This window comes from Microbacterium sp. 69-10 (genome assembly GCF_001897945.1).
Taxonomy (GTDB): domain Bacteria; phylum Actinomycetota; class Actinomycetes; order Actinomycetales; family Microbacteriaceae; genus Microbacterium.
Map to the genome: position 1 here is coordinate 37,777 of NZ_MKRT01000032.1, position 43,036 is coordinate 80,812.

Annotated in this window: 37 protein-coding genes, 2 tRNA genes and 1 other RNA gene (1 of these 40 cut by a window edge); 29 read left to right on the top strand and 11 right to left on the bottom strand. The window is 70.2% G+C overall.

Annotation, left to right across the window (positions count from 1 at the left end; genetic code table 11):
• The 6 genes from BGN97_RS17720 to poxB form a co-directional block, all read left to right on the top strand.
• On the top strand, window positions 1–112 hold the 3' end of the coding sequence (locus BGN97_RS17720; RefSeq protein WP_363331458.1) for a universal stress protein. Its footprint begins 719 nt before the window's first position; the window shows 112 of its 831 coding nt (coding positions 720–831); the start codon falls outside the window, past its left edge; it ends in the stop codon at window positions 110–112.
• A 37-nt stretch (window positions 113–149) separates the two neighbouring features.
• The gene (locus BGN97_RS17725; RefSeq protein ID WP_292704553.1) at window positions 150–1,760 is read left to right on the top strand and encodes an APC family permease; all 1,611 of its coding nucleotides are present in this window, start codon (window positions 150–152) and stop codon (window positions 1,758–1,760) included.
• Between the two features lie 24 nt (window positions 1,761–1,784).
• A complete protein-coding gene (locus BGN97_RS17730; RefSeq protein ID WP_292704555.1) occupies window positions 1,785–3,260 on the top strand; it encodes an NAD-dependent succinate-semialdehyde dehydrogenase in 1,476 nt (491 codons plus the stop codon).
• Window positions 3,261–3,279: 19 nt separating this feature from the next.
• The gene (locus tag BGN97_RS17735) at window positions 3,280–4,641 is read left to right on the top strand and encodes an NAD-dependent succinate-semialdehyde dehydrogenase (protein ID WP_292704557.1); all 1,362 of its coding nucleotides are present in this window, start codon (window positions 3,280–3,282) and stop codon (window positions 4,639–4,641) included.
• 200 nt (window positions 4,642–4,841) lie between these two features.
• Window positions 4,842–5,177: a pyridoxamine 5'-phosphate oxidase family protein gene (locus tag BGN97_RS17740; RefSeq protein ID WP_292704559.1), complete on the top strand. Its 336-nt coding sequence runs from the start codon at window positions 4,842–4,844 to the stop codon at window positions 5,175–5,177.
• Between the two features lie 20 nt (window positions 5,178–5,197).
• Entirely contained in the window at window positions 5,198–6,922 is a 1,725-nt protein-coding gene (gene poxB, locus BGN97_RS17745) for a ubiquinone-dependent pyruvate dehydrogenase (protein WP_292704561.1), read from the top strand.
• A gap of 127 nt (window positions 6,923–7,049) precedes the next feature.
• Here the strand turns inward: poxB and BGN97_RS17750 are convergent, their stop codons facing one another.
• Together BGN97_RS17750 and BGN97_RS17755 are read right to left on the bottom strand one after the other, a co-directional pair.
• Window positions 7,050–9,845, bottom strand: coding sequence for a hypothetical protein (locus tag BGN97_RS17750; RefSeq protein ID WP_292704563.1), 2,796 nt, complete (start codon window positions 9,843–9,845; stop codon window positions 7,050–7,052).
• Between the two features lie 20 nt (window positions 9,846–9,865).
• Complete coding sequence (locus tag BGN97_RS17755) at window positions 9,866–11,680, bottom strand: HSP90 family protein (RefSeq protein WP_292704565.1); 1,815 nt, start codon at window positions 11,678–11,680, stop codon at window positions 9,866–9,868.
• Between the two features lie 224 nt (window positions 11,681–11,904).
• On the opposite strand from BGN97_RS17755, the gene BGN97_RS17760 reads away from it, so the two are divergent.
• The 3 genes from BGN97_RS17760 to nusG all read left to right on the top strand — a co-directional run bounded on the left by BGN97_RS17760 (window position 11,905) and on the right by nusG (window position 13,354).
• A tRNA-Trp gene (locus BGN97_RS17760) sits at window positions 11,905–11,977 on the top strand.
• Between the two features lie 41 nt (window positions 11,978–12,018).
• Window positions 12,019–12,306 carry a preprotein translocase subunit SecE gene (gene secE, locus BGN97_RS17765; protein ID WP_292704567.1) on the top strand — a complete coding sequence of 96 codons (288 nt, stop codon included), beginning with the start codon at window positions 12,019–12,021 and terminating at the stop codon, window positions 12,304–12,306.
• A gap of 16 nt (window positions 12,307–12,322) precedes the next feature.
• Window positions 12,323–13,354 carry a transcription termination/antitermination protein NusG gene (gene nusG / locus BGN97_RS17770; RefSeq protein ID WP_292704569.1) on the top strand — a complete coding sequence of 344 codons (1,032 nt, stop codon included), beginning with the start codon at window positions 12,323–12,325 and terminating at the stop codon, window positions 13,352–13,354.
• Window positions 13,355–13,505: 151 nt separating this feature from the next.
• Here nusG and BGN97_RS17775 read toward each other — a convergent pair whose 3' ends face one another.
• Window positions 13,506–13,913 (bottom strand): VOC family protein, encoded by a 408-nt coding sequence (locus tag BGN97_RS17775; RefSeq protein WP_292704571.1) that lies wholly within the window; start codon window positions 13,911–13,913, stop codon window positions 13,506–13,508.
• Window positions 13,914–14,039: 126 nt separating this feature from the next.
• On the opposite strand from BGN97_RS17775, the gene BGN97_RS17780 reads away from it, so the two are divergent.
• The 3 genes from BGN97_RS17780 to rplA all read left to right on the top strand — a co-directional run bounded on the left by BGN97_RS17780 (window position 14,040) and on the right by rplA (window position 16,288).
• Window positions 14,040–14,993, top strand: coding sequence for a WYL domain-containing protein (locus tag BGN97_RS17780; protein WP_292704615.1), 954 nt, complete (start codon window positions 14,040–14,042; stop codon window positions 14,991–14,993).
• Window positions 14,994–15,155: 162 nt separating this feature from the next.
• The gene (gene rplK / locus BGN97_RS17785) at window positions 15,156–15,587 is read left to right on the top strand and encodes a 50S ribosomal protein L11 (protein WP_285636878.1); all 432 of its coding nucleotides are present in this window, start codon (window positions 15,156–15,158) and stop codon (window positions 15,585–15,587) included.
• Window positions 15,588–15,598: 11 nt separating this feature from the next.
• A complete protein-coding gene (rplA, locus tag BGN97_RS17790) occupies window positions 15,599–16,288 on the top strand; it encodes a 50S ribosomal protein L1 (RefSeq protein WP_285636875.1) in 690 nt (229 codons plus the stop codon).
• A gap of 166 nt (window positions 16,289–16,454) precedes the next feature.
• On the opposite strand, the gene BGN97_RS17795 is transcribed toward rplA, so the two are convergent.
• Window positions 16,455–17,120, bottom strand: a complete 666-nt coding sequence (locus BGN97_RS17795) for a LysE/ArgO family amino acid transporter (RefSeq protein ID WP_292704574.1) — start codon at window positions 17,118–17,120, stop codon at window positions 16,455–16,457.
• 70 nt (window positions 17,121–17,190) lie between these two features.
• On the opposite strand from BGN97_RS17795, the gene BGN97_RS17800 reads away from it, so the two are divergent.
• Together BGN97_RS17800 and BGN97_RS17805 are read left to right on the top strand one after the other, a co-directional pair.
• Window positions 17,191–18,078: a LysR family transcriptional regulator ArgP gene (locus BGN97_RS17800; RefSeq protein WP_292704577.1), complete on the top strand. Its 888-nt coding sequence runs from the start codon at window positions 17,191–17,193 to the stop codon at window positions 18,076–18,078.
• A 47-nt stretch (window positions 18,079–18,125) separates the two neighbouring features.
• Window positions 18,126–18,584, top strand: a complete 459-nt coding sequence (locus BGN97_RS17805) for a hypothetical protein (RefSeq protein WP_292704579.1) — start codon at window positions 18,126–18,128, stop codon at window positions 18,582–18,584.
• A 40-nt stretch (window positions 18,585–18,624) separates the two neighbouring features.
• On the opposite strand, the gene BGN97_RS17810 is transcribed toward BGN97_RS17805, so the two are convergent.
• Entirely contained in the window at window positions 18,625–19,302 is a 678-nt protein-coding gene (locus BGN97_RS17810; protein WP_292704581.1) for a YqaJ viral recombinase family protein, read from the bottom strand.
• Window positions 19,303–19,600: 298 nt separating this feature from the next.
• Between BGN97_RS17810 and rplJ the strand changes: the two genes are divergently transcribed.
• Together rplJ and rplL are read left to right on the top strand one after the other, a co-directional pair.
• Entirely contained in the window at window positions 19,601–20,089 is a 489-nt protein-coding gene (rplJ, locus tag BGN97_RS17815) for a 50S ribosomal protein L10 (RefSeq protein WP_292704583.1), read from the top strand.
• A 47-nt stretch (window positions 20,090–20,136) separates the two neighbouring features.
• Window positions 20,137–20,520 carry a 50S ribosomal protein L7/L12 gene (rplL, locus tag BGN97_RS17820; RefSeq protein WP_292704585.1) on the top strand — a complete coding sequence of 128 codons (384 nt, stop codon included), beginning with the start codon at window positions 20,137–20,139 and terminating at the stop codon, window positions 20,518–20,520.
• 84 nt (window positions 20,521–20,604) lie between these two features.
• Here rplL and BGN97_RS17825 read toward each other — a convergent pair whose 3' ends face one another.
• The gene (locus tag BGN97_RS17825) at window positions 20,605–21,612 is read right to left on the bottom strand and encodes a LacI family DNA-binding transcriptional regulator (RefSeq protein WP_292704587.1); all 1,008 of its coding nucleotides are present in this window, start codon (window positions 21,610–21,612) and stop codon (window positions 20,605–20,607) included.
• Between the two features lie 271 nt (window positions 21,613–21,883).
• On the opposite strand from BGN97_RS17825, the gene BGN97_RS17830 reads away from it, so the two are divergent.
• The 6 genes from BGN97_RS17830 to BGN97_RS17855 all read left to right on the top strand — a co-directional run bounded on the left by BGN97_RS17830 (window position 21,884) and on the right by BGN97_RS17855 (window position 29,970).
• Window positions 21,884–23,215, top strand: coding sequence for an extracellular solute-binding protein (locus BGN97_RS17830; protein ID WP_292704588.1), 1,332 nt, complete (start codon window positions 21,884–21,886; stop codon window positions 23,213–23,215).
• Between the two features lie 90 nt (window positions 23,216–23,305).
• A complete protein-coding gene (locus BGN97_RS17835) occupies window positions 23,306–24,652 on the top strand; it encodes a sugar ABC transporter permease (RefSeq protein ID WP_292704589.1) in 1,347 nt (448 codons plus the stop codon).
• Complete coding sequence (locus BGN97_RS17840) at window positions 24,652–25,620, top strand: carbohydrate ABC transporter permease (protein ID WP_292704590.1); 969 nt, start codon at window positions 24,652–24,654, stop codon at window positions 25,618–25,620. Before BGN97_RS17835 ends, BGN97_RS17840 begins: the two co-directional genes overlap by 1 nt.
• 105 nt (window positions 25,621–25,725) lie before the next feature.
• The gene (locus tag BGN97_RS17845; protein ID WP_292704591.1) at window positions 25,726–27,120 is read left to right on the top strand and encodes a cystathionine beta-synthase; all 1,395 of its coding nucleotides are present in this window, start codon (window positions 25,726–25,728) and stop codon (window positions 27,118–27,120) included.
• Between the two features lie 116 nt (window positions 27,121–27,236).
• Window positions 27,237–28,394 carry a cystathionine gamma-synthase gene (locus BGN97_RS17850; protein ID WP_292704593.1) on the top strand — a complete coding sequence of 386 codons (1,158 nt, stop codon included), beginning with the start codon at window positions 27,237–27,239 and terminating at the stop codon, window positions 28,392–28,394.
• Window positions 28,395–28,740: 346 nt separating this feature from the next.
• The gene (locus BGN97_RS17855; RefSeq protein WP_292704617.1) at window positions 28,741–29,970 is read left to right on the top strand and encodes a multidrug effflux MFS transporter; all 1,230 of its coding nucleotides are present in this window, start codon (window positions 28,741–28,743) and stop codon (window positions 29,968–29,970) included.
• Between the two features lie 100 nt (window positions 29,971–30,070).
• Here the strand turns inward: BGN97_RS17855 and BGN97_RS17860 are convergent, their stop codons facing one another.
• Window positions 30,071–30,406, bottom strand: a complete 336-nt coding sequence (locus tag BGN97_RS17860) for a cupin domain-containing protein (RefSeq protein ID WP_292704595.1) — start codon at window positions 30,404–30,406, stop codon at window positions 30,071–30,073.
• 61 nt (window positions 30,407–30,467) lie between these two features.
• Here BGN97_RS17860 and BGN97_RS18555 point away from each other — a divergent pair, with 61 nt between their 5' ends.
• The 3 genes from BGN97_RS18555 (at window position 30,468) to BGN97_RS17880 (ending at window position 33,031) form a co-directional block, all read left to right on the top strand.
• The gene (locus BGN97_RS18555) at window positions 30,468–31,712 is read left to right on the top strand and encodes a GNAT family N-acetyltransferase (protein ID WP_363331459.1); all 1,245 of its coding nucleotides are present in this window, start codon (window positions 30,468–30,470) and stop codon (window positions 31,710–31,712) included.
• A 57-nt stretch (window positions 31,713–31,769) separates the two neighbouring features.
• Window positions 31,770–31,857 (top strand) — tRNA-Ser (locus tag BGN97_RS17875).
• A gap of 259 nt (window positions 31,858–32,116) precedes the next feature.
• The gene (locus tag BGN97_RS17880; protein ID WP_292704597.1) at window positions 32,117–33,031 is read left to right on the top strand and encodes a rhodanese-related sulfurtransferase; all 915 of its coding nucleotides are present in this window, start codon (window positions 32,117–32,119) and stop codon (window positions 33,029–33,031) included.
• Here the strand turns inward: BGN97_RS17880 and BGN97_RS17885 are convergent.
• The 4 genes from BGN97_RS17885 to BGN97_RS17900 all read right to left on the bottom strand — a co-directional run bounded on the left by BGN97_RS17885 (window position 33,015) and on the right by BGN97_RS17900 (window position 40,347).
• Window positions 33,015–35,213, bottom strand: a complete 2,199-nt coding sequence (locus tag BGN97_RS17885; RefSeq protein ID WP_292704599.1) for a DUF3488 and transglutaminase-like domain-containing protein — start codon at window positions 35,211–35,213, stop codon at window positions 33,015–33,017. The genes BGN97_RS17880 and BGN97_RS17885 overlap by 17 nt on opposite strands.
• A complete protein-coding gene (locus BGN97_RS17890; protein WP_292704601.1) occupies window positions 35,206–36,387 on the bottom strand; it encodes a DUF58 domain-containing protein in 1,182 nt (393 codons plus the stop codon). Before BGN97_RS17890 ends, BGN97_RS17885 begins: the two co-directional genes overlap by 8 nt.
• A gap of 5 nt (window positions 36,388–36,392) precedes the next feature.
• The gene (locus tag BGN97_RS17895) at window positions 36,393–37,388 is read right to left on the bottom strand and encodes a MoxR family ATPase (protein ID WP_292704603.1); all 996 of its coding nucleotides are present in this window, start codon (window positions 37,386–37,388) and stop codon (window positions 36,393–36,395) included.
• A 67-nt stretch (window positions 37,389–37,455) separates the two neighbouring features.
• Entirely contained in the window at window positions 37,456–40,347 is a 2,892-nt protein-coding gene (locus tag BGN97_RS17900) for a DEAD/DEAH box helicase family protein (protein WP_292704605.1), read from the bottom strand.
• Window positions 40,348–40,432: 85 nt separating this feature from the next.
• Between BGN97_RS17900 and ffs the strand changes: the two genes are divergently transcribed.
• The 4 genes from ffs to BGN97_RS17920 all read left to right on the top strand — a co-directional run.
• Window positions 40,433–40,529: signal recognition particle sRNA small type (ffs, locus tag BGN97_RS17905), an RNA gene on the top strand.
• Between the two features lie 88 nt (window positions 40,530–40,617).
• Complete coding sequence (locus BGN97_RS17910) at window positions 40,618–41,217, top strand: rhomboid family intramembrane serine protease (RefSeq protein WP_292704607.1); 600 nt, start codon at window positions 40,618–40,620, stop codon at window positions 41,215–41,217.
• Window positions 41,214–41,846, top strand: coding sequence for a hypothetical protein (locus BGN97_RS17915; protein ID WP_292704609.1), 633 nt, complete (start codon window positions 41,214–41,216; stop codon window positions 41,844–41,846). The genes BGN97_RS17910 and BGN97_RS17915 overlap by 4 nt, the downstream gene beginning before the upstream one ends.
• A 110-nt stretch (window positions 41,847–41,956) precedes the next feature.
• A partial coding sequence (locus BGN97_RS17920; protein ID WP_292704611.1) for a DUF222 domain-containing protein occupies window positions 41,957–43,036 on the top strand: 1,080 nt, incomplete at its 3' end.

The following is a 43,036-nucleotide window of genomic DNA, read 5'->3' on the forward strand; positions in this document are numbered from 1 at the left end:
TGGCTGCCAGGCGAGATCGTGCTGGTCGGCTCCAGCCGGCTCGCCCAGCCGCGCCGGCTGTTCCTGGGCTCGACCGCGGCGAAGATGCTCCGCGAGCTGCCCGTACCCATGATCGTGGTGCCGCGCACCCGCGCCGAAGGAGCGTGAACATGAGCGAGTCGACGAAGTCTCCGCTCTCCACGGCGCCACACGCCGCTGCACCGGGCGACGCCGTGCCCGGCACCGCCGACCCGGTGACCGGAGGCATCTCCCGCAAGGGACTCAGCGTCGGAACGGTGGGCGTCCTGGGCGCCCTGGTGATGGGCATCTCGTGCATCGCCCCGGCGTACACCTACACCGCCGGCATCGGCGGCGCGGTCGGCGCCGTCGGATTCCAGGTGCCCGCGATCCTGCTGCTCGGGTTCATCCCGATGCTTCTCGTCGCCTTCGGCTATCGCGAGCTCAACAAGGCCATGCCCGACTCCGGCACCTCCTTCACCTGGGCCACGCGGGCGTTCGGCCCGTACGTCGGCTGGATGGCGGGATGGGGCCTGATCGTCGCGACGATCCTGGTGCTCTCCAACCTCGCCGGCATCGCCGTCGACTTCCTCTTCCTGCTGATCTCGCAGATCTCCGGCAACGAGGCCATCGCCGAGATCACCCGCAACCCGTTCGTGAACGTCGCCGTGTGCCTGATCTTCGTCGCGCTCGCCACCTGGGTCTCCTACCGCGACGTGTCCACCTCGCAGAAGCTGCAGTACGGTCTGGTGGCCTTCCAGATCGCGATCCTCGTGCTGTTCGCCGTGATGGCGATCGTCGAGACCGTGCAGGGCGGCGCCTTCGAGGCGCACATGCCCGAGTTCGCGTGGTTCAACCCGCTCGAGATCAAGGGCGGCCTGTCCATGATCGTGATGGGCCTGTCCGCCTCGGTCTTCATGTTCTGGGGGTGGGACGTCACCCTCACGATGAACGAGGAGGCGAAGGACCCCGAGCGCACGCCGGGGCGCGCGGCCATGCTCACGGTGATCTCGATCATCGCGATCTACCTCCTGCTCACGGTCAGCAGCCTGATGTACTCCGGGATCGGCGACAAGGGCCTCGGCCTGACGAACGAGGAGATCGGCGGCAACGTGTTCTTCGCGCTGTCGGGTCCGGTCATGGGCGGCCTGGCCTTCCTGCTCTCGCTCGCGGTGCTCACCTCGTCGGCGTCGTCGCTGCAGTCGACGTTCATCTCGCCGGCTCGCACCCTGCTGGCGATGGGCCACTACGGCGCCGTGCCCAAGAGGTTCGCCGGCGTCAGCCCGCGGTTCTTCACCCCCGGGTTCGCGACGATCGCGTCGGCCGTCGTCGCGGGCGGCTTCTACGCCGTGATGCGCTTCCTCAGCGAGGACGCGCTGTGGGACACGATCCTGGCGCTGGGCATGATGATCTGCTTCTACTACGGCATCACCGCGCTGTCCTGCGTGTGGTACTTCCGTCACCAGTGGTTCGACTCGGGCAAGGACTTCTTCTTCAAGTTCGCCAGCCCTCTGGTCGGCGGCATCATCCTGCTGGTGCTGTTCGTGATCACGGCGATCGACAGCCTCGCCCCCGACTACGGGTCGATCGCGATCGGCGCCGACGAGAACGGCGAGGGCGGCATCGGCATCGTGTTCTTCATCGGCGTCGGCCTGCTCGTCTTCGGCGGTGTGCTGATGCTCGTGCAGAGATTCGTCTCCCCCGACTTCTTCCGCGGCAAGACGCTTAGCATGGACGCGCCGCCCAGCCTCCGCCAGCACTGATCCTCCTCGAGAGAAAGAGAAACCATGAGCACTGCACTCGCACCGAACGAGCAGGAACTCCTCGCCCGCGTCCCCGGCGGCCTCTTCATCGGCGGCCAGTGGACGGATGCCGAGGAGGGGCGCACCTTCGACGTGCGCGACCCCTCCACCAACCAGGTGATCGCCTCGATCGCTGACGCGACGCCCGCCGACGGCATCCGCGCTCTGGATGCCGCCGTCGCCGCGCAGGACGCCTGGGCCGAAACCGCCCCGCGCACCCGCAGCGACATCCTGCGCCGCGCCTGGGAGCTGGTGCAGGAGCACAAGGAGGATCTCGCGCTGCTGATGACCCTCGAGATGGGCAAGCCGCTGGCCGAGTCCCGCGGCGAGGTCGCCTACGGCGGCGAGTTCCTGCGCTGGTTCAGCGAGGAGGCCGTGCGCATCAGCGGTCGCTACGGCAGCAACCCCGAGGGCACCGGCCGCATGATCGTCTCGCAGCGCCCGGTCGGTCCGTCCTTCTTCATCACTCCGTGGAACTTCCCGTTCGCGATGGCCACGCGCAAGATCGCCCCGGCGCTGGCCGCCGGCTGCACCGTGGTCGTCAAGCCCGCGGCGCTCACGCCGCTGACCACGATCTTCTTCACGAAGCTGCTGGAGGAGGCGGGGCTCCCCGCCGGCGTCGTCAACATCGTGCAGACCTCGCGCTCGAGCGCGCTGTCGGCCCCGATCATCGCCGACCCGCGCCTGCGCAAGCTGTCGTTCACCGGGTCGACCCCGGTGGGGCAGAAGCTCATCGCGCAGGCCGCGCAGGGCGTGCTGCGGGTGTCGATGGAGCTCGGCGGCAACGCGCCGTTCGTAGTGTTCGAGGACGCCGACCTGGACAAGGCCGTCGACGGCGCGATCGCGGCGAAGTTCCGCAACATCGGCCAGGCCTGCACGGCCGCGAACCGTTTCATCGTGCACGAGGACGTCGCCGACGAGTTCGCGCGTCGCGTCGCCGAGCGCGTGAACGCGATGAAGATCGGCCGCGGCACCGAGGACGACGTCGTGATCGGCCCGCTGATCGACGCGGATGCCGTCGCCAAGGCCCAGGAGCTGGTCGGTGACGCCGTGCAGCGCGGCGCCCGCCTGCTGGCCGGCGGCAACGCGATCGAGGGCGACGGCACGTTCTACGAGCCGACCGTGCTCGCCGACGTGGTCGCGGGCAGCGACATCCTCCGCGAGGAGATCTTCGGACCGGTGCTCGCGATCGCCCGCTTCTCGGACGAGGCCGAGGCCGTGCGCCTGGCCAACGACACCGAGTACGGGCTGGTCGGCTACGTCTTCACCGAGGACCTCGCCCGCGGGCACCGCATGATCGACGCGCTCGAGACCGGCATGATGGGCCTGAACGTGGGAGTGATCTCCAACGCCGCGGCTCCGTTCGGCGGTGTCAAGCAGTCCGGCATCGGCCGCGAGGGCGGTGCCGAGGGCATCCACGAGTATCTGTCCACCAAGTACACGATGCTTCCCTACAGCTGATCCGACGAGAGGAACCGACATGATCGACTACGCCGTCATCAACCCGGCCACCGGCGAGACCCTCGCCACCTACGACACCTTCACCGACGCGCAGGTCGAGGACGCGATCGCCCGTGCGGCATCCGCGGCCACGACCTGGGCGGCGACCTCGCCCGCCGAGCGCGCGAACGTCATCCGGCGCATCGCCGAGCTGCACCGCGAGCGCAAGGACGAGCTCGGCGCGATCATCGTGCGCGAGATGGGCAAGCCGATCGCCGCCGCCGTCGGCGAGGTGGAGTTCGCCGCCGACATCATCGAGTTCTACGCCGACAACATCGAGAAGATCACCGCCGACCAGCCGCTGGACATCGTGGGCGACGGCACCGCCGTGGTGCGCCGCGCGCCCCTGGGCGCGCTGCTGGGCATCATGCCGTGGAACTTCCCGGCGTACCAGGTGGCCCGCTTCGCGGCCCCCAACCTCGCCATCGGCAACACGATCATCCTCAAGCACGCTCCGCAGTGCCCGGAGTCGGCGGCCGCGATCGAGGCGATCTACCGTGACGCGGGCCTGCCGGACGGCGGGTACGTCAACGTGTACGCCACGAACGAGCAGGCGGCGACGATCATCGCCGACCCGCGCGTGCACGGCGTCTCGGTGACCGGCTCCGAGCGCGCCGGCGCCGCCGTGGCCGAGGTGGCAGGACGCAACCTGAAGAAGGTCGCGCTGGAGCTCGGCGGTTCCGACCCGTTCATCGTGCTCTCCACCGACGACCTCGACGCCGTGGTGCAGAACGCCGTGGATGCGCGACTGGACAACAACGGCCAGTCCTGCAACGGCGCCAAGCGCTTCATCGTCGTGGACGGCCTGTACGAGGAGTTCACGTCGAAGTTCGTGGCTTCGCTCGCCGCGGTCTCGGCGGAGGACCCCACCCAGGAGGACACCGTGCTCGGGCCGCTGTCGTCGCTGGCCGCGGCCGAGCGCCTGCAGGAGCAGGTCGACACCGCCGTCTCCCAGGGTGCGACGCTGCTGACCGGAGGCACCCGTGAGGGCGCGTTCTTCGCCCCGACCGTGCTGGCCGATGTGACGCCCGCGATGGACGTCTACCGCGAGGAGCTCTTCGGCCCCGCCGCGGTCGTGTACCGCGTCGCCGACGAGGATGCGGCCGTGGCGCTCGCGAACGACACCTCGTTCGGCCTCGGCTCGTACGTGTTCACCACGGACGCCGAGCAGGCTGAGCGCGTGGCGAACGGCATCGAGGCGGGCATGGTCTACGTGAACCTCGTGCTCGCCGACAGCCCCGAGCTGCCCTTCGGCGGCGTGAAGCGCAGCGGCACCTCGCGCGAGCTGGGCCTGCTGGCCGCGGACGAGTTCGTGAACAAGAAGCTCATCCGCAAGGGCTGATCGGCTTCCGGGCGGCGGATGGCCGGCATCCGCCGCCGAACCACCAGGCAGACGACGAACCACCACGCAGATCACCGCGATCCGCGTGGTGGTTCGTCGTTTCGGTGGTGGCTCGGCGGCGAGCCGATTCCGGGCGCAGGAACGGGTGTCAGAGGAGGCAGCTCGGGGTTGCCCTCGGATCGAGGCGGAAGGAGCGCGTCATGAGCACTGAGGACCCGGTCGTCCGGCTGAGCGAAGAGGAGTGCTGGCAGCGCCTGAAGGGCCCCGAGATCGGGCGCCTCGTGACGCATGTGGGCGAGGTGATCGACATCTTCCCGATCAACTACGTGATCGACGACCGCACGATCGTGTTCCGTACCGCCGAGGGGAGCAAGCTCGTGGAGCTGACGGTCAACGATGAGGTGCTCTTCGAGGTCGACGACCATACGGATGCCGATGCGAAGTACAACTACGTGCGGATCACGCCGAGCTCGCTCAGCGGTCGTGCCTTCGCCCGTACGCCCGAATCAGAGCGCTGCGGAGTCTCCGACTACTGATCCCGGCATAGGCTCGTCTCATGACGACCGTCGCTGAGAACATGGTCCGCACGCTCCGCGCCAACGGCATCGACCGGGTCTACGGCATCCCGGGCGACTCGCTGAACGGGTTCACGGATGCCCTCCGCAAGGACGGCACGATCCGCTGGGTGCATGTCCGTCACGAGGAGTCGGCCGCGTTCGCCGCAGCGGCGGATGCCGCCCTCACCGGCGACCTCGCGGTCGTCGCGGGCTCCTGCGGGCCGGGCAACCTGCACCTGATCAACGGCCTGTACGACGCCAACCGCTCCCGTGTGCCGGTGCTCGCGATCGCCGCGCACATCCCCACGGTCGAGATCGGCACCGGCTACTTCCAGGAGACCCACCCGCAGGAGCTGTTCCGCGAGTCCAGCGTCTACGCCGAGTACGTCGCCGACCCCTCGCAGATGCCGCGGCTGATGGAGATCGCGATGCGCGCCGCCATCGAGAAGCGCGGCGTCGCGGTGCTCGTCATCCCCGGCGACGTCGCCCTCGCCGAGATCGCCGACGACCGGGCGGTGGTCATCCCGCGCGCCAACCCGGTGGTCACCCCGAGCGCGGCCGAGCTCGAGAAGGCCGCCACGCTGCTGAACGGCTGCAGCCGGGTCACGATCCTCGCCGGCGCCGGCGTCGAAGGCGCCCACGACGAGGTCGTCGCCCTCGCGGACGCCCTCGCCGCGCCGATCGTGCACGCCCTGCGCGGCAAGGAGCACATCGAGTACGACAACCCCTTCGACGTCGGCATGACCGGCCTCCTCGGCTTCGCCTCCGGTTTCCGCGCAATGGAGGACGCCGAGGCGCTGCTCATCCTCGGATCCGACTTCCCGTACACGCAGTTCTACCCGGCGGGCGCCACGACCATCCAGGTCGACATCCGCGGCGAGCAGCTCGGCAAGCGGCATCCGCTCGATCTCGGTCTGGTGGGCGATGTGAAGGCGACGGCCGAGGCGCTCCTGCCGCGGCTGAAGAGGAAGAGCGACCGCGCGCACCTGGACGACGCCACGGCGCACTACCGTCGCACGCGCGCGAAGCTCGACGACCTCGCCGTGCCCGCGCGCGGCAAGGCGCCGATCCACCCGCAGTACCTGGCCCGGCTGATCGACGAGGCCGCGGCCTCGGATGCGATCCTCACCGCGGACGTCGGCTCGCCGACCGTGTGGGCGGCGCGCTACTTCACGATGACCGAGAAGCGCCGCCTGATCGGCTCGTTCAACCACGGCTCGATGGCCAACGCCCTCATGCACGCGATCGGCGCCCAGGTCGCCCGTCCCGACCAGCAGGTGGTGGCCCTCGCCGGCGACGGCGGACTCGCGATGATGCTGGGCGAGCTCATCACCATCACCCAGAACAGGCTTCCGGTGAAGACCATCGTGGTCAACAACTCCTCGCTCAACTTCGTCGAGCTGGAGATGAAGGCGGCCGGCTTCGTCACCTACGGCACCGACCTGGAGAACCCCGACTTCGCCGCCGTCGCGCAGGCGCTCGGCATCTTCGCGAGGCGCGTGGAGCGCTCGGAGGACCTGCCGGATGCCGTGGCCGAGGTGCTCGCGCATGATGGGCCCGCGCTGCTCGACGTCGTCACCGAGCGGCAGGAGCTGTCGATGCCGCCGTCGATCAAGGCCGAGCAGGTCAAGGGCTTCGCGCTCTACGCCATCCGCACGGTGATGTCGGGCCGCGGCGACGAGCTGCTCGATCTGGCCAAGGCCAACTGGCGCCAGCTGTTCTGAGCCCGGGCGCGCACACCGTTCCCGCGAGCCACCACGCAGACGCCGAGCCACCACGCAGATGACGGTGATCTGCGTGGTGGCTCGGCGTTTCGATGGTGGTTCGGCGGCTGCGGGCCGGAACCCGCGGTCAGTCCTCGATGAGCGCCCGCACCTGGGCGGCCTCACCGGCGCGGCCGAGCTTCTCGAGCACGTCGCCCAGCTCCAGCGCGCCGACCTGGCGCAGCGGCGGGATCTCCGAGGACCGATCAAGCACGCTGCGGTACAGCGGCACCGCGTCGTCCAGACGCTCCGCGTTCACGAGCGTGCGCGCCGCGAACAGCTCGGAGCCGCCGGCGGATCCGGCATCCCCGATCCCGGCGAACCCGTCCGCCGCGGTCAGCAGCGCTGAGATCGCCTCATCGATGCGCCCGAACTCCACCAGGGCGCGCCCGCGCGAGTCGGTGACGTCGGCGAGCAGCCAGGGGGCGTCGTTCTCACGGGCGAGCGTCGCGACCTCGTCGAACAGCCCGAACGCGCGCTCGTCGGCCGTGCCGCCGTACGCCTGACCCAGGTTGTGCAGCACCTCGACGATGGCGCCGGTGGCCTCGGTCGGCCGCACGAGCTCGGCTGCCTGCTCCAGCAGCCCACGGGCGTCGTCGCCCTCGCCGAAACGGGCGAGGATCTTCGCCTGCTCGGTGAGCATCAGCGCCTGGTCGGCGGGCTCCTCCGCCTGCTCGTGCAGGTCGGCCGCGTACCCGAAGGCGCCGACGGCCTGCCCGAACTCCTCGGATGCCGCCAGCGACCGGGCCAGCATCCCGACGGTGACGGCTCTGGACCCCGCCGGCACCTCGGCCTCCTCCTCGGCGCGCAGCACGTCGCCGAGCAGCTCGGCCGCCTCCGCGGCGTAGCCCGCGTGCAGCATGGCGCGGCCGAGACGGTACCGGGCGCCGGCCACATCCCCGCCCTCCTGCTCGATGAGCCGGACACCCGAGCGGTACCGCAGCACGGCCTGCTCGGCGTCACCGGCGTCCTCCCAGAGCGCGCCCGCGAGCATCTGCGTGCTCGCCAGGGACTGGGAGCCGCCCAGCGAGGCGAGGATCCCGGCGGCTGCGTCGGCGTCCGCCGCACCGTCTGCGAGCTCGCCGGCGCCGCCGCGGATCCGGGCGCGGGTCTCCAGCACCCGGGCGCGCTGCCCCGGGTTCAGGGTCTCCTCGGCGAGCATGCCGTCCACCAGAGCGGAGGCGCGCTCGAGATCGCCGGACCGCAGCAGCGTCATGATCGCCAGCAGCGTGGTCCCGGCGACCAGGCGGTCGTCATCGGCCTCGCCGAAGGCCCGGGCGGCGTGCTCGGCGAGCTGCAGGGCGCCCTCGGGGTCATCCGCACGCAGGCGCGCGGACGCGAGCGTCAGGGCGAGGTCGCCGCGCGTCCACGCCGGCAGGCTTGCGGCATCAGCCCATTCCCGCTCGAGAGCGGCGACGTCGGCCTCGTCGTAGCGCCCGAAAAGCGCCAGGCCCAGCCGGCCCTCCACGGCGACCTGCTCGGTGAGTCCTGCCGCGGCCAGCGCGGCCGCACGCTCCGGGAGCAGAGCGGATGCCTCGTCCCAGCGCTCCAGCGACACCAGCGCCCCGATGCGGAGTCCGTGCAGGCGCGCGCGCTTCTCGGCGTCGGTGAGCTCCGTCGCACGTGCGGCCGCGGCCAGGGCATCCGTCTCGGAGCCATAGCTGCCCAGCGCCACGGCGCGGTCGTACCAGCCCTCGGCGTCCTGCGGCTCGGGAGCGACGGGAGCGGCGGCGAACGCGTCCGAGCGGATCGGCACGTCCCAGCGCTGTGTGCTCAGCGCACGCGTCCGCGCCAGGCGGGCGGCGTGCGCGTCGGTGCCGTCGCGCTCGTCGAACGCCGCGCCGATCCGCTCGGCGGCTGCGTTCGCGGCCGCGGCCAGCTCGGATGCCGTCCAGGGGCCCTCGTGCGCGCCGAAGAACGGCGTGAGCGCGGGGGAGTCCGCACCGCGCACGCGGGCGTCGCCGTGCCCGGCCTCGGTCACCCGGTCCAGGGCGAAGCCGATCGCCGAGAGCGCAGTGAAGTGGCCGTCGACGTTGAGCTGGTCGTGTGCGAGCCAGGGCAGGTGCCGCTCCACCAGGGCCAGCGCGCGCGCCTCGTTGCCGGTCACCGCGGCGAACACGATGTTGTTGGCGACGATCACCAGGTTGTCGGGGTTGTCCTTCGCGAGCCGGTAGCTGCGCAGGTGCGCGGAGCGCGCCTCCTCGGGGCGGCCTGCGCGCAGGTACGGCAGCAGCACGCGGGAGAGGGCGTGCTCGGGCTCCTCGCCGCAGGAGAATCCGCCTTCGAGCATCTCCTCGACGAGGCGGATCGCCTCGTCGTCGCGGTCGGTCTCCGCGAAGAATCCCGCGAACTGGCTGCGCCCGCAGGCGTCGCAGTGGCTGTAGTCGTCGCGCGGGGTGGTCTCCAGCTGCACACGCAGCGCCTCGGCTTCGTCGAAGCGGCCGGAGTCCCAGGCATCCTCGAACCGCGCGGTCAGCACGCCGCTCATGCCCAGGCCCGCCCGCACGTAGTGCGCCTCCATGTCGTCGAGCACCGCGGCGACCTGCTCGGCCGAGAACGCGGGCGACCCGCGCAGCGAGGCCGCCATCCACTTGAACTGCCACATCAGGTCGGCGGCGCCGTTCTCGATGTCCAGCGGGAAGCGCTTCGGGTCGGCGTCGTGATGCGCCAGGCACCAGGCGAACGAGTTCAGCATCACGTCGGTGAGGCCGCCCATGTTCGCCGACGCGGTCTGGCGCATGCGCGCCTGGTACTCCAGCTGCTCGTCGCCGATCTCCTGCGCGAGGGCGACGGCCTCGCCGACGAGCGCCTGCTCGGCCGGCCCCCAGGGGGTGCGGTCGATCTCCTCGAGCAGCTCCTTGAAGCGCTTCTTCGGTCGGGCCATGGGGTCCTCCTGCGGTGGGTTCAGATCTCGAAAGGGAAGTCGTCGTCGCCGATGCCCGCCGAGAGCGAGACCAGGTCGGACAGTGCGGTGGTCATGAGGGTGCGGTCGGCGTCGGACAGCGGGTGATGCCCGGCCAGCAGCGCCTGGATGTACAGCAGCTGCACGGTGCGGGCGAACACGGCCTCGTCGGCGACGCCCGCGAGCGTGCGCACGACCCGGTTCGCCCAGTTCAGGCACAGCCGCGCGGACAGGTCGTCGTCGCGGGCGGCGCCCACGGCGTCGTCGATGCGCGAGAGCACCCCGCCCCAGAGCCCGCCGGTGACGCCCTTGGTGCGCCTGCGGTCGATGGCGCGCAGCACAGCGGGGTCGGCGACGTACAGGCCGGTGAGGTCGGCGCGGTCGATCGAGCGCACCACCACCGCGCAGCCGGATGCCGCGAGCACGGCGCTCGCGCGGTCCTCCAGCGCGATGGCGGCGTCGCGGTCGTCCAGCGGCGGCGGGTCGAGGCGGTCGAGCTCCGCCGACACGTCGATCTGCTCGACGGTCACCTCGGGATGCAGCTCCGGGAGCGCGGCGATCAGATCGGCGTCGTACAGATATCCGCCGTTGACCAGCACCTCGGATGCGGGGATGATCCCCGCCACCTGACGGAACTCGTCCACGGTGCGGGCGTAGCGCACGTGCGGGTAACGCTCGACGAGGTCGCCGAGGCGGATGGTGCCGTGCGTGGTCTCCACGGTGAGCCAGCGGGTGATGAAGCGCGCCAGCTCCTCGTCGTGACGCACCAGCGACTTCAGGCCCAGCTCGTGCACCGCCACGAACTGGGTGAGCAGATGCGGTGCGGTCAGCCCCAGCTCCAGCACCCAGCGGCGGATGCCCGCGCCGAGCTGCTCGCGCACGTGCTCGAGTGCGGCGTCCTCCACCAGCGACTCCCTGCTGGCGGTGGGCGACAGCGTCTGCGAGTCGACCACGGCGCGCACGAAGAACGCCCAATCCGGCAGCACGTCGGGGGCGCGCTCGGCGAGCAGCATCCGGCCGAGGTACATCCGGGTCGCCTGCCGCACGTTCGGCGGCGGGGCGAACGGGAGCACGTAGGCGACGCCGCGCGTGCCGGTGCCCGGCTCGGAGATCTCGATCACGTCCATCGGCGTCGCGCCGATGAGGTCGCGGCCGTACTCGGCCACGGCATCCGATCCGCCTTCGCCGAGGAACGGCGCCGGGCGGGTGATCTCGACGTCGCCGCCCGGCATCTCCACGGTCACCCGCACCGGCAGGAACTCGGCGAAGGTGCGCGCCAGCTCCCGTACGGCGGCGGGGCGCAGCAGATCGGCCTGGTCGAAGCGCGGCGCCAGGTGCACGCTCGTGCCGACCGGCAGCTCCTCGTCCAGCTCGACCACCTGGAAGGTGCCGTCCGAGCTGCCCACCCATTCCACGCTCGCACCGCCGTGGGCGCTGCGGGAGCGGATCACGATGCGGTCCGAGACCATGAAGCAGCTGAGCAGGCCGATGCCGAACTGCCCGAGGTAGTCGCTGCGCGGAAGGTCGAAGATGTCGCGCTTGGAGCTGCGGCCGACGGTGGCCAGCAGCTCGGTGACCTCGGATGCGGTCAGGCCGACGCCGTCGTCGCGCAGCACGAACTCACCGGTCTCCTCGCTGAGGGGGGAGATGCGGATGCTGCCGCCTTCGCCGTCGACCTCGGAGCGCGCGGCGATCGCGTCCCTCGCGTTCTGCAGCAGCTCGCGCAGGTACACCCGCGGGCTCGAGTAGATGTGCCTGCTGAGCAGGTCGACGACACCGCGCAGATCGACCTGGAACTGCTGCGCGTCCGAACTCACGGGACCCCCTCCGGCCGTGTGGAAATCAGTGCCCTCAAGTCTGCCCGAAGTACGGGCGATGATCCGCATCCGGCGGGCTGCGGAGGTGCGCGACTCACGCGGGATGTCGGCTCGGTTCGGCCCAGCCGATCGGATGCCGTACACTTGAGGGGCAGTTGTCTGCATCCTTCACCGTGCCCTGATCGGCACACGGAGGACGCGGACCCAGGGACCATCCGGTCTCTAGGGCGGTAGCTCAATTGGCAGAGCAGCGGTCTCCAAAACCGCAGGTTGCAGGTTCGATTCCTGTCCGCCCTGCGCGTCAGCGCACATGCTGACTCACGAAAGGTACTTGCGGGATGGATCAGGACGACGTTCGCGGCGATGCCGTGGCAATGGGCCCGTACTCCCTGCGGGACAAGCAGCTCGGCTTCTTCGGCCGCATCGCGCTGTTCTTCCGGCAGGTGATGAGCGAGCTCCGCAAGGTCGTCACGCCGACTCGCAAGGAGCTGATCAAGTTCACCCTGGTGGTGCTGGTGTTCGTGCTGATCGTGATGGGGCTGGTCTACGGCTTCGACTCGCTGTTCGGCTTCGTGACCCACCTGGTGTTCGGAGTTCCCGGCACCGCACCTGCGCCCGCGCAGTGAACGGAAAGTAAGCAACGTGTCTGAACGATATTCCGACGACGCCGACTGGGCCACCGCGGCCGAGCAGTCCAGCGAGGAGGACGAGGCCCAGGAGGGCAACATCCTCGCCGAGCAGGAGCAGTCGGTGGCTTCCGCGGAGACCGTCGCCCTTCATCTCGAGGGCGACGACGACTCCGACGAGGAGTACGAAGACGACATCGACGACATCGACATCGAAGACCCGGAGGCGGACGCGATCGTGAACGACGCTCTGAACCTGGACGAAGCGGCTGAGTCCGAAGCAGCCGCCGAAGTCCTCAACGACGCTGTTGCGGAGGAGACCGCCGAAGAGGAGGCCGCCGCCGCTGAGGAAGTGACTCCCTACGACGGCCCCGAGCTCGGTGCTGACGAGGAATCCGACGACGAGTCCGACGAGGCCGCCGAGGAGGACCCGTACGAGGCCTTCAAGATGGACCTGCGGATGCTGCCCGGCAAGTGGTACGTCATCCACTCCTACGCCGGCTTCGAGCGCAAGGTGAAGGCCAACATCGAGCAGCGCAAGTCGACGCTCGAGGTCGAGGACGACATCTACCAGATCGAGGTCCCGATGGAGGACGTCGTCGAGATCAAGAACGGCCAGCGCAAGATGGTCACCCGCGTGCGCATCCCGGGCTACGTGCTCGTGCGCATGGAGCTGAACGAGGACACCTGGTCCGTCGTCCGCCACACCCCCGGTGTGACCGGCTTCGTGGGCAACGCCCACAACCCGACGCCGCTGCGCTTCGAAGAGGCGTTCAACATGCTCAAGTCGCTGGTCGAGGTGAAGGACGTCCCCACCGCGAAGTCCATCGCCGCCAAGGGCGGCGTGGCCGTGGCCCGTCCGATGGCAGCCGAGGTCGACTTCGAGGTCGGCGAGACCATCACGATCAAGGAGGGCTCGTTCGCGGGTCTTCCCGGCACGATCAGCGAGATCAACGCCGCCGCCGGCAAGCTCACCGTGCTCGTCTCGCTCTTCGAGCGCGAGACCCCCGTCGAGCTGTCGTTCGAGCAGGTCACCAAGATGTTGTGACGACTCGGATCAATCTTCGCGAAGCGAAGTTGATGCGAGGCCGTCACAAGGTTGAGCGAGCGAAGCGAGCCGAAACCCAGACCAAGCTTCACGCGTGAAAGAACGGCCGTCCCTTCGGGGGCGGCCGTTCCTTCATGTCCGGCGAGAGTCTTCAGGCGTGCTGCGCTGCCCAGTGCGGGCTCTGGATCAGGCCGATCAGGTTGCCGAACGGGTCGCTGACGGATGCCGACCACCAGCCCTCTCCGCGCTGGGTCACCGGGTCGAATGCGACGGCGCCGAGGCCGATCAGGCGGTCGAACGACGCCTGGATGTCGTCGACGTGCATGCTGACCAGAGCGCCGCCCGGCTGGGGGAGCGCGGGACGGAAGCGCGCGTCCATCAGGGCGAACTCATCCTCGTCATCGCCGAAGCGCCACTCTGCGTACTGCGCGGGTCCCTGCCCTGCGGCGGGCTCGGGCCGGACGAAGTAGGGGGCCGACTCGAACACGGTCGAGTACCACTCGACGGCTGCATCCATGTCGACGGCGACGAGGTTGAGGTTGGCGAGTCCACGGAACATGATTTCTCCTTCTGCTGAGGTGCTTGTTCTTCTATGCTCGAGCGTGAAGTGATCATCTTCTGATCACTGAAAAGCCTTTCTGAAGAATCCTCCGAATCGAGCTTCCGCATCCGCGCCGACCGCCTCATCCAGGCCCTTCTCCTGCTGCAGGGGCGACCCCAGGTCACCGCTGCCGAGCTGGCGCGCGAGCTGGAGGTCTCGGTGCCGACCGCACGGCGCGATCTCGAGGCGCTTGCGATGTCGGGCGTGCCGATCTACCCCACTCGCGGCAGAGGCGGCGGGTGGCGGCTGATCGGCGGCGCCCGCACCGATCTGACCGGCCTCACGGAGGGCGAGGTCACCTCGCTGCTCATCGGCCTGACGCAGAGCCTGGGCGCGGAACCCGAGCGGGTCGCCGCGGTCCGCAAGCTCGTGCGCGCCATGCCTGCGCCGTTCCGGGAGGGCGCCCAGCGGGTGGCTGATGCCACGGTGCGCGACGTCCCCTGGGGCGAGGTGCAGCCGGCATCCGTCTCCGAGACCGTGACCACGCTGCAGCGGGCCATCGCCGCGCGGCGGCAGGTGCGCGTCGAGTACGACGGCTCGCAGGGCGTCGTGGCCCGCGAGCTGGTTCCGCTCGTCGTCGGCAGCCGCGGCGCGCGCTGGTATCTGCTGGCCGCTCCCGCGGCCACCGAGGCCGGGACGGCGGATGCCGAGCGACTGCGCACCTACCGAGTGGACCGCGTGCTGTCGGCATCCGCTCTCGCCGTCCCCGGCGCCGCGCCGGACGGCTTCGACCTCGCGGGCGAGTGGGCGCGCATGGTCGAGCGCGTCGAGGATCTGCGGGGGTCGGTGCGCGCGACCCTGCGCGTGCAGCCGTGGGCGGTGCGAGCGCTGACCGATCGATTCGGCGCGCAGGCGCGGATCCTGGACGAGGAGCCGGATGCCGAGGGGCGCACGTCCGTCGAGGTCAGCGCTCATCGCATCGACGCGCTCGCCGAGCAGCTCGCGGGCTGGACGAGCGTCGCGGAGGTGCTCGGGCCGCCCGAGGTGCGCGACGAGCTGCGCCGTCTCGGGGAGAGGATCGTCGAGCGGTACGCGTGAGCGCAGCATCCGCTCCTATCCGGTAGACTTGTGTGGTTTGTGCGCCGCCTCGACATGGGTCCCTGAGCCTGTCGAAGGGTCGCGCAGACGGAACCGCGGTCCGGAGATGCCGGATCTGCGGGAGAGGGATGCCCCGGCATCCGCTCGATGAAAGGAAAGAGAATGGCACCGAAGAAGAAGGTGACCGGCCTGATCAAGCTTCAGATCAACGCCGGTGCAGCCAACCCGGCGCCGCCGATCGGCCCCGCGCTCGGTCAGCATGGCGTCAACATCATGGAGTTCTGCAAGGCGTACAACGCCGCGACCGAGTCGCAGCGCGGCAACGTCATCCCCGTGGAGATCACCGTCTACGAGGACCGCAGCTTCACGTTCATCCTGAAGACCCCGCCGGCAGCCGAGCTGATCAAGAAGGCCGCAGGCGTTCCCAAGGGCTCCGCGACCCCGCACACCGTCAAGGTCGCGAAGATCACGATGGACCAGGTCCGCGCGATCGCCGAGCAGAAGCAGGCCGACCTGAACGCGAACGACATCGACGCCGCGTCGAAGATCATCGCCGGAACCGCCCGCTCCATGGGCATCACGGTCGAGGGCTGAGGGAGATAACAATGGCTACCAAGTCCAAGGCATACCAGGCTGCCCTCGCGAAGATCGAGGCAGACCGTTTCTACACTCCGACCGAGGCCGTGGCTCTCGCGAAGGAGACCGGTTCGGCGAAGTTCGACTCGACCGTCGAGGTCGCGCTGAAGCTCTCCGTCGACCCGCGCAAGGCCGACCAGATGGTGCGCGGCACCGTCATGCTCCCGCACGGCACCGGCAAGACCGCCCGCGTCATCGTGTTCGCCAACGGCCCGGCTGCTGAGGCCGCCATCGCCGCCGGCGCAGACGAGGTCGGCGGCAGCGAGCTGATCGAGAAGGTCGCCGCTGGCTGGACCGACTTCGACGCAGCCGTGTCGACCCCCGAGCTCATGGGCCAGGTCGGTCGTCTGGGTAAGGTGCTCGGTCCCCGCGGCCTGATGCCGAACCCGAAGACCGGCACCGTGACCCCCAACCCGGCCAAGGCCGTGGAGGAGATCAAGGGCGGCAAGATCGAGTTCCGCGTCGACAAGCACGCCAACGTGCACTTCATCGTGGGCAAGGCCTCCTTCACCGCTGAGCAGCTCGACGAGAACGTCAAGGCCGCTCTCGAGGAGATCGTGCGTCTGAAGCCGTCGAGCTCGAAGGGCCGTTACATCCAGAAGGGCGCCGTGTCGACCACGTTCGGCCCCGGCATCCCGCTGGACGTCAACGCCATCTGAGTGACCCCGGCGGGCTGCAGAGCCCGTCGACGCGAAGGCCCCCGCCCGGTTCTCCGGACGGGGGTCTTCTGCGTGCCGGATGCCGTCCGCGAGGCCCACATGGTCGCCTCATCCGAGCGGAGGCCGCCGTTCGGGACCCGCGAAGGGGGAGCTGACCCGCCGCCGGTCAGCCGATGAACACGGGGAGCACCAGCAGCACGCCCATGACCACCAGCAGCACGGCGATGCCGGTGTCGAGGATGCGCCAGGCGCGCGGGGTGCGGAGCCAGCGCCCCAGGTGCCGGGCGCCGAAGCCGAGCGCGAAGAACCAGGTGATGCTCGCCAGGATCGCGCCGGCGGCGAACAGCCAGCGCTGATCCCCGTGCGTCGCGGCGATCGACCCGATCAGCAACACGGTGTCGAGGTAGACGTTGGGGTTCAGATAGGTGAAGGCCAGCGTCGCGATGACCACCGTCGCCAGGCGCGATCGCGTGGCCGTGGCCGTGCCCTCCGCGCGTGATCCGCTCTCGGCGTCCGCGGAGGGTGAGGCGTCTGCGACGAGCGACTCGCCACTCGAGCCCCAGGCGCGGCGCGCGGCGTAGATCCCGTAGACGACCAGGGAGATGCCGCCCAGCCATCGCGCGGCGACGAGCAGCCAGGGGAGCTGGCCGATCAGATAGCCCAGGCCGGCGGTTCCGGCGAGCACCAGGAGCGCATCGGATGCCGCGCAGATCAGCACCACGGGCAGCACGTGCTCGCGACGCAGCCCCTGGCGCAGCACGAACACGTTCTGCGCGCCGACGGCGATGATGAGCGAGAACATGAGGCCGAGGCCGGAGAGCAGGGTGAGCACGACTCCACGTTAGGTCCGAGCGGCTATCAGCACCAGCGAAGAGAACTGCTCCACCATTAGCATGACTGATATGAGGATCGATGCCCAGCTCGCGGCCACAGTGGCCGCGGTCGTGGACGAGGGCAGCTTCGAAGCGGCTGCCCGGCGGCTGCACATCACGCAGTCCGCCGTGAGCCAGCGGATCAAGGCGCTGGAGGTGCAGATCGGTCGTGCCGTGCTGGTGCGCTCCCGTCCGGTGCGCGCGACCGAGGCCGGCGAGGCGCTCGTGCGCCTGGCCAGGCAGGTCGAGCTGCTCGAGCACGACACGGTCGCCGCGTTCGGGCTCGGCGACGCGGATGCCGCCAGGGCGACGCGCGTGCGCGTGCCGCTCGCGGTGAACGCCGACTCGATGGCGTCGTGGTTCCTCGCACCGCTCGCGCGCGTCGCGCGACAGCATCCGATCGACGTCGACCTGCACCGCGACGACCAGGACTACACCGCGCGGATGCTGGAGTCGGGTGAGGTGATGGCGGCGGTCACCAGTGAGGCCGAGCCCGTCGGCGGCAGCGCCGTCACGCCCCTGGGCGTGCTGGAGTACCGCGCGATGGCGACGGCCGACTACGTGGCTCGCTGGTTCCCCGACGGTGTGACGCCCGAGGCGCTGCAGCACGCCCCGTTCGTGGACTTCGACCGGCGCGACGCGCTGCAGCAGGGCTGGCTGAGGGCCAGGGGAGTGGACCCCTGGTCGGTGCCGCGGCACTACGTGCCGGCCTCCCACGACTTCTCCGAGGCGGTGCGCCTGGGACTGGGGTGGGGCCTCATCCCCGCGCCGCACGTCTCGGACGCGCTGGTATCCCTCGGCGATCCGCTCATCCGGGTGCCGCTGTACTGGCAGCAGTGGAACCTGCGCTCGCCGCTGCTCGACGCGATCGCCTCGGAGGTGGCGGCGGAGGCGCGCCGCGTGCTCGCACCGCTCTGATGCCCGCCGGTTCGTCGAAGCCTCCGGCCGTTCATAGGATGGATCGTGTGAAGCCGTTCGTGGGAGGAAACCGCAAGGTGCTCGCGGCGGTGGGAGCCATCGTCCTCGTGGCCGTCGCGACCTGGGCGGCGTACACGTTCGCGTACACCGCCGACCAGATGGACTGGGACTGCGGCGGCGGGAGCTGCGCGACGAATGATCCGCGGTCGTTCGCGATGCCGGTGGCACTGCTGGGAACGGTCGGCGCGGTGCTGCTCAGCGGGTACGCGGTGGGCCTGATCGGGCCGGCCATCACGATCGCCCTGCCCGCCTGGTTCTTCCGGTTGGGTGTGCTCGACGCCGTCGAAGCCGGCTTCTCGCCGGAGGGCTCGGTGACGGCGCCGATGGTCGTGACCACGATCGCCCTGATCGTCGCCGCCGTGTGCGCCGTGGCCTGGATCCCGATGCTCCTCGGGGATCTGCGCGTGCGACGCAGGGCGAAGGAGCGCGAGCGCTCCGCCGCATGAGCGACCGGCGCGGCGACGCGCGGATCCGGTCCGAGTGGCCTCAGTCGGACAGGGCGAGTGCGCGGAACATGTCGCGCTCGCGCAGGGCATCGCGGCGGTTGGGCGCGATGGGGCCGCGTGCAGGAGGGGTCTGGCCAGTCGTGCGGTGGTAGAGCTCGTCGATCAGGCGGTTGGCCAGCCCCACGAGGCGGCCGATCTCCTTGTCGTCGCGTTCGATCCACACGCTCTTGGGCTCGTCGTGGATCGGCTGGAAGTCGACGTGCTCCTCCCAGACGAACAGCGTCCGCTCGGCCCCGAGCACGTACTGCTGCCACCACACCTGGCGCAGATAGGTGCGCGGGATGGTGGCCCAGGACTTGTTGGTGGTCTTGATCTCGGCGAGCAGCACGCGGCCCTCCCCGTCGACGCAGACGCCGTCGGGTGTGGCGAGGTGGCGCTGCTCGACCTCGGCGCGGAACAGGGCGGAGGAGGGCAGGATGCCGTGGGTCGCGGCGACCCAGGCGGCGATCTCCGGCTCGCGGCGCCGGCCGTGATCGGTGTAGGCGTTCCCGCCGAAGCGCGGACCGTGCCCGAGCTTGGCATCCGCCGCACGGATGATGGATGCCTCTCCGGAGAGACCCGCGACGTCGGTCGCGGTGATCCCGCGCGCCCGTGCCCGAAGCCAGGCGACCCGATCGCGGGAGTCCGCGATGATGCGCGCTTCGAGTTCCGGTGTCACCCTACGACCCTACGCCTCGCCTCCCACCCTCCCGACCGCCCACGCCGTGCTCTTGACGGTGGGAGCACTGGATTTGGGGGAGAGGGGCGGATGCCGTAAGCTGGAGTCAACCGAAGACCGCCGGTCATCGTCGTGCGCGAGCACGGGGATCGAAGCACTGCTCAGCAGGGGCCCGCGCAGGTGACACTGAGGGTTTCACGCTCCGTGCGCTTGCGCCGGGGCGTTTCTGCTTTTCAGGCGGGGTGGTCGAGGTCGATGCCACGCAGCCGCGCGGCATCCGTACACGTAAGGAGTGACCATGGCGCAGAAGGATGCAACGGTTGCCGAGCTCACGAAGAACTTCGAGAACTCGAACGCCGTCCTGCTGACCGAGTACCGCGGTCTGACGGTTGCCCAGCTCAAGCAGCTGCGCAACGACATCCGTCAGGACGCGGAATACGCCGTGGTGAAGAACACGCTGACCAAGATCGCCGCCAACAACGCGGGGATCACGACGCTGGACGACGACCTCAAGGGTCCGTCGGCCGTGGCGTTCGTGCACGGTGACTTCGTCGCCACTGCCAAGGCCATGCGTGACTTCGCCAAGGCCAACCCGCTTCTCGTGATCAAGGGCGGCGTCTTCGAGGGCAAGACCCTCAGCGCCGACGAGGTCAACAAGTACGCCTCGCTCGAGAGCCGTGAGGTTCTGCTGGCGAAGGCAGCGGGCATGATGAAGGCGACGATGGGCAAGGCTGCCGCCACCATCGACGCTCTTCGCGAAAAGCTGGAGACCGCCGAGGCCGCGTAAGCGACCTGCGTTCTTTCACCCAAACCCCATTTATTAGGAGATACATCATGGCGAAGCTTTCCACCGAGGAGCTGCTTGAGCAGTTCGCTGGTCTGACCCTTGTCGAGCTCAGCGAGTTCGTGAAGGCGTTCGAGGAGAAGTTCGACGTCACCGCTGCTGCCCCCGTCGCCGTCGCCGGCGCTGCTGGTGGCGCTGGTGTGGCCGAGGCCGAGGAGGAGAAGGACTCGTTCGACGTCATCCTCGAGGCTGCCGGCGACAAGAAGATCCAGGTCATCAAGACGGTCCGCGAGCTCACCTCGCTGGGCCTCGGCGAGGCCAAGGCTGTCGTCGACGGCGCGCCGAAGGCCGTCCTCGAGGGCGCCAACAAGGAGACCGCTGACAAGGCGAAGGAGGCCCTGGAGGCCGCCGGCGCCACGGTCACCCTCAAGTAATTCTGTCTGGGGCGAAGCGCGAAGCGCATCGTCCCGCGCTTCACAGCGCTCGGAGGGCCTCGGGATTCGTCCCGGGGCCCTCCGCTATGTCCGCGGCGCGGCAGTCGATGCGCGCACCACGAGCTCGGAGGGGAGCACGCGCCGCTCGGGGACAGCATCCGGTGCCTCCATGCGCTGGCGCAGCAGGTCGACCGCGGCGCGCCCCTGCACCCGCGGCTGCTGCCGCACGGTGGTGAGGGCGAACATCTCGGCGTGCTCGTGGTCGTCGATGCCGACGATGCTCAGCTCGGCCGGGACCGACAGGCCGAGCCTTCGCGCGCCGATCACACCGCCGATCGCGGCCTCGTCGCAGACGGCCACGAGAGCGGTCGGCCGGTTCTGCCTGTCGCCGAGGATCCGAACGCCCGCCTCGTATCCGCCCGGCATGGTCGGCTCGCCGTCGGCGTGCCGGATGAACTCTGCGAGACCTGCGGCGGTCATGGCCTCGCGGTAGCCCGACCGGCGCTGCTCGTCGCCGAAGGCATGGGTCGCGGCATCCGCCCTGCCGCCGAGGAAGGCGATGTCGCGGTGGCCGAGGTCGATCAGATGCTCGGTGGCGATCCGCGCGGCGGCGGCGTCGTCGATCGAGACGGCGCTGGTGTCCGCGCTGTAGGCGCCGACGCTGACCAGGGGCGACTCCACCTGGATCAGGCGTTCCAGCTCGTGGGCGCTGGGCTGGATGCCCACCGCGATGATGCCGTCCAGCCGGCGCCGGGGGAGCACCTCCTCGAAGAGCCGAGCGCGCTCGGCCGTGCCCTCCTGGATGCCGTAGAGCACGAGGTCCTGGCCGGAGGCGAGCAGGCCCTCCTGGATGCCCGCGAGCAGCTCGGCGAAGAACCAGCGGTCCAGCGCGGGCATGATCACGCCGACGGAGAGCGAGCGTCCGGTCGCCAGGCTGGTCGCCGAGGAGTGCGCGACGTACGCGAGCTCGGATGCTGCGGCCTGCACGCGCGCGCGGGTCTCCTGCGACACGTAGCCGCCCCCGCTCAGCGCGCGGCTCGCGGTCGCCTTGGAGACGCCGGCGCGTGCGGCGACATCGGCGATCGTGCTCATCGGTCCTCCGAATCGGATGCCCGGTTGGGCGTCCGGGGTGGGCTCACGACAGCGTATCCGGATGCCGCGTCGAAAGGAACCGGTTCCACACGATAGGCTATGGGAGCGCTCCCACGTAACGCATCACGTCTCCACAACGGTTGTGAAGATCTCTGTGCGTGGCGTTGTGCAAGGGCGCTCAGGGCAAGTAGGTTGTCCTGGAATCGGTTCCTCAAAGGTTGCGGAGATCGCAGCCTGAGGGCCGGGATCCACCCGAATGAGGAGAAAACACATGGCTCTGTCACAGCGATACCGCCTACTTGCTCCCCTCGCTCTGGTCGGTGCGGCTGCGATCGCACTGTCCGGATGCGCGGAGGCGACGCCGGGCGGCGGGAACGGCGGCTCGGAGGGCAAGACCACGGTCCGCATCTCCGGCGGCATCACCGGCTCCGAGGCCGACGACCTCAACAAGACGTTCGCGCAGTTCACCAAGGACACCGGGATCAAGGTCGAGTACACCGGTGACAAGAGCTTCGAGGGCAACATCGTCACCAAGGTCACCGGTGGCGACGCGCCTGACATCGCGATCGTCCCGCAGCCGGGTCTGCTGAAGTCCCTCGTCGAGACCGGCAAGGTGCAGAAGGCCCCGGAGGGGGTGTCGAAGGCGGTCGACGAGAACTGGTCGAAGGACTGGAAGAACTACGGCACGATCGACGGCACGTTCTACTCCGCGCCGATGCTCGCCAACCTCAAGGGCTACATCTGGTACTCGCCGGCGAAGTTCAAGGAGTGGGGCGTCGAGGTCCCCAAGACCTGGGACGACATGATCAAGCTCACCGACACCATCCGGTCCAAGACCGGCACGGCGCCCTGGTGCGCGGGCTTCGCCTCGGGTGACGCCTCCGGCTGGCCCGGCACCGACTGGGTCGAGGACCTCGTCCTCCGCCAGGCGGGCCCCGACGTCTACGACAAGTGGGTCGCCGGTGACGTGAAGTTCACCGACCCGGAGATCAAGGACGCGCTCGAGGCGGTCGGCTCCATCCTGAAGAACCCGGACTACGTGAACGCCGGCTTCGGCGACGTGAAGAGCATCAACTCGACCGCGTTCGGCGACGTCGCTGCCAAGGTCGCGGACGGCAGCTGCGCGCTCACGCACCAGGCGTCGTTCCTGTCGGCGAACTTCCTCGACGTGAAGAACGCCGCGGGCGAGACCCCGAAGGTCGCCCCCGACGGTGATGTCTACGCGTTCATCATGCCCGGCACCAAGGAGGGCGAGCTCAGCGTCGAGGGCGGTGGCGAGTTCGTCGCCGGCTTCAACGCGGACAAGTCCACCGTCAAGGTGCTCGAGTTCATGGCGTCCCCCGAGTTCGCGGACGCCCGCGTCAAGCTCGGCGGTGTGATCTCCGCGAACAAGAACGCCGACCCGAGCCTGGCCTCGAGCGAGTTCCTGCAGGATGCCATGAAGATCATGCAGGACGACAAGACGACGTTCCGCTTCGACGCGTCCGACCTGATGCCGGCGACCGTCGGCTCCGGTTCGTTCTGGAAGGGCATGGTCGACTGGATCGACGGCAAGTCGACCGACCAGGTGCTCAACGACATCCAGGCCGGTTACAACAACTGATCGGTCGCGCTAGTCTGAGCGCAACCTGCTGACGGGTGCGGGGTAGGGCGGAGACGCCCGCCCCGCACCCGCCTCACAGAAGGGGAATCCATGTCGCAAGTGATCGTCGAAGATGAGGATCAGGGTACGGGCGAACTGCCCCGGACCACGCACGGCACCGACCGGAGGGGACGCGCGCTCACCCGCACCCTCGTGGTGGTCGGTTTCGCGCTGATCGTCGCACTGTTCTTCCTGCTGCTCTTCTCCGCCCCCGTGGAGGACGCCGCCCGCATCGCGCTGGGCCCGGTCTCGCTGAACACGTTCTTCATGTGGCTGGGCGGCCTGCATCCGCTGGTGCAGATCCCGGTCGTGCTGCTCGCCTTCGGCCTCGTCGTGGCGATCGTGCTGGTGCTGATCGAGTACGCCCCGCGCCCCGGCAAGGGCTACTTCATCATGCGGCTCGTCGCGTGCCTGGTGATCCCGGTGCTCGCGTTCATGCTGCTGCGGCCGTACTCGAACGCCGTGCTCTACGTCGTGGGGATCGCGCTGCTCTCCGGAGCGCTGCTGTTCTTCGCCGACTACCGGTCGCGGCAGGGCGCCGGCTACCTGTTCCAGCTGATCCTCTTCATGGCACCGGCGGCGATCATGCTGCTGATGGGCCTGATCTACCCGGCCGTGGCGACCTTCTTCAAATCCTTCTTCGACAAGACGGGCAAGGAGTTCGTCGGCTTCGAGAACTATGTCTGGGTGTTCACGAACCCGGTCGGGACCTGGTCCGTCATCAACACGCTCATCTGGGCGCTGCTGGCCCCGACCATCTCGGTCGCGTTCGGCCTGGCCTACGCGGTCTTCATCGACCGCGCCCGCGGCGAGAAGGTGCTCAAGGTGCTGGTGTTCATGCCGGTCGCGATCTCGTTCGTGGGCGCCGGCATCATCTGGAAGTTCATGTACGACTACCGGCAGGGCGACCAGCTCGGCCTGCTGAACGCCATCGTCACGATGTTCGGCGGCGACCCCGTGAACTGGCTGGCGGTCAAGCCGCTGCTCAACACGATCATGCTGCTGATCGTCTTCATCTGGACCCAGACCGGGTTCGCGATGGTGATCCTCTCCGCCGCGATCAAGGCCGTGCCCACCGAGCAGCTCGAGGCAGCCGAGCTCGACGGCACGAACGCGTGGCAGCGGTTCACGAACGTCACGGTCCCCGGCATCCGCTCCTCGCTGATCGTCGTGCTGACGACCATCACGATCATGTCGCTGAAGGTGTACGACATCGTCGCGGTGATGACGGGCGGACGCGACGACACCACCGTGCTCGGCTTCGAGATGGTCAACCAGCAGCAGCGGTTCCAGAGCTACGGGCACTCCTCGGCGCTGGCCGTGGTGCTGTTCATCTTCGTGCTGCCGCTGATCATCTACAACGCCCGATCCATGGCCAAGCAGAGGGAGATCCGCTGATGAGCGCCACCGAAGCCATCGTCCGCGACACCCGCAGCAAGCGCCAGGTCGCCCGCGACACCCGCCGCAACGAGGCCATCGCCCACAAGAAGCTCACCTCGAAGGGCGCGACGATCGCGGCCGTGATCATCGCCTTCTTCTGGACGATCCCCACGTTCGGCCTGTTCGTGACCTCCTTCCGCCCCGGTGCCGACACGCAGTCGACCGGTTGGTGGACGGTCTTCACCGATCCGAAGTTCACCCTGGACAACTACGCGCAGGCGCTCAACGCGGGTGGCACGTCGACCACGCTGGCGACGGCGTTCGTGAACTCGCTCGCGATCACGATCCCCGCCACGGTGTTCCCGATCGTGATCGCGTCGCTTGCCGCCTACGCGTTCGCGTGGATCGACTTCAAGGGCCGCAACCTGCTGTTCGTGTTCGTGTTCGCGCTGCAGATCGTGCCGCTGCAGATGGCCCTGGTGCCGCTGCTGAGCCTGTTCTCCAACGGGCTGACGATCGGCGATGTGGCGGTCTTCCCCGGCTTCACGCTGAACGACCTGGACTACAGCTTCGCCCGGGTGTGGATCGCGCACGCGATCTTCGCCCTGCCGCTGGCGACGTTCATGCTGCACAACTTCATCGCGGAGATCCCGGGCGACATCGTCGAGGCGGCGCGAGTGGACGGTGCCGGCCACGGCCAGGTGTTCTTCCGGATCATCCTGCCGCTCGCGATGCCGGCCATCGCCTCGTTCGGCATCTTCCAGTTCCTGTGGGTGTGGAACGACCTGCTGGTCGCGACGATCTTCGCCTCGCCGGGCGCGCTGCCGATCACCCAGGCGCTGAACTCGCTGTCGGGCACCTGGGGCAACCGCTGGTTCCTGCAGTCGGCGGGCACGCTGATCGCGATCGTGGTGCCGCTGATCGTGTTCTTCGCGCTGCAGCGCTTCTTCGTGCGCGGCCTGCTGGCCGGCGCGACCAAGGGCTGAGCCGGGCGGAAGCCGGATGCCGCAATGCGGCCTGCGCGGGAAACAGAGCCCGCGCAGGCTGAAACACATGCGGCATCCGGCTTCCGTGCATCTACGGTGGAGCGCATGCGCTATGCCGAGAACATCGTCGACCTGGTCGGCGACACGCCCCTGGTCAGGCTCAACCGGGTGACCTCCGGCATCGCCTGCACCGTCCTGGTCAAGCTCGAGTACCTGAACCCCGGCGGCTCCGCCAAGGACCGGATCGCCAGTCGCATCATCGACGCGGCCGAGGCCGCCGGCGATCTGAAGCCGGGCGGCACGATCGTCGAGCCCACCAGCGGCAACACCGGCGTCGGGCTGGCGCTGGTGGCGCAGCAGCGCGGCTACCGCTGCGTGTTCGTGGTGCCCGACAAGGTGGGTGCCGACAAGATCGACGTGCTGCGCGCCTACGGCGCCGAGGTCGTCGTGACGCCGACCTCGGTCCCCGCCGACAGCCCCGAGTCGTACTACAGCGTCAGCGATCGGCTGGCCCGTGAGATCCCCGGCGCGTTCAAGCCCAACCAGTACGAGAACCCCAACGGGCCGCGCAGCCACTACGAGACCACGGGGCCCGAGATCTGGCGCGACACCGACGGCGAGATCACCCACTTCGTCGCCGGCGTCGGCACCGGCGGCACGATCAGCGGCACCGGCCGGTACCTGCGCGAGGTCTCGGACGACCGTGTGCGCGTGATCGGCGTCGACCCCGAGGGCAGCGTGTACTCGGGTGGGACCGGCCGGCCGTATCTCGTCGAGGGCGTGGGGGAGGACATCTGGCCCGGGGCCTACGACCCGCAGGTGCCGAACGAGATCGTCGCCGTCACGGATGCCGAGGCGTTCGCCATGACGCGCCGGCTCGCCCGCGAGGAGGGCATCCTCGTCGGCGGATCCAGCGGGATGGCAGTGGTCGGCGCGCTGCGGGTCGCACGCGATCTGCCCGCGGATGCCGTGATGGTGGTGCTGCTGCCGGACGGCGGGCGCGGATACCTGGGCAAGATCTTCAACGATTCGTGGATGCGCTCCTACGGCTTCAGCGAGGTGGAGGCGGAGGAGACCGTCGCGGACGTGCTGGCCGCGCGCGACGTCGTGATCAAGCTCAAGCAGGAGACCCACCGGGCGATCCCCGCCCTGGTGCACACGCATCCCGACGAGACCGTGCTCGAGGCCATCGGAACCATGACCGAGTACGACGTCTCGCAGCTGCTGGTCCTCAGCGCCGAGCCTCCCGTGATGATGGGCGAGGTCGTCGGCGCAGTGGATGAGAAGGGGCTGCTCGACCTGCTGTTCCGCGGCGAGGCGCAGCCCGCCGACCCGGTCGGCATGCACGTGGGGGAGCGGTTGCCGCTCGTCGGCATCCACACCCCGGTCGCGCAGGCGCGCAGCGCGCTCGCCGACGCCGACGCCCTGCTCGTCACGGTCGACGGGCGCCCGCACACGGTCCTCACCCGTCAGGATCTGCTCGCATACCTGTCCCGCTGAGGTCACCTGGGTCCCTGAGCTTGTCGAAGGGTCGTCTCACGACGTAACAGGACGGCGGATGCCCGGGTCCGCGGGCGTACCGTGAGCACACCGCCCCACACGACCTGAGGAGAGTCATGACCGACCGCGCCTTCGCCACGCGAGCCATCCACGCGGGTCAGGAGCCCGACCCGACGACCGGCGCGATCATCCCGCCGATCTACCAGGCGTCCACGCACGTGCAGGACGGCATCGGCGGCTTCCGGGAGGGCTACGAGTACAACCGTGCGGGAAACCCCACGCGCTCCTCGCTCGAGACGCAGCTCGCGGCTCTGGAGGGCGGCGCCTCGGCGCTGTCGTTCTCGTCGGGGCTCGCAGCCGAGGATGCGCTGCTGCGCGGCATCCTGCGCCCTGGTGACCACGTGCTGCTCGGCAACGACGTGTACGGCGGCACCTACCGCCTGCTCACGAAGGTGCTGGCGCTCTGGGGCATCGAGACCACCACGGTGGAGCTGCAGGACGCGGATGCCATCCGCGCGGCGCTCCGGCCTGAGACGAGGATCGTGTGGCTGGAGACCCCCAGCAACCCGCTGCTGAAGATCGTCGACATCGCCGTGGTCGCGGAGATCGCGCACGCCGCCGGTGCGGTGCTGGTCGTCGACAACACGTTCGCCTCGCCGGCGCTGCAGCAGCCGCTCGCGCTCGGAGCCGACATCGTGGTCCACTCGACCACCAAGTACCTCGGCGGGCACTCCGACGTGCTCGGCGGCGCGGTGGTGCTGGCCGACGACCGGTTCGAGGAGGCGGTGCGCTTCCAGCAGTTCGCCGTGGGTGCGGTGTCCGCGCCCCTGGACGCCTGGCTCACGACGCGCGGCATCAAGACGCTCGCCGTGCGGGTGCGTCAGCACAGCGAGAACGCCCAGGCGATCGCCGAGTGGGCGGCGGCGCGGCCGGAGTTCTCCGAGGTCTACCACCCCGGCCTCGCCTCGCACCCCGGCCACGAGATCGCCGCACGCCAGATGAGCGGCTTCGGCGGGATGCTGTCCCTCGGTCTTTCCGGAGGAGCGGCAGCCGCGCGCGCGTTCGCCGAGTCGACCACGCTGTTCCAGCTCGCGGAGTCGCTCGGCGGCGTGGAGTCGCTGATCGGCTACCCGCCGGAGATGACGCACGCCTCGGTGCGCGGCACCGCGCTCGCCGTCCCCGAGAACGTGGTGCGGCTGTCCGTCGGAATCGAGGACGTCGCGGACCTCATCGCCGACCTGGAGGAGGGCCTGGCGCGCGTCGCCGCCCGCTGAACCTGGCATCCGCCCGCCGTCCCCGCTCGCCCGGGGCGCCGCCCGCGACGAGAAACCATTTCTCGCATGAGAAATGCGCGCATACGTGGTTTCTCGTGACGGATGTGGTTTCTCGCGACGGATGTGGTTTCTCGCGAGGGCAGTGCGCGGCGGGGCGAGTAACATGGAGGACTTCCCCTGCGTCGAAACGATTCGAGCGCAGCATCCGCTCCTCCCTGGAAAGTTCCCCGTGAGCGACGACCGCACTCCCACCGGCAGCATCCGGGCCATCACCGGAACCATCCGCACCTCCACGCCGACCGGTGCGATCCGCACCCTCGGGGCGAACCCGGCGACCGCGCCGATCATGCTGCACCCGGGCGACGCGATCTCCACCGGACGCCGGGTGCTCTACATCCTGCTGCTCGGGGCGCTCACGGCGCTCGGGCCGTTCACGATCGACCTGTACCTGCCGGCGTTCCCGCAGCTGGAGGCGGACTTCTCCACGTCGGCGGCGATGATCCAGCTGACGCTCACCGGAACCATGATCGGCTTCGCGATCGGGCAGCTGATCGTCGGGCCGCTCAGCGACAAGGTCGGGCGCCGCGTGCCGCTGGTCGTGGTGACAGCACTGCACGTGCTCGCCAGCATCGCCGCCGCGATCGCGCCGGATCTGATCCTGCTGGGTGCGGCGCGCGTGGTGATGGGCATCGGAGCGGCCGCCGGCGGCGTGGTGGCCATGGCGATCGTCCGTGACCTGTTCGGCGGGCGGCGACTGGTCGTGATGCTCTCGCGTCTGTCGCTGGTGTCGGGCGTCGCCCCCGTGGTCGCGCCGATCATCGGCTCGGGGCTGCTGACGATCATGCCGTGGCGGGGCATCTTCGTGGTCCTGGCCGGCTACGGCGCCGTGATGCTGCTCGCAGCGATCCTGCTGCTGCCCGAGACGCTGCCGAAGGCGCGCCGGCAGGAGCGCGGCTCCAGCACCGTGCTGCAGCGCTACCGCAGCGTGTTCTCCGATCGGGTGTTCGTGGGCGTGCTGATCATCGGCGGCATGACGTTCTCCGGCCTGTTCTCGTACCTGTCGGCCTCGCCGTTCCTGTTCCAGCAGACGCACGGGCTGAACCCCCAGGCGTACGGGCTGCTCTTCGCGGCGAACTCGCTCGGCGTGGTCGGCGGCGTGCAGGTGTCCGCGCGGCTGGCGGCACGGTTCGGGCCGCAGTGGGTGATGGCGTTCTCGACGGCTCTGCTGCTGATCGCGGGCGCCACGATCATCGTGTGCGACCAGGTGGGCGCCGGGTTCTGGGGCACCGTCATCCCGCTGTGGCTGTTCATGACGGCCTGCGGATTCACGTTCCCGTGCGTGCAGGTGCTCGCGCTCGACCGGCACGGCAAGGCCGCCGGCACAGCGGCATCCGTGCTGGGCGCGAGCAACAACGGCGTCGCCGCGATCATCTCGCCCGCCGTCGGGCTGATCTCGGCCGGGTCCGGCATCACCGCGACCACCATGGCGATCGTGATGGTCGGTTGCGCGGTGGTGGCGATCCTGTCGCTGTGGCTGATCGTGCGCCCGCGCACGGTCGCCATGCTCGCGCCCTGACGCGGGCGATGCGGGCGCTTCGACAGGCTCAGCGACCCACAACCTCTTCAGCAGCGGCCTAACCATGGGTCCCTGAGACCGTCGAAGGGTCGAAGCGCGCTCAGCCCATCAGTGCGAGCAGCACGTGCGACGCCTCGACGGCCTCCAGCTCGTGCGGTTCGGATGCCGCGACCTGGATCGCGCCGCCCGCGGTGAGGTCGTACTCGACACCGTCCACTCGGAACAGCACCCGGCCGGACACCACAGTGACGAGGATCGGCACGGGCGCCTTGTGCTCGCGCAGCATCGATCCGGCATCCATCGCCAGAGTGCGGATCCTGAATCCGTCGCCGTCCATGGTGCGGTGCGGGCGCACCCTCCCCTCCTCGACCGCGTGCGCGGCGACGAGGTCGGCGGCGGAGGCGGCAAGAAGGTGGTGCGAGGTCGCGATGCCCATAGCCAGAGGATATCCCCCGCGTCGTGCCGGGTGGATCGTGCCGGGCAGGCAGAATGGGACGATGACCAGGGGCAGGATGCTGATCGCGGCGGGCAGCATCCTGGCGATCGCCGCCGTGCTCGGCTGGACCGTCGTGGTGCTGCCCGGTGGCGCGGTGAACGGTCTCGACCAGGGCTGGCACGACCTGATGGTCGAGGTCAGACAGCCGTGGATGCTGGCGCTGTCGTACGTGCTGAACTACGTCGGCGGGGGATGGCGGGCGGGCCTCGCCGTGCCACTGGTGCTGATCGGGATCCTCCTGCTGCTGCGGCGCTGGCGGGTCGCGGTGCTCGCGGCCGCCGCGCTGCTGGTGAGCGTGGGACTCGCTCAGCTGATGAAGGCGCTGTTCGACCGTGCGCGGCCGGAGGACATGCTGGTCGTCTCGGACCCCGGATCATTCCCCTCCGGGCATACGACGAACGCCGCCACGCTCGCGGTGCTGCTGTACCTCGTCTGGCCGCGGCGCTGGACGGCAGCGGCCGGCATCGTCTGGACGACGGCCATGGCGCTGTCGCGGACCGTCCTCAGCGTGCACTGGCTCACCGACACCGTCGGCGGGGCGCTGGTCGGCGTCGCGGCGCCGCTGCTGGTCGCCGCGGCGGCCGGAGCCTGGGCGTCGCTAGGCTGGACGGGTACTGGAACGCCCGATCCCAAGGAGTCGCCCGTGTCGAGCATCCGCCCCTACCGTCCCTCCGATCGCGAGGCGATGTACGAGGTGTGCGTGAAGACCGCGGATGTCGGTCGCGACGCGACCGGGCTCTTCCGGGACGACCGGCTCTGGGGCGACATCTTCGCGGTGCCCTACGTGGAGCGGCATCCGGATCTGGCCTGGGTGGTGGAGTCCGCCGACGGGCGCACGATCGGGTACGTCGTGAGCACAGACGACACCGAGGCGTTCGAGACGTGGTTCCGCGACGAATGGTGGCCGGGCGTCGCGGACCGGTATCCGCTGTCGGGCGAGAGCGAGCCGACCAGACAGGATGCCATGATCGGGTTCGCGACCAGGCGAGCCCCCGGACTTGCCGCGCATGCTGCGGAGTATCCCGCTCACCTGCACATCGACCTGCTGCCCGAGACGCAGGGGCAGGGGCTGGGACGCCGGCTGATCGAGACGCTCTTCGACGAGCTGCGCCGTCGTGGCGTGGCAGGCCTGCACCTGGGGATGAACCCCGCGAATGCGGCCGCCGGTGCGTTCTACGAGCGGCTGGGCATGACGCTGCTCGAGACCACACCCGACGCCACGTACTACGGCATCCGCTTCGCCTGAGCCGGCGCGTGTTCATCAGCAGTCCCGCCATCGGATAGGATGGACAGGTTGTTTCCTGGTGACGTGTCCGAGCGGCCGAAGGAGCACGCTTGGAAAGCGTGTGTTGTGCAAGCAACCGCGGGTTCGAATCCCGCCGTCACCGCCAGAATGAAGAAGACCTCCGCGCCAGCGGGGGTCTTCTTCACTTCTGCGACCACGGTTGGCACTTCGGGCCCAGGGCCCCACGCGGCCGGAGGCTCCGCGCGCCGCCCGACATGCTCGACGCAAGCCGATCCGCGTGACGAGGCGGCGGGTGGAGTGGCCGCGAGGGACTCGAATCCCGCCGTCACCGCCAAACCGACTGAAGGCCTCCGCTGAGCGGGGGCCTTCAGTCGTCTCCGTGAGGCCGCACGTAGAATCTCCTGGTGCCCACCCCCAAGATCGTGCTGTTCTACGCGTTCGCGCCGCTCGCCGACCCGGATGCCATCCGGCTGTGGCAGCGCGACCTCGGTGAGGCGCTGCGCCTGCGCGGCCGCATCATCATCTCGAAGGACGGCATCAACGGCACTCTCGGCGGTGATCTTCCCGCGCTGAAGAAGTGGGTGCGCCGGTTCCGCGACCACGCGGCGTTCAAGGACGCCGACATCAAGTGGAGCGAGGGCACGGGGATCGACGCCGACGGCTTCAGCGTCGACTTCCCGAAGCTCAGCGTGAAGGTGCGGGACGAGATCGTCTCGTTCGGCGCTCCCGGCGAGCTGCGGGTCGACGAGCACGGCGTGGTCGGCGGCGGCGAGCGGCTCACCCCGGCGCAGCTGCACGAGCTGATGGACGAGCGCGGCGACGAGGTGGTCTTCTTCGACGGGCGCAATGCGCTCGAGGCGGAGATCGGCCGGTTCCGGAACGCGATCGTGCCCGACACCGAGACCACCCGCGACTTCGTGCGCCTGCTGGACTGCGGGGAGTACGACGACCTGAAGGGCAAGCCGGTCGTCACCTACTGCACCGGCGGAATCCGCTGCGAGGTGCTGTCCAGCCTGATGGTGTCGCGCGGCTTCGGAGAGGTGTACCAGCTCGAGGGCGGCATCGTCCGCTACGGCGAGGCCTACGGCGACGACGGGCTGTGGGAGGGCTCGCTGTACGTGTTCGACAAGCGCGGCTCGGTCGACTTCTCCGACCACACCGCCGTCATCGGCGAATGCGTCGGGTGCGGGGCATCCACCAGTCGCACGGCGAACTGCCCGGACGCGTCGTGCCGTCGGCAGTTCGTGGTCTGCGCGGACTGCGGTGCCGTGCCCTGCGCGGAGCACGCAGCCGCAGCTCCGCTCAGCGCCCCCGCGTGAACAGCGACGCGGGCAGCAGCCTGGCCAGCACGCGCTGACGCGAGTCGACGCTCACGGCCAGCTGTGCGAGCACGATCTTCAGCGGGTTCGCCAGGTTCCCGGCATCCGGCCTCGACTGCGCGTAGCTGATGTGCTCGACCGCCCGCACCAGCGGCGCGAGGGCCGCGGGGTCCACCCCGCGGGTCATGGCGAGCACGTCGGCGCGCACGCGCGCGGTCTGCGCCTCGGGCGCGGCGAGCCCCAGATCCACGAGCGTGTCGCTCAGCTCCCGCCACGCGGCCATCGCATCCCCGCCCCGCGCCCGCCTCACGCGTGCGGCGCGGCGCAGCTCGCGCACCAGCATCGGCAGCAGCAGCACGATCAGGATGCCGAACACGGTCAGCGTCACCGGGGTCGGATCCAGCCTCTGCAGCGGGACCGCCCCCGACGAACCCGGGTCCCGCTCCTCGGCCGGGCCGCCGGTCGGGGTGGGGGTGGCGCCGGAGGAGGGACCGGCGCTCGGCTGCGGCGCATCAGGTCCTTCGCCGCTGTCGCCACCCGCCGAGTCGGACTGGAAGTCGGTGGGCACCCCGAGCGTCGCGGTGGGCTCGAAGGGCACCCAGCCGATGCCCTCGAAGTGCACCTCCGGCCAGGAGTGCAGCTGGTCGCTCGAGACCGAGTAGACGATGTCCTTGCCGCGCTTCTCATCGGTCGTCGTGCCCGGCAGGTAGCCGACCACGATGCGCACCGGCATGCCGAGCGACGAGGCCATCAGGGCGAAGGCGCCGGCGAAGTGGATGCAGTAGCCCGTGCGCTTCTCGAGGAAGGTCGCCACGGCATCCGCTCCCGTGCCGTCGAAGCCCTCGGTCACGGGCGCCTCGAGCGAGTAGGTGAAGTCGGTGCGGAACCAGTCCTGCAGGGCGATCAGCCTGTCGTAGTCGGTGTCGGCGTCCGCGGTGACCTGATGGGCGAGCTGCGAGATGATCGGCGGGAGGTCCGCGGGGAGGTCGGCCATGGGGCCGGTCGCCGCGGATGCGCGGATCTGCTCCAGCGTGGGCGCGGCGGTCGCGACCTGCACGGTGTAGTCGGCGCCGGCGGCGTCCTGCGTGCGGCTGACGACGGTGCGGTTCCCGGGCATCGCCGACCAGCCGCTGCCGACGTCGGTCACCCGCTGCGGGGCGTACGGCACGGGCAGACGGTCGCTGGAGACGCCGGTCACCCGGATGGACACGGTGGTGTCGACGGTCTTGATCGGGTCCGCCCAGTCGCGCTCGCCGAATCCGTCGCCCAGCGGCACCCGGTCGCCGCTGTCCGGCCGCCACACGTCGCCGTCGAAACGGGACAGCGTCGCCATGCGCAGGTACGGCGGCAGCGCGGCTGAGGTCACCAGGGTCAGCGCCTCGATTCCCTCCGGGCGGCGCAGATCCTCGCCGAGCCGCAGGTCGGCGTTGACCGTCAGCATCGGTCCGGTGCCGGGAAGAGCGGATGCCACCGGCAGGACCGGCGCGAGCACGAGCGCCAGCACCACCGCGACGACGCCCGCCGAGGTGGCCACCGAGTAGGAGACGCCCTGCGGGGCGCGCCGGTCGTGGCTGGCGCCGAACCGCAGCAGCAGCAGGGTGACGATGGCCTGCATCAGGAACCAGGCGATGTTCACGGAGCCGAAGGAGATCAGCATCGGCATGACGCCGACCACCGAGGTGAACAGCACGGCCAGCATCACCTGCCGGTGCGCGACCAGCTGGTCGAGCAGGATCACGACCACCGCGAAGGCCAGGCCCAGCAGGGTCGCCATCGGCATGGATGCCGCGATGGGGGCGACGCCGTTCATGATCTCGTCGACGCTCTGCTGCAGCCGCAGCCCGATCAGGCGCACCGACTGGTCGGTGGGGATGAGACCCATGAGGGCGGTCTCGCCGGCGAGCATGGCGGTGAGCGCCACGACCGCCGCGATGATCTGCGCGACCAGAACGACGACGGCGCGGATGCCGGGGCGCATGCGTGCGGTCGCGAGACGCCCGAGGACGCCGGTGAGCACGATCACGACGATCAGTGACCCGAGCACGAACGTCCACAGTCCCGGGAGCACGGCGCCGGTGTACGACCACACCGAGACGAAGGCGGCCAGCGCCGTCAGCGCGCCCGCGCCGGCCGGGCTGACCGGTCGGCGCTCGGAGTCGCGCTCGCGGGCCCGGTCAGACATGCGGCACCGCCTGGAAGGGGAGGACGGATGCCCAGGTGTCGGCGAGGTCCACGGCGGACGACGGCAGCGGGGCGGGACGCCAGCCGTGCTCGCGCACGGTGGACATCGCGTCGTCGGAGGCCTCCGCCGCGAACAGCAGCGGGGCGGCCGCTCCGGCGGTGCTGAGCTTCTCGGCGTCCTCGTCGGGCAGTCGCCCGGTGATCAGCACGAGCGGGCCGGGGGGAGTGCTGCCGACCACCGACCGCAGATCGTGGGTCTCGCCGCGCGGGGCGACCATCGCGAGGGCGATCATGAGATCGTCGCGGTCCTCCTCGTGGCCGCGCAGCGCTCCCAGCGCGTTGCCGGAGCTGTCGACCACGTCGACGCTGTAGCCGTCCTGCGCCAGGCGCAGTGCGACGGAGGCGCACAGCGTGACCGCGCTCTCGAACAGCGGATCGGGCTCGTCGCCCGGTCGGTCCCAGCGGTCGGCGGCGCGGTCGAGCACGACCATGGCATCCGGGCTCGCCTCTTCCTCCTCCTGCCGCACCATCAGGGATCCGCGGTGTGCGGTGGCCCGCCAGTGGATGCGGCGACGCGAGTCGCCGGCAGCGTACGGGCGGGGGATGAGGTTGTCGGCGCCCTGCCCGATCCGCGTGGAGCGCGTCTGCGCCGTGCCTCCGGCCGCGCCCACCTTGGTGGGCAGCGGGTCGAGCGCGACGGTCTGCGGGATGACGGTGATCGTGCGCGTGTCGCCGAAGGCCTGCTCGCGCTGGGCGAGGCCGAACGGGTCGGTGGTGCGCAGCATCAGCGGGCCGAGCACGGAGATGCCGCGGCGGACACCCTCCAGGTCGTAGCGCAGGGCGTCCTGCGGGTAGGCGCCGGTCGCCTCGCCGCGCACCGCGGTCGGGAGCGTGTCGCGCCAGATGCCGTTGGGGACGCCGAAGGCCCACAGATCGAAGCGCACCTGCACCCGGGAGGTCTCGCCGACGGCGAGCAGGTCGGTGGAGATCTGCCGGCGCACTTCGCCGCGTCGCCGCGGCACGCGCACGATCATCAGGCAGATCAGCGGCAGCGCCACGAGCAGCACGCCGAGGTAGAGCAGGGGTCGCGCGGAGACGATGTTCGCCGCGATCATCAGCAGGATGCCCGAGAGCAGGCATCCCCACCCCCGACCGGTCAGCGGACGGCGCTTCATGGGGCTCAGCGGCGTGCGCCGGCGAAGGGCACCGGCACGCGGGAGATGATCTGGGTCAGCGCGGCCTCGACCGGCTGGGTGCCGGCGCGGTGCACGCCGCGGGCGGCGAGCAGGCGGTGCGCGAACACCGGGATCACGAGGTCGGCGATGTCGTCGGGCACGACGAACTCGCGCCCGTCGAGCGCGGCGCGCACCTTGGCGGCGCGCACCAGCTGCAAGGTCGCCCGGGGGCTCGCGCCCAGGTGCAGGCCCGGGTCCTGGCGGGTGGCCTGCGCGAGCGCGACCGCGTACTCCTCGAGGGATTCGGCCACGTGCACGCGACGGGTCCAGGCGATCAGGGCGCCGATGGTGGCGGCATCCGTGACGGGCGAGATCGCGGCGAGCGGGTTGGAGGTCTCGCGCTGACGCAGCATCTGGGTCTCGGCAGCGGCATCCGGGTAGCCCATCGAGATGCGCATCATGAACCGGTCGCGCTGGGCCTCGGGCAGCGGGTAGGTGCCCTCCATCTCGAGCGGGTTCTGCGTCGCGACGACGAGGAACGGCGCGGGCAGGTGGTGCGTGGAGCCGTCGACGGTGACCTGCCCCTCCTCCATGGCCTCGAGCAGCGCGGACTGGGTCTTGGGCGAGGCGCGGTTGATCTCGTCGGCGATTACGATGTTGGCGAACACGGCGCCGCGCTTGAACTCGAACTCGCGCGCCACCGGGTCGTACACGGCGACGCCGGTCACGTCGCCGGGGAGCAGGTCGGGGGTGAACTGGATGCGGCGGACGGTGGCGTCGACGCTGGCCGCGAGGGCCCGCGCGAGCATGGTCTTGCCGACGCCCGGGACGTCCTCGATGAGCAGGTGGCCCTCGGCGAACAGGCAGGTCAGCGCGCTGCGCACGGCCTCCGGCTTGCCGTCGATGACGGAGGAGACCGAGGCGATGATCTGCGAGGTGTGCTCGGCGAACCGCTCGGCGGTGATTTCAGGCGTGATCTGGGCGGTGCTCTGCTCTGGCATGCGGTGGCTCCCCTGCGCGACGGTGCGAACTCTGATCGTAACGCGGGGAGGTGACCGGGGGGAGCGTTCAGCCCCAGAGCACCGTGCGTGGCACCTCGTCCAGCCGGCCGGGCTGGGCGCGGGCGGCGCGCAGGGTCACCAGGCCCGTCTCGCCCTGCAGCTCGATCAGCTCGCATGGTCCGAGCGCCTGCTTCCACAGATCGCGGAAGTGCTCGGCATCCGCTCGTCGCCGGGCGATCTGCGTCGGGACCGGAAGGAGCGCCGGGGAGCGGCGGCCGGGGAGGCGCAGCAGGAAGCGCGGCGTGCGCACCGGCCCGAACAGCTCCTGCACGGCGTCGGCCAGCATCCTCCGGGTGCGAGCCTCACCCTGGAAGGCCAGTCGCAGACGCGAGGAGCCGTCGAGAAGGCGTTGCAGCTCGACCTCGATGGCGCCCTCCGGCAGGGGCGGGATGCGACCGGCATCCTGCAGCGCCTGGCCGGCCGCCTGCGCCGCCGCGCGATACGCCTGTGCGGGATCGCGCCGCTGCCGCACCGCCCTCGTGATCGCGCCCAGCCGAAGGCTCGCGGGGAAGAGCGCGCCGAGCACGGCGCCGATGCCGAACGCGAGCGGCGGATCCCAGCCCAGGAAGCCGCTGGCCATGCCGACCGCGCCGCCGCCGATCAGCGCGCTGTACAGCAGCGATCCGCTCGCGCCCGCGGCCACCGCGGGCAGGGTCTGCACCAGCTCGGAGCGACGGATGCTGCGCATGGCCACGACGTCGCGCTCCCTCGCCTCATACGGCTCGCCGACGCGCCAGTCCGCGAGCGTCTGCGCGCGCGACCGCATCCCGGACTTCACGGCCTCGTTCAGCTGCGCGATCGTGGCGGTGGTGTCCTTCGCGACGATGCGATCGAGAAGCGCCTGAGCCGGGGCATCCAGCGCGGCGCCGAGACCGGTGATCACGCGGGTGTGGTCGTCGGCGCTCAGCCCCCACAGGTGATCGTGGCGGCGGCGCAGCCGGTTCAGCTCGGCGGCGTCGTCCAGCTCCACGTGCGGAGGGATCAGGCAGACGACCGACCAGTTGTGGGCGACCTTCCCAGGCCAGGCCGGGTCCAGGCGCAGCGTGCGTCCGCGCAGCTGCTGCGTGCCGACGCTCGTCGCCACGCTGGTCAGGTCGATCAGTGTGTTCACCGCCGGGCAGTCCCAGCCCTCGCCGAGCAGCCCGCGGGTGCCCACCAGCAGCCGGACGGTGCCGTCCGTCACGAGCCGTGACACGGCGGCGACCAGACGCCCGCCGCCGAAGCCGGGCACGCGCAGCACCCGGGTGGGGCCGAAGCCGTCCTCGACCTCGACCGCGGTGTCGAGCATCACCCGCAGCGCGCGGGCGATGCGCTCGGCGTCCGCGGCGGTCGTGCGCAGATGCTGAGCAGTGAGCAGCACCGGCGCGAGCGCGGCGGTCTCCGGCTCGGATGCCAGCAGATCGAACACGCGCAGGGCGCCGGGCGCGGCATCCCCGGTGAGGCCGCGATTGTCGCCGGACTCCACCACATCCGTCACGACCACCGCGCGGATGCGCTCGCCGTCGGGGGAGCGCAGTTCGTCCCGCAGGATGTCGACCGCGGCGTGATCCTTCGCGACCGACGTCGACAGCGTGGCCTCGAGCGGGTTGCGTCCGCGGCGGATGCCGCGATCCGTCAGATGCAGCCCGAAGTCGGCCAGCGCGCCCTTCACGTACCGCCACTGATCGTGCGCGGCGGGGTCGGGCAGCAGCCGAGCGAGGGCGAAGCGGGACAGCACCAGCAGCAGATCGTCCGTGCTCGCCCGGCCGAACAGCTGCGGATCCAGGAACGCGACGAGTCGATGCTCGGGCGCGATCACCCTCAGCACGGCGCCGCAGGTGCGGGCGAGGGCGAAGTCGTCGCTGAGGGCTCGGTCGATGCCGCGGCGGGCGGTCTCCTCCGGCGGGAGCGGATGCTGATCGGCATCCGTCTCCGCTTCCTGCACGGGCGCGGGCGGCTGCAGCTGCCGCTCGAGGTAGGTGACGCCGTCGGCAGACGCGAGCACCTGCACCATGAGCTCGTGCAGCCGCGCCTCGCTCTGGCGGATGAAGAGCGCCTCCTGCGGGACGGGCTCGGTGAACCGGACGTACGAGCGGTACGGCGCGAGGTGCCCCTCCTTCACGACCGCCGGGGTCGGCACCTCGTAGTCGACCTCCCCGAGCAGGCCGGTGTAGTTCTCGAAGCCGGTGCCGTCATCGGGGGAGGGGAGCGTCGCGGTCAGCCCGATCAGCAGGCCGGTCCCGCCGCGCTCGCGGATCCGCGCCCGCAGGTAGGCGACGACGATGGCCCAGTGATCCAGCAGGTGGTGGCACTCGTCGAGCACGATCGTGTCGACGCCGGCCTCGACGATGCGCTCGATCAGCGCGAGCGCGTTCGGATGCAGTACGCGGGCGAGCAGGTCAGGTCGCGCCTGCGCGAAGCGGCGGCGGAGCGACGCTGCGCGCTTGCGGATGCCGCGCAGGTACTGCGCCCGGTTGTCGACTGCGATCGTGGCGAGCCACGTCTCGGCATCCGCGTCCGTGCGCCCCGCCGCGGTCAGCTCCTCCGCCCATTGCGCCCGGGCGAGGTCGTCGAAGGGCGAGCTGTCGCCGGTGACGCTCAGCAGCTGATAGGTCAGCACCGTGAGGTCGGCGAGGGATGCCGGATCGTCGCCGACCCGGGAGGCGTCGGCGGTGAGGGTGCGCGCGGTCCGCAGCCACTGCTCTCGGATCGTGACGGTGGGGGCGAGCACCAGCGTGCGGTGCTGCTCACGCGCGGCCAGCAGCAGGCCGAGCAGCGTCTTTCCGGAGCCGGGCGGCGCGACGATGTGCATCGCACCGTCGACCGGGGAGGGCGGAATCTGCGCCAGCACCTCGGACTGGTAGGTGCGCAGCTCGCCGTCGTACCGCCAGTCGGCGAGCGGTCCGGGCTGCGGTGTCATCGTGATCGAGCGTAGCGGGGGAGTCCCGCCCCGCTCGGACCCCGGCGACTGTCCGAGGGCGCCCCTCCGGTCGGGTAGACTCGTGGACGGCTCTCCGCGTGACGGCATCCAGGCCAATTCCCCCAGGACGGAAACGTAGCAAGGGTAACCGGGCTCTGTCGGGTGCGCGGAGGGTCTTTTCTTTTGCCCGATGCCCGCGGCATCCGCCCGAGTCATACGGGTCGATGCCGTCCTCGGTTCGCTCACCGGTTCTCCTGCGAGGATCGTCGTGTGACAGCATCCGCTCCTCCCGTCGCGCGCTCGCCGAAGGCGACGCGCTTCCTCGCGCCGATCGGCCTGCTCGCCCTGATGTGGGCGATCCAGCTCGCGGATGCTGTGCTGCCGGGAACCTTCGTCGGCTGGGGGCTGCGGTCGTGGGACCTCGGCAGCCTGCAGGGTCTCGTGCTGGGCCCGCTGCTGCACGCGAGCTGGACGCATCTGATCGGCAACTCCGTGCCGTTCCTCATCCTCGGATGCCTCGTCGCCGTCGAGGGCGCGAGGCGGTTCTGGCTGGTGACGGCGGTCGTCGCGCTGGTCGGAGGCGCGGGGACCTGGCTGCTCAACGCTCCGGGGACGCTCACGGTCGGGGCATCCGTGCTGGTGTTCGGCTACTTCGGCTACGTGGTGCTGCGCGTCATCGCGCCGGGCCGTCTGGCCCATCGAATCGCGTACGCGGGCATCGCGCTGATCGTCATCGTGCTCTACGGCACCACGGTGCTGACCGGCATCTTCGGCGCCGGGCCCGGCATCTCCTGGCAGGCGCACCTGTTCGGCGCGATCGGCGGCGGGCTCGTCGCACTCACCGGCAGGCGGAGGGAACCGGCCGCGTGAGCCAGCGCCGATCCCGCGCCACCGTGCTGCGGCGCCGCGCTCGTCGTCGCCGCGAGCGGAAGCGGATGCTGCGGATCGCCGCGATCACGATCTCCGTCGCTCTGGTTCTGGGTGTCGTGTTCGTCGGGATGGGGCTGCTCACCGCACCGCGGGGCGAGCGGTACTGCGCCGAACGGCCGCAGACGTTCCCCGATCAGGGCGTGGCCGGATGGAGCGGGGACCAGCTCGTGAACGCGGCGATCATCGTGGGCGCCGCACGCGATCTCGGGTTCGGGCGCGACGGTCAGGTGCTGGGCGTCATGGCGGCGATGGGGGAGAGCTCGCTGCACAACATCGGCTACGGCGACTGGGAGACCTCGGGCGTCAGGAATCCCGACGGCAGCCGCACCTCCAGCATCGGGCTGTTCCAGCAGCAGAAGTGGTGGGGGAGCGTCGAGGAGCGGATGGACCCCGCGACCGCGGCGACGAAGTTCTACGTGCGGCTGGAGAAGATCGCGGGCTGGCAGCAGATGCCGCCTTCGCACGCCATCCACCGGGTGCAGATCAACGCCGACCAGGAGCACTACGCGCGCTTCCAGGACGACGCGACGGCAGTGGTGGATGCCCTGTCGGGGCCGTGCCCGGGATGAATGTCGGCGGTTACTGATATGGAATATATGTTCTAACGTGGTTCACAAAAGTGTGTCCAATTTTAGAATAAATGCTTGACAGTCTGGGTGATCGTTCGTAGGCTGGTGGTATGTCCACGGCACTGTCGCCCCTGCGTGAGGCCCTCACGGTCCTCGATGACGCATGGGCGGATGCCGGGGAGGTGGGCGAGCTGTCGCGCTCGAAACTGATCGCTGCGAATGCGGCACTCGGTGCTCTGAAACGGCGCGTCGATGCGCTGGCCGTGCAGGTCGCGGCCGGCATCGCGCATGAGTCGCGTCCAGAGTTGGGTGCGGAGTCGCTGGCGAAGCAGGCCGGGTTCCGGACGCCCGCGGCCCTGATCGCCGCGACGACCGGTGTCTCAACGGGGGACGCCGCGCGGTTGGTGAAGGTCGGGGAGGCTGTGGCGCCCCGGGTGGATCTGGTCGGCGAGCGGATGCCGGCGAAGTACCCGGCTGTGGAGGCGGCGCTGTCCGCAGGCGAGGTGGGCGCTGCCGGGGCTGCGGTGATCGTGGAGTTCCTGGACCGCGCGCGCATCGGACGCGACCGAGACGTCGTCGCGGACGTGGAGGCGCGGCTCGTGGAACGCGCGGTCGGGCTGTCGCTGGATGACGTGCGCCGGCTCGTCAAGCGGGCCGAGATACTGCTGGAGCAGGACAGACTCGAAGCACGCGAAGAGGAGCGCCGGGCGTCCCGGTCGCTGACGTTCTTCGAGCGCGACGGGATGCTGCACCTCAGCCTCGTCACCGACGTGGAGTCCGGTGCACCGATCCGCACCGCGATCGACGGATACGTCACCGCTCAGTTCCAGGCCCGAAAGGACGCCGAGGCCGCGGCCGTCGCTGCCCGCCGGGCCGATGCCGGGGTCGCGGGTGGGGGCGTCGGCGCAGATCGTGAAGACGGGGCCGTGTCGGGTGCTGAGAGCGATTCCTGTGCGGGCGGGACTGGCTTCTCGGCTGCTACCGCTCCGGGCGCGGGCGGCCTGGATGAAGACCGCCGCACGGTCGCGATGATGCGCGCCGACGCGCTCGCCCTGTTCTGCGGGCATGTGCTCGGCTGCGAAACCTCTGTCCCCGTCGCAGGCGCGACCGTGATCGTCAGGGTCGACCTCGACGACCTCGAGAGCGGCACCGGACACGGCACGATCGATGGGACCGATCAGCCCGTCAGC

What these genes read in the sequence shown, in the direction of transcription:
- BGN97_RS17725 (WP_292704553.1), top strand. Translation starts at nt 150, where the DNA reads ATGAGCGAGTCGACGAAGTCTCCGCTCTCCACGGCGCCACACGCCGCT.
- BGN97_RS17730 (WP_292704555.1), top strand. Translation starts at nt 1,785, where the DNA reads ATGAGCACTGCACTCGCACCGAACGAGCAGGAACTCCTCGCCCGCGTC.
- BGN97_RS17735 (WP_292704557.1), top strand. Translation starts at nt 3,280, where the DNA reads ATGATCGACTACGCCGTCATCAACCCGGCCACCGGCGAGACCCTCGCC.
- BGN97_RS17740 (WP_292704559.1), top strand. Translation starts at nt 4,842, where the DNA reads ATGAGCACTGAGGACCCGGTCGTCCGGCTGAGCGAAGAGGAGTGCTGG.
- poxB (WP_292704561.1), top strand. Translation starts at nt 5,198, where the DNA reads ATGACGACCGTCGCTGAGAACATGGTCCGCACGCTCCGCGCCAACGGC.
- BGN97_RS17750 (WP_292704563.1), bottom strand. Translation starts at nt 9,845, where the DNA reads ATGGCCCGACCGAAGAAGCGCTTCAAGGAGCTGCTCGAGGAGATCGAC.
- secE (WP_292704567.1), top strand. Translation starts at nt 12,019, where the DNA reads ATGGATCAGGACGACGTTCGCGGCGATGCCGTGGCAATGGGCCCGTAC.
- BGN97_RS17775 (WP_292704571.1), bottom strand. Translation starts at nt 13,913, where the DNA reads ATGTTCCGTGGACTCGCCAACCTCAACCTCGTCGCCGTCGACATGGAT.
- rplK (WP_285636878.1), top strand. Translation starts at nt 15,156, where the DNA reads ATGGCACCGAAGAAGAAGGTGACCGGCCTGATCAAGCTTCAGATCAAC.
- rplA (WP_285636875.1), top strand. Translation starts at nt 15,599, where the DNA reads ATGGCTACCAAGTCCAAGGCATACCAGGCTGCCCTCGCGAAGATCGAG.
- BGN97_RS17800 (WP_292704577.1), top strand. Translation starts at nt 17,191, where the DNA reads ATGAGGATCGATGCCCAGCTCGCGGCCACAGTGGCCGCGGTCGTGGAC.
- rplJ (WP_292704583.1), top strand. Translation starts at nt 19,601, where the DNA reads ATGGCGCAGAAGGATGCAACGGTTGCCGAGCTCACGAAGAACTTCGAG.
- rplL (WP_292704585.1), top strand. Translation starts at nt 20,137, where the DNA reads ATGGCGAAGCTTTCCACCGAGGAGCTGCTTGAGCAGTTCGCTGGTCTG.
- BGN97_RS17825 (WP_292704587.1), bottom strand. Translation starts at nt 21,612, where the DNA reads ATGAGCACGATCGCCGATGTCGCCGCACGCGCCGGCGTCTCCAAGGCG.
- BGN97_RS17830 (WP_292704588.1), top strand. Translation starts at nt 21,884, where the DNA reads ATGGCTCTGTCACAGCGATACCGCCTACTTGCTCCCCTCGCTCTGGTC.
- BGN97_RS17835 (WP_292704589.1), top strand. Translation starts at nt 23,306, where the DNA reads ATGTCGCAAGTGATCGTCGAAGATGAGGATCAGGGTACGGGCGAACTG.
- BGN97_RS17840 (WP_292704590.1), top strand. Translation starts at nt 24,652, where the DNA reads ATGAGCGCCACCGAAGCCATCGTCCGCGACACCCGCAGCAAGCGCCAG.
- BGN97_RS17845 (WP_292704591.1), top strand. Translation starts at nt 25,726, where the DNA reads ATGCGCTATGCCGAGAACATCGTCGACCTGGTCGGCGACACGCCCCTG.
- BGN97_RS17850 (WP_292704593.1), top strand. Translation starts at nt 27,237, where the DNA reads ATGACCGACCGCGCCTTCGCCACGCGAGCCATCCACGCGGGTCAGGAG.
- BGN97_RS17855 (WP_292704617.1), top strand. Translation starts at nt 28,741, where the DNA reads ATGCTGCACCCGGGCGACGCGATCTCCACCGGACGCCGGGTGCTCTAC.
- BGN97_RS17860 (WP_292704595.1), bottom strand. Translation starts at nt 30,406, where the DNA reads ATGGGCATCGCGACCTCGCACCACCTTCTTGCCGCCTCCGCCGCCGAC.
- BGN97_RS18555 (WP_363331459.1), top strand. Translation starts at nt 30,468, where the DNA reads ATGACCAGGGGCAGGATGCTGATCGCGGCGGGCAGCATCCTGGCGATC.
- BGN97_RS17885 (WP_292704599.1), bottom strand. Translation starts at nt 35,213, where the DNA reads ATGTCTGACCGGGCCCGCGAGCGCGACTCCGAGCGCCGACCGGTCAGC.
- BGN97_RS17890 (WP_292704601.1), bottom strand. Translation starts at nt 36,387, where the DNA reads ATGAAGCGCCGTCCGCTGACCGGTCGGGGGTGGGGATGCCTGCTCTCG.
- BGN97_RS17895 (WP_292704603.1), bottom strand. Translation starts at nt 37,388, where the DNA reads ATGCCAGAGCAGAGCACCGCCCAGATCACGCCTGAAATCACCGCCGAG.
- BGN97_RS17900 (WP_292704605.1), bottom strand. Translation starts at nt 40,347, where the DNA reads ATGACACCGCAGCCCGGACCGCTCGCCGACTGGCGGTACGACGGCGAG.